Source organism: Gluconobacter sp. GP1, from assembly GCF_032913585.1.
GTDB lineage: Bacteria > Pseudomonadota > Alphaproteobacteria > Acetobacterales > Acetobacteraceae > Gluconobacter > Gluconobacter cerinus.
The window spans coordinates 1-57671 of sequence record NZ_JASGXC010000009.1 but is presented as its reverse complement, the minus strand read 5'-3'; the positions used below and the strand labels follow the sequence as shown (position 1 = coordinate 57671).

At 53.7% G+C, this 57671-nt stretch carries 51 protein-coding genes and 6 pseudogenes (1 of these 57 running past the window's edge); 32 read left to right on the top strand and 25 right to left on the bottom strand.

Annotated features, from left to right (window positions below; genetic code table 11):
- A protein-coding gene (locus tag R5H23_RS15090; protein ID WP_317215938.1) for a hypothetical protein crosses the window boundary here: on the bottom strand, window positions 1-328 show its 5' end (the start). Its footprint begins 995 nt before the window's first position; 328 of the gene's 1323 nt are visible here — the first part of the coding sequence; its start codon is at window positions 326-328; its stop codon lies off the left edge, out of view.
- Window positions 329-879: 551 nt separating this feature from the next.
- On the opposite strand from R5H23_RS15090, the gene R5H23_RS15085 reads away from it, so the two are divergent.
- Window positions 880-1200 carry a hypothetical protein gene (locus R5H23_RS15085; protein ID WP_317215937.1) on the top strand — a complete coding sequence of 107 codons (321 nt, stop codon included), beginning with the start codon at window positions 880-882 and terminating at the stop codon, window positions 1198-1200.
- Between the two features lie 368 nt (window positions 1201-1568).
- Here the strand turns inward: R5H23_RS15085 and R5H23_RS15080 are convergent, their stop codons facing one another.
- Window positions 1569-5897, bottom strand: coding sequence for an ATP-binding protein (locus R5H23_RS15080; protein ID WP_317215936.1), 4329 nt, complete (start codon window positions 5895-5897; stop codon window positions 1569-1571).
- A gap of 304 nt (window positions 5898-6201) precedes the next feature.
- Between R5H23_RS15080 and R5H23_RS17140 the strand changes: the two genes are divergently transcribed.
- Window positions 6202-6411, top strand: coding sequence for a transposase (locus tag R5H23_RS17140; RefSeq protein ID WP_408874363.1), 210 nt, complete (start codon window positions 6202-6204; stop codon window positions 6409-6411).
- Between the two features lie 377 nt (window positions 6412-6788).
- On the opposite strand, the gene R5H23_RS15075 is transcribed toward R5H23_RS17140, so the two are convergent.
- Window positions 6789-7709 (bottom strand): hypothetical protein, encoded by a 921-nt coding sequence (locus tag R5H23_RS15075; protein ID WP_317215935.1) that lies wholly within the window; start codon window positions 7707-7709, stop codon window positions 6789-6791.
- Window positions 7710-8284: 575 nt separating this feature from the next.
- Complete coding sequence (locus tag R5H23_RS15070; RefSeq protein ID WP_408874362.1) at window positions 8285-8533, bottom strand: transposase; 249 nt, start codon at window positions 8531-8533, stop codon at window positions 8285-8287.
- Window positions 8534-9222: 689 nt separating this feature from the next.
- Here R5H23_RS15070 and R5H23_RS17135 point away from each other — a divergent pair.
- The 10 genes and pseudogenes from R5H23_RS17135 to R5H23_RS17130 all read left to right on the top strand — a co-directional run.
- Window positions 9223-10179 carry a DUF6895 family protein gene (locus R5H23_RS17135; protein ID WP_408874361.1) on the top strand — a complete coding sequence of 319 codons (957 nt, stop codon included), beginning with the start codon at window positions 9223-9225 and terminating at the stop codon, window positions 10177-10179.
- Window positions 10176-11018 (top strand): hypothetical protein, encoded by an 843-nt coding sequence (locus tag R5H23_RS15065; RefSeq protein ID WP_317215934.1) that lies wholly within the window; start codon window positions 10176-10178, stop codon window positions 11016-11018. Before R5H23_RS17135 ends, R5H23_RS15065 begins: the two co-directional genes overlap by 4 nt.
- A 2-nt stretch (window positions 11019-11020) precedes the next feature.
- Entirely contained in the window at window positions 11021-11824 is an 804-nt protein-coding gene (locus R5H23_RS15060; protein WP_317215933.1) for a hypothetical protein, read from the top strand.
- A gap of 10 nt (window positions 11825-11834) precedes the next feature.
- On the top strand, window positions 11835-13526 hold the full coding sequence (locus R5H23_RS15055) for an ABC transporter ATP-binding protein (protein WP_317215932.1): 1692 nt from the start codon (window positions 11835-11837) through the stop codon (window positions 13524-13526).
- A gap of 5 nt (window positions 13527-13531) precedes the next feature.
- Window positions 13532-14179, top strand: coding sequence for an ABC transporter ATP-binding protein (locus tag R5H23_RS15050; protein ID WP_317215931.1), 648 nt, complete (start codon window positions 13532-13534; stop codon window positions 14177-14179).
- A complete protein-coding gene (locus R5H23_RS15045) occupies window positions 14176-15696 on the top strand; it encodes a hypothetical protein (RefSeq protein ID WP_317215930.1) in 1521 nt (506 codons plus the stop codon). Before R5H23_RS15050 ends, R5H23_RS15045 begins: the two co-directional genes overlap by 4 nt.
- Window positions 15693-17792, top strand: a complete 2100-nt coding sequence (locus R5H23_RS15040) for a hypothetical protein (protein ID WP_317215929.1) — start codon at window positions 15693-15695, stop codon at window positions 17790-17792. Before R5H23_RS15045 ends, R5H23_RS15040 begins: the two co-directional genes overlap by 4 nt.
- Window positions 17793-17891: 99 nt before the next feature.
- Window positions 17892-18966, top strand: a pseudogene (locus R5H23_RS15035) (IS3 family transposase).
- A gap of 34 nt (window positions 18967-19000) precedes the next feature.
- Window positions 19001-19251: pseudogene (locus tag R5H23_RS15030) on the top strand (transposase); the annotation flags it as partial.
- Window positions 19252-19404: 153 nt separating this feature from the next.
- Window positions 19405-19884, top strand: a pseudogene (locus tag R5H23_RS17130) (S41 family peptidase); the annotation flags it as partial.
- On the opposite strand, the gene R5H23_RS15025 reads toward R5H23_RS17130, so the two are convergent.
- From R5H23_RS15025 to R5H23_RS15010, 4 genes are all read right to left on the bottom strand, one after another.
- Window positions 19864-20160, bottom strand: a complete 297-nt coding sequence (locus R5H23_RS15025) for a helix-turn-helix domain-containing protein (protein WP_317215928.1) — start codon at window positions 20158-20160, stop codon at window positions 19864-19866. The pseudogene R5H23_RS17130 and the gene R5H23_RS15025 sit on opposite strands and share 21 nt — an antisense overlap.
- Window positions 20157-20393, bottom strand: a complete 237-nt coding sequence (locus tag R5H23_RS15020) for a type II toxin-antitoxin system RelE/ParE family toxin (RefSeq protein ID WP_317215944.1) — start codon at window positions 20391-20393, stop codon at window positions 20157-20159. Before R5H23_RS15020 ends, R5H23_RS15025 begins: the two co-directional genes overlap by 4 nt.
- Before the next feature lie 131 nt (window positions 20394-20524).
- On the bottom strand, window positions 20525-21709 hold the full coding sequence (locus R5H23_RS15015; RefSeq protein ID WP_317215927.1) for a glutathionylspermidine synthase family protein: 1185 nt from the start codon (window positions 21707-21709) through the stop codon (window positions 20525-20527).
- Between the two features lie 2 nt (window positions 21710-21711).
- Window positions 21712-21879, bottom strand: coding sequence for a hypothetical protein (locus tag R5H23_RS15010; RefSeq protein WP_317215926.1), 168 nt, complete (start codon window positions 21877-21879; stop codon window positions 21712-21714).
- Window positions 21880-22138: 259 nt separating this feature from the next.
- Between R5H23_RS15010 and R5H23_RS15005 the strand changes: the two are divergent.
- Window positions 22139-22845 (top strand): annotated as a pseudogene (locus tag R5H23_RS15005) (IS5 family transposase).
- 29 nt (window positions 22846-22874) lie between these two features.
- Here R5H23_RS15005 and R5H23_RS15000 read toward each other — a convergent pair.
- The 3 genes from R5H23_RS15000 to R5H23_RS14990 are packed head-to-tail and all read right to left on the bottom strand — an operon-like array spanning window position 22875 to window position 28597.
- Window positions 22875-24311, bottom strand: a complete 1437-nt coding sequence (locus R5H23_RS15000) for an efflux transporter outer membrane subunit (RefSeq protein ID WP_317215925.1) — start codon at window positions 24309-24311, stop codon at window positions 22875-22877.
- Window positions 24308-27484: an efflux RND transporter permease subunit gene (locus tag R5H23_RS14995; protein WP_317215924.1), complete on the bottom strand. Its 3177-nt coding sequence runs from the start codon at window positions 27482-27484 to the stop codon at window positions 24308-24310. Before R5H23_RS14995 ends, R5H23_RS15000 begins: the two co-directional genes overlap by 4 nt.
- Window positions 27485-27490: 6 nt before the next feature.
- Window positions 27491-28597 carry an efflux RND transporter periplasmic adaptor subunit gene (locus R5H23_RS14990; protein ID WP_317215923.1) on the bottom strand — a complete coding sequence of 369 codons (1107 nt, stop codon included), beginning with the start codon at window positions 28595-28597 and terminating at the stop codon, window positions 27491-27493.
- Between the two features lie 507 nt (window positions 28598-29104).
- On the opposite strand from R5H23_RS14990, the pseudogene R5H23_RS14985 reads away from it, so the two are divergent.
- The 8 genes and pseudogenes from R5H23_RS14985 to R5H23_RS14950 form a co-directional block, all read left to right on the top strand.
- Window positions 29105-29554: pseudogene (locus R5H23_RS14985) on the top strand (molybdopterin cofactor-binding domain-containing protein); the annotation flags it as partial.
- A 69-nt stretch (window positions 29555-29623) separates the two neighbouring features.
- Window positions 29624-29809 (top strand): hypothetical protein, encoded by a 186-nt coding sequence (locus tag R5H23_RS14980; protein WP_317215922.1) that lies wholly within the window; start codon window positions 29624-29626, stop codon window positions 29807-29809.
- 298 nt (window positions 29810-30107) lie between these two features.
- The gene (locus tag R5H23_RS14975) at window positions 30108-30722 is read left to right on the top strand and encodes a YceI family protein (protein ID WP_317215921.1); all 615 of its coding nucleotides are present in this window, start codon (window positions 30108-30110) and stop codon (window positions 30720-30722) included.
- Window positions 30723-30726: 4 nt separating this feature from the next.
- The gene (locus tag R5H23_RS14970) at window positions 30727-31341 is read left to right on the top strand and encodes a cytochrome b (protein ID WP_317215920.1); all 615 of its coding nucleotides are present in this window, start codon (window positions 30727-30729) and stop codon (window positions 31339-31341) included.
- Window positions 31342-31345: 4 nt separating this feature from the next.
- A complete protein-coding gene (locus R5H23_RS14965) occupies window positions 31346-31915 on the top strand; it encodes a YceI family protein (RefSeq protein WP_317215919.1) in 570 nt (189 codons plus the stop codon).
- 3 nt (window positions 31916-31918) lie between these two features.
- Window positions 31919-32053, top strand: a complete 135-nt coding sequence (locus tag R5H23_RS14960; RefSeq protein ID WP_317215918.1) for a VOC family protein — start codon at window positions 31919-31921, stop codon at window positions 32051-32053.
- The gene (locus R5H23_RS14955) at window positions 32050-32493 is read left to right on the top strand and encodes a hypothetical protein (RefSeq protein ID WP_317215917.1); all 444 of its coding nucleotides are present in this window, start codon (window positions 32050-32052) and stop codon (window positions 32491-32493) included. The genes R5H23_RS14960 and R5H23_RS14955 overlap by 4 nt, the downstream gene beginning before the upstream one ends.
- A gap of 302 nt (window positions 32494-32795) precedes the next feature.
- Window positions 32796-33476 carry a flavin reductase family protein gene (locus R5H23_RS14950; RefSeq protein WP_408874360.1) on the top strand — a complete coding sequence of 227 codons (681 nt, stop codon included), beginning with the start codon at window positions 32796-32798 and terminating at the stop codon, window positions 33474-33476.
- A gap of 7 nt (window positions 33477-33483) precedes the next feature.
- On the opposite strand, the gene R5H23_RS14945 is transcribed toward R5H23_RS14950, so the two are convergent.
- Genes R5H23_RS14945 through R5H23_RS14935 form a run of 3 tightly spaced genes read right to left on the bottom strand, consistent with a single transcriptional unit; the run spans window position 33484 to window position 36024 of the window.
- Entirely contained in the window at window positions 33484-34398 is a 915-nt protein-coding gene (locus R5H23_RS14945; protein ID WP_317215915.1) for a LysR family transcriptional regulator, read from the bottom strand.
- 10 nt (window positions 34399-34408) lie between these two features.
- Window positions 34409-35080: a dienelactone hydrolase family protein gene (locus R5H23_RS14940; protein ID WP_317215914.1), complete on the bottom strand. Its 672-nt coding sequence runs from the start codon at window positions 35078-35080 to the stop codon at window positions 34409-34411.
- Entirely contained in the window at window positions 35029-36024 is a 996-nt protein-coding gene (locus R5H23_RS14935; RefSeq protein WP_317215913.1) for a glutathione S-transferase family protein, read from the bottom strand. Before R5H23_RS14935 ends, R5H23_RS14940 begins: the two co-directional genes overlap by 52 nt.
- Before the next feature lie 516 nt (window positions 36025-36540).
- On the opposite strand from R5H23_RS14935, the gene R5H23_RS14930 reads away from it, so the two are divergent.
- From R5H23_RS14930 to R5H23_RS14915, 4 genes are read left to right on the top strand one after another with little or no spacing between them, the layout of a single operon-like run.
- The gene (locus R5H23_RS14930) at window positions 36541-37302 is read left to right on the top strand and encodes a glucose 1-dehydrogenase (protein ID WP_317215912.1); all 762 of its coding nucleotides are present in this window, start codon (window positions 36541-36543) and stop codon (window positions 37300-37302) included.
- Between the two features lie 29 nt (window positions 37303-37331).
- Window positions 37332-37658, top strand: a complete 327-nt coding sequence (locus R5H23_RS14925; protein ID WP_317215911.1) for a carboxymuconolactone decarboxylase family protein — start codon at window positions 37332-37334, stop codon at window positions 37656-37658.
- A gap of 49 nt (window positions 37659-37707) precedes the next feature.
- The gene (locus R5H23_RS14920; protein ID WP_317215910.1) at window positions 37708-38706 is read left to right on the top strand and encodes an aldo/keto reductase; all 999 of its coding nucleotides are present in this window, start codon (window positions 37708-37710) and stop codon (window positions 38704-38706) included.
- 34 nt (window positions 38707-38740) lie between these two features.
- Window positions 38741-39802 (top strand): NAD(P)-dependent alcohol dehydrogenase, encoded by a 1062-nt coding sequence (locus tag R5H23_RS14915; RefSeq protein ID WP_317215909.1) that lies wholly within the window; start codon window positions 38741-38743, stop codon window positions 39800-39802.
- 52 nt (window positions 39803-39854) lie between these two features.
- On the opposite strand, the gene R5H23_RS14910 is transcribed toward R5H23_RS14915, so the two are convergent.
- Window positions 39855-40748, bottom strand: coding sequence for a LysR family transcriptional regulator (locus R5H23_RS14910; protein WP_317215908.1), 894 nt, complete (start codon window positions 40746-40748; stop codon window positions 39855-39857).
- 127 nt (window positions 40749-40875) lie between these two features.
- On the opposite strand from R5H23_RS14910, the gene R5H23_RS14905 reads away from it, so the two are divergent.
- Window positions 40876-41202, top strand: coding sequence for a carboxymuconolactone decarboxylase family protein (locus tag R5H23_RS14905; protein WP_215751318.1), 327 nt, complete (start codon window positions 40876-40878; stop codon window positions 41200-41202).
- Between the two features lie 50 nt (window positions 41203-41252).
- Here the strand turns inward: R5H23_RS14905 and R5H23_RS14900 are convergent, their stop codons facing one another.
- Window positions 41253-41984 carry a dihydrofolate reductase family protein gene (locus tag R5H23_RS14900; protein WP_317215907.1) on the bottom strand — a complete coding sequence of 244 codons (732 nt, stop codon included), beginning with the start codon at window positions 41982-41984 and terminating at the stop codon, window positions 41253-41255.
- A 17-nt stretch (window positions 41985-42001) separates the two neighbouring features.
- The gene (locus R5H23_RS14895) at window positions 42002-43267 is read right to left on the bottom strand and encodes a multidrug effflux MFS transporter (protein WP_317215906.1); all 1266 of its coding nucleotides are present in this window, start codon (window positions 43265-43267) and stop codon (window positions 42002-42004) included.
- A gap of 461 nt (window positions 43268-43728) precedes the next feature.
- Between R5H23_RS14895 and R5H23_RS14890 the strand changes: the two genes are divergently transcribed.
- Window positions 43729-44556, top strand: coding sequence for an SDR family oxidoreductase (locus R5H23_RS14890; RefSeq protein ID WP_317215905.1), 828 nt, complete (start codon window positions 43729-43731; stop codon window positions 44554-44556).
- A gap of 142 nt (window positions 44557-44698) precedes the next feature.
- Here R5H23_RS14890 and R5H23_RS14885 read toward each other — a convergent pair whose 3' ends face one another.
- On the bottom strand, window positions 44699-45592 hold the full coding sequence (locus tag R5H23_RS14885) for a LysR family transcriptional regulator (protein WP_317215904.1): 894 nt from the start codon (window positions 45590-45592) through the stop codon (window positions 44699-44701).
- Between the two features lie 144 nt (window positions 45593-45736).
- On the opposite strand from R5H23_RS14885, the gene R5H23_RS14880 reads away from it, so the two are divergent.
- The 3 genes and pseudogenes from R5H23_RS14880 (at window position 45737) to R5H23_RS14870 (ending at window position 48446) form a co-directional block, all read left to right on the top strand.
- On the top strand, window positions 45737-46330 hold the full coding sequence (locus R5H23_RS14880) for an NAD(P)H-binding protein (protein ID WP_317215903.1): 594 nt from the start codon (window positions 45737-45739) through the stop codon (window positions 46328-46330).
- A gap of 121 nt (window positions 46331-46451) precedes the next feature.
- Window positions 46452-47444 (top strand): aldo/keto reductase, encoded by a 993-nt coding sequence (locus R5H23_RS14875; RefSeq protein ID WP_317215902.1) that lies wholly within the window; start codon window positions 46452-46454, stop codon window positions 47442-47444.
- A 277-nt stretch (window positions 47445-47721) separates the two neighbouring features.
- A pseudogene (locus R5H23_RS14870) lies at window positions 47722-48446 on the top strand (IS5 family transposase).
- On the opposite strand, the gene R5H23_RS17125 reads toward R5H23_RS14870, so the two are convergent.
- Window positions 48430-48522 (bottom strand): hypothetical protein, encoded by a 93-nt coding sequence (locus R5H23_RS17125; RefSeq protein WP_408874364.1) that lies wholly within the window; start codon window positions 48520-48522, stop codon window positions 48430-48432. The pseudogene R5H23_RS14870 and the gene R5H23_RS17125 sit on opposite strands and share 17 nt — an antisense overlap.
- Before the next feature lie 204 nt (window positions 48523-48726).
- Window positions 48727-49308: a TetR/AcrR family transcriptional regulator gene (locus tag R5H23_RS14860; RefSeq protein WP_317215901.1), complete on the bottom strand. Its 582-nt coding sequence runs from the start codon at window positions 49306-49308 to the stop codon at window positions 48727-48729.
- Between the two features lie 121 nt (window positions 49309-49429).
- Between R5H23_RS14860 and R5H23_RS14855 the strand changes: the two genes are divergently transcribed.
- Both R5H23_RS14855 and R5H23_RS14850 read left to right on the top strand, forming a co-directional pair.
- Window positions 49430-50410 (top strand): SDR family NAD(P)-dependent oxidoreductase, encoded by a 981-nt coding sequence (locus R5H23_RS14855; protein WP_317215900.1) that lies wholly within the window; start codon window positions 49430-49432, stop codon window positions 50408-50410.
- Between the two features lie 111 nt (window positions 50411-50521).
- On the top strand, window positions 50522-51637 hold the full coding sequence (locus tag R5H23_RS14850; protein WP_317215899.1) for a metallophosphoesterase: 1116 nt from the start codon (window positions 50522-50524) through the stop codon (window positions 51635-51637).
- A gap of 610 nt (window positions 51638-52247) precedes the next feature.
- Here R5H23_RS14850 and R5H23_RS14845 read toward each other — a convergent pair.
- The 5 genes from R5H23_RS14845 to R5H23_RS14825 form a co-directional block, all read right to left on the bottom strand.
- Window positions 52248-53093 carry a hypothetical protein gene (locus R5H23_RS14845; RefSeq protein ID WP_317215898.1) on the bottom strand — a complete coding sequence of 282 codons (846 nt, stop codon included), beginning with the start codon at window positions 53091-53093 and terminating at the stop codon, window positions 52248-52250.
- Between the two features lie 236 nt (window positions 53094-53329).
- Window positions 53330-54691, bottom strand: a complete 1362-nt coding sequence (locus R5H23_RS14840; RefSeq protein ID WP_317215897.1) for an O-antigen ligase family protein — start codon at window positions 54689-54691, stop codon at window positions 53330-53332.
- A gap of 1 nt (window position 54692) precedes the next feature.
- Window positions 54693-56057, bottom strand: coding sequence for a replication initiation protein RepC (gene repC / locus R5H23_RS14835; protein ID WP_317215896.1), 1365 nt, complete (start codon window positions 56055-56057; stop codon window positions 54693-54695).
- 378 nt (window positions 56058-56435) lie between these two features.
- The gene (locus tag R5H23_RS14830; protein WP_061510680.1) at window positions 56436-57152 is read right to left on the bottom strand and encodes a transglycosylase SLT domain-containing protein; all 717 of its coding nucleotides are present in this window, start codon (window positions 57150-57152) and stop codon (window positions 56436-56438) included.
- The coding region (locus tag R5H23_RS14825; protein ID WP_317215895.1) for a hypothetical protein at window positions 57149-57671 on the bottom strand (523 nt) is incomplete at its 5' end. The genes R5H23_RS14825 and R5H23_RS14830, both read right to left, overlap by 4 nt.

The window sequence follows — 57671 nt, the reverse complement described above, 5'->3', positions numbered from 1 at the left end:
CCTGCATAACAGCTAAAAGCCGACTTGAGACTGTTAATGAAGGCTCATCTGATAGAGTTTGATTTTCAGAGATGTGATCCAGATCTAGTGAAGGAAGTGACCTTACCGTAACAGATGGATTTTCGAGAGACGTACCGAAATGGATTTCTGGAGAAAACAGGGGAGAGGTCTCCCAATCAGACACAGAGCTACCAGAGCCTGAAACAGGCTGTATAGTGTCTTTATATCTTGCTCGTGAGATATTAACCTTTTTTCCACGGAAAAATATCCATAAAGTGAAAAATAAAGCAATTGGTAGAGTGATAAATTCAAAACAAGTCAAATACATGGTTGATTCCTTAATATTATTGTTATCCCCATCTAAAGAACATTTTTATCTTTCTTTTTTAAGTCCGAATAAAAAGGTAATTTAAGTGGACCTATGATTATCGAATATAAAATTATAGTATCGTATAAGACGTTCGGTCGCTAGGGCGTGGAGTTCGGTGCGGTTTAGGTCCGTAGCTTGAATTATCGGTAGCGGTAAGCTTCGCTGCTTATGACGAACCATCAGTCAATCAGGGGGATGTGATTGATAAAATTCTGTACATATCGGGCAATGTCAAAGCTGCAGAGCGCCTTTTGACCAATTCGCGACGCAAGCACAGTGCGTGTCCATAGCAAATGATCACGGAAATTCTGAATGTCCGCTTTGAAGAAGCTGAAGGTTTCGCTCAGACTTCCGAGATGAGGCGTCTGCCGCCTGTCTGCTTCATATTCCTTGAGCGGACAGGCGGTTCAGGGGGGGAGAGCGGAATGTCTGTTGTTGAGGGGTTGAACAAGAAGTCTGACGTATTATGATACACACCAACGAAGCAGATAGAGCGCGAGATAAAAATCATGTCAGATTTGTTTACCCAAAATAAGGAAATGATTTCTTTCTATGGTTTGTTGGAACATAGTGTTTGCACAATAAAGCCAAAAGATGGGGCATTTGGCGAATATCAGGAGTGGGTTAATTCTTTATGTCAAGGCATAAAACCCGATACGTTTTATGATATATTTTCTAAATTTTCTGTTGATGACATAAAGGAAAAATTTTCAGTAATAAACCTAGAGAATTCCTCCGAGATTGATTGGGATACGTTGCAAGATAGATTTAATGATTATAATGAGGAAAAAACACTGAAGACTATGAAAAGGAACGCTGGCATATCGTGAGCGATATCGAAACGTCTTTTTAATTCTATTCAATCCTCAAAAAAAATTTCGCTGGCAGCATAATCTGATTCAAGGAAATGTTTTATGTCTGCTTTGCAGAAGATAATTTAGGACCCTCAGTGACAGGAAAGAGGTGTAAGCAGCCGGTCCGCTTACGCCTCATCCCAAACAAAGGGCGTTCCTACCTGAAGCACGATTAGCAGATATAACTGTTTCAAGGCCTGTCAGCCGCTTTGCACATGGAGCGGACATGGTTCTTGAGGTATCAAACCATGCATCTCGCGGCGCTCTCGGCCAAATACGGACACTTACCTTCAATCGAAGCGATTGACTGCTCTGCCCTCTAAGTAAAGCCAAATTGCCCTTCGTTAAGTGAAGCTATCCGTTGTCCTGCTGAGACTTTTTTTTCGTTCGGTCTTCAGTCTCGGCCGCAAATCAAGAAAGTGAACAGCTATCGACAAAGAGTCCGCCGAAGCGTGTTCAATCCGTTCCGCCTCTTTGCGCAGTAGGGAAAAAAGTTCATTCACATCGATCCTGTGGCACTCGTCTGGATGATCCCACTTTCGATCCGCCGTAAGGGTCACCATCAGAGCACCAGCACGACTGTGCTCCGCTGCCATGTATTTGTTCACCAGTTGATTCTCAATTGTATCGCGCAAGTCTTTAGCTGTGCGTTTATCCCCGAGCTTGAGTTCGATCACCGCCTCATGGCGAGAGACTACGGAACGCAATCTGATATCGGTTTCTTTTTCATCTGCGGTCACGGCCTCTTGGTCCACAGTGTAGATTGAGTTGGCTGAATGGCTCAGCTCTCGTGCGATTTCTCGGCGCATGACCTTCTCATCTGATATCCCTGCCCAAGCCTCTCGCGGTGAAGCATCACGAAGAAGAAGGTCATCGAGGTCAGACAGTCTATCCTTCATAATCGCAAACATGGCTTCATTCGTTGACGCAGGCGCTTCCCCGCTTCGATCAAGTGCTACCGCTTGAGCCGTATCAAATGCGTGAGCATCAATCTCTTGTGCCCAATTCTCTTCTGCCACAGCCAAAATGCGATCCTTGAAATAAGCACACAAAGGATCTGCGGCCATCTCGAGCTTGGCAGCCAAGCCCTCCTCGCCCTTCGCGTTGAACAGCGCTGTTACAATGTTATTGCGTGCCTGTTCCGCGTCGTCGCGAGTGTCCGGTGAATAGGATCCTTCGTGGTGCGCATCATCTTTTATTCGAACGTGGCAATAGGCCAGACGAAGCAGCCGCAGTAGTAATTGCGGGGTGAAACGTTCGTCACCCAACGCAATTCCGTCTTGGCGATCACCAAATAGGCTGGCCAACCATGTTACAGCGTCTGATCGCTCAGATGGTTCAACTATCTCGATCTGATCAGCCAGCTTCTCGACACCCGCCTGCGGATCAATCCGCATCAAGTTCGACAACCAAGCAACACGCAGAGAAAACGGCAATTGTCGCTCCAATTTTTGGAGTGCCCGCTCTCGAAGTCTCTCAATTTCCGACGCATCGCCATACTTCAAAATAACCCGGCCGATTTGCCGAACCCTTTCGGTCATCCCTGTCGCGTTATCGGTAGAATTGATCCGATCCCCGCCAGCATCTAACCAATTTTCCAGCCGTGGAAGAAATAGTCTCGCAACTCTCTCATGCGCGTAACCCATTCCTTGAAGCAGGCCTGAATGTCCATGCTCACCTGGCGGCCGGCTCAGTTCCCACGACAGTTCATTTCCCAGCGCCCGGTCCACAGCGTTTGGGTGCCTGTCTGCGAGACGCTCGATCCATTGGGGAAGACCATTTAGTTCAGTCAAAGCGTACCGCGCGGCTAACTCAGCTTCGGCATCGCTGAGTTTAGCTGCCCAGTCCGGATCCTCTGCTTCAGCGTAGATCGCGGCCAGACCAAGTTTCCAACGTACAAGAAAAGTATTGCGCTCACCTTCGGGCCGTTCGCTAGGAAAGGTCGGGGGATCATCGCGCCAAATCTTCATCAGCACGCGACGAAGCTTGTCGGCAGTTTCTTGATTGAATTGTTCTTCAATGAAGCGCCGGTTCCAACCTGACGATCGACTGTCATCACCATTGTGACTCATGGCCCGCCATAAGTTCCAAGCCGTGTTCCAACTTTTTTTTGTCGAGAATGCGTTCTCAGGTTGATTGGCTACTTCTCGCCAGAACTGAATCCAACGAGCGTGGTTCTTGGCCTTTCGCCGCTCTTCTTGCTTCTTTCGTTCGGCCTGCTTCTTTTCCCAACGACGATGCTCTTTGTCGTGTTTCGATGGCTTCAGACAGTCATCAAGCTTTTCCGTGAATGAAGGCTCATCCGCTATGAGAGGCCGAAGTCCTTCAACGTGTTCTTTCCATGTATCACGATCCGGCGATAGGCGGATAGCTGCCTCCAAGAGCATTGCGCGTTCACCCATATCCCGGATCTTGTCGCCAAGCGCTTCGGTCACCCAAGTCAGATCTCGGTCAGGCCTAAGCTGGACCGGCCCATCGTGAAATGTGATCTCTGCGAGCCGTCTCCACGGGTCGTTGACTTCATAGAGCGACTGAAGCAGAGCGTCCTCAACCCAGAAGAGACGAGCATTGCCCTCTGCACTTAAATTGCTCAGTCGTTCGCGAAGCGTTTTGATCGGTTCATCGTCGCCATGGTCACGATGATGTAATCGCAATGCAAGTGCGCCAGCACGCAGCCATTCCTCATCTTGGCTCATATCAAGCCCGCGTTCACACGTTGCTGCGAGCGCTCCGCTGAGATGCGACCGATCACTCGAAATATGTGGCCACTCTTTTCGCCATTTAAGCCCCCCTGAGACAAGCGCTAGGAGGCGATCACGAAGTTCCTCAAGAACAGGGAGATCAAGTGGCGATCCTGCTATCAGGCGCGGAAGTTGCCAGCTAAGGTCGCCTACACTCTGCTTCTCCCGCTTTATCCATCGAAGAGTCCGACAAAGCTGCTCAACCGACATGTACTTGGGGAAAAGGCGTAATACGGCACCTCGGGCCACTTTTTCAGGCCAGAGATCACCAGCATCTGCTATACTGGAAGCGATATTTCCGAGCCTCTCATCATCAAGAGCTAATAACGCATCAATAGCTATTATGCGCTCAGCCGCAGGTGCTGCAATGTCCTGAGTGATATCGAATACGATGTCGGCACAATCTTTTATGCGGCCTGCCTCGATAAGGCTGATGAGAACTTCTCGCACATCTGGATTCTCTACTCCGCTACGCCAAATACTGTCGATTTCATCTGCCAGATCGTTCGATGCAAATCGATGGATCTGAATGTGGGGTACCCGAAGGCCTCTCCAGCCACCAGGTCCGTAACACTCAGCATATGCGCGAAGAGCTTGATTTCGTTGCGTTTGCGTTAGCGACTCTGGGTCGCCTTCATCCAAGAGCACGACAGGCTCATTGTCCCGCAAGAGTTCAAATATTCCGTCTTCTTGCAAGGCTAGCCAACCCACCACTGATCGCTTGGACGGGCGAACGATCATCCTGCCTTTCGTTTCCGCGAAGAGAAGCCGCTTGAGAGCTCGAAACGGCATTCCTTGTCCTCGAAGATTTATTAGCCGCTCCGCAGCAAGATACTCCGCCACAGAGCGATGATGGAAGCGCACCCGGCCATATGAAGCGAAGCCAAATAGCGGACGCTCCAGCAGTGCTTTTCGTTGGCTTGCTTGCCAATCGGACAGGATGATCGCGGGATCGAGGGCCTCCTCCTCGTCAACAACGTCGGATGCTGCACTGTGGCGAATTGTTAGACGACGCGTCATTTGAACTGCAAGCGCGAGCCGACTGGCTCCTTCGATCGCCTTGTCGACGGACAATTCCGCCGGTTCAGGTCTGTCGTCTCGAGGCAGCAGCTTCACGCGAACATTCGTGGCAACCTGATCGCGATGCGTTCGAATGCGCGTGTGCTCACGCCAGTCCGCGCATAACTCAATGAGGTCCTGAGGCCTACGTGCAAACTCCAGGGCATTGCGACGTCGTAGATCTTCAAAAAGAAGATCGGGATCGCTTACGCCCTGGTGCCGACAGAAATCGACGATTTTCTTGTCCGACAACGGCATTAAAGCTACGGAACGCCAATCGGGCGATTGGTTCTCGCTTTTGTGGGCGTGTTGCTCTTGTAGCTCACGCATTACGATCTTCGCAAATATCTTTTCATTGGACGTTTCGGACTGTGCCTCAGGAACAGGCAACAGGCTCCTGACCAATTGTCCGTCGAAGGGTATCGGCCGTGTCGTAATAATAATTCTCGCCCGATGGAGCTGATTTCCAATACTCTTTCTTAGTCGTTTGAGGGCGCGTTCAAAGGACCTCAAGGTCAATTTCAGCTCATCAATTGAATCGAGGAAGAACGTTGCGATGTCAGATTGTGATGCGACCCAAGCGTCGAACCTAGCTTCCTCTTCGCTGTCTAGAAGACTGAGAACTTCGTCAGTCGCCAAGGCTGCTAACTCAATGAAGAATGCAGGCTCACCCGCGTCCCACAGACGCTTTGTTTGGCTACGGCACTCATACGTTTTTCCTACGCCAGCCTCAGAAATTAGAAGCACTCTTTTTGAGCGCAGTAGTTCATCCCAAGCTAATACTCGTGCCTGGCCAAAACCTGCTAAGGGCGACCGCTGTTCTGTCTCGCCAAGTTTCCATTCGGAGATGTCTTGGAAAGTGCGGTTGATCATTTATACAGTGTCCTAAGCCAAGTGGGCATATGCAATAAGAAAATTCGTTTGCTCTGCTTCAGCCAGCTATAACGCTAATCAGCAACAAGTGGCGATCCCTAGAGCACACGTTCGTGAAATACGCAGATACTGGTCGGCTTTCCGTCCGTCCTACTGCGCCAGAGCATCATGCTACGCTGGCATAAAAAGCGACTTGGCGCTGCTAGGTCCAATTGACATCCAGAATTCCCAAACCGGCTGATTGCTGTTTCATAGGTCTCCGTATTGATGTGTGGAGCGGACGATGGGGATCAAGCGATAAGAATTGAGCACAGCTCAATGGGAATGGATCAGAGTTCTGTTGCCTAGGAAAGTGAGTAATCCGAGGCGGACAGAATCGGATAACCGTTTGTCCGCAAACGGATCTTTATTGGCATTGCGATCGGGCGCCCACTGGTGCGATCCGCCTGAACGCTATCGAAACTGGAAGACGCTCCATCGGCGTTTCAGCCGCGGGTGCCATGCCGACGTGTAGGAGCGGGTATTTACCACACTGATCGCCGATCGCGACAACGCGTATCTGATGATCGAAAGCATTATCGTCCACGTCCACCAGCACTCGGCGACCGGGAAACGGGAGGCGGCGCAAAGTCAGGCATTGGGGCGTTCTCCCGGCGGATTGACCACAAAGATCCACATGCTGGCCGACGCCCAGGGTCGACCGTTACGGTTCATTATCACCGGAGGTCAGGTTCATGACGCCACTCAGGGGTCTGGATTGCTCGAAGGCCAGTCTGGATGCTCCCCCCGAGATTGAGCGGCGCGTCGTATATCTGGGAAATGAGGCTGAATAAATTTGCAGAACAGTATCGAAATCTCCGCTGCAATCTGGAAACCTCTGTTTTAACGCGCCTAAAGCAGGTCAGGATGATTGGCGGGCGTCCACGGGAAAGACTGTTGGGGGGCTACATAGCAATCTTCTATTAGCCACGGTTCGCCTCCGACCGTAAGTGATCGCTTGAGATCATCGGACAGCCCAGCTTCGCCAAACTGCGCTACAAGTAGTATCGCACAGGCAGAAACCGCCTCAAAGGCGTTGCAGAGGGAGGCGCGTTTGAACTGGCGTTCCCGATCGTGTTTCACCGCGTTGTACGCGTCATACCATTTGAGTGACACTGTGGTTTTATCGTTCCGCCACTCTGCGAAAGGCTTAATCTCAGGCATTTCGGGGTAGCGTTTAAAGCAGGCCGAGTAGCCGCGAAGCCTTAGTGGTTCGGCAAGTTTCGCATAAGAGGTAGTATTCCTGCGTCCCTCTTTATTACCATTTGAGACCATGATTCCGGCCATGTGCATTTCGACTTCGGTTGCAGCCAAAATAAGAAGATTACGAATTTCATGCCCATAAGCTTCAAGAGTAGTATCAGACGGCTCTACGACACGGCAAATTGCGGCAAGATCAGCGACTAATGCTTCCAACTGTGTTTGAGCATTGCGAAGATAACGTTGTTCGTTATTGCAATCTGGCAGTCGCGCTTGGACCAGACTGGATTTATCGAGGGAGTCCCCAATAATTGGGCGCGCCATGCGGGAGAAGAATTGGCCTGGAGAGTGCCGTAGAGGTACGAAGGGTCCCGGCACCTCCTGTTCATCCAGCCAAGGCGTTTCTTCCATTATTGCCTCCCACACGGTTCCGCCAGATTTGGCATGGAAGCAGCTCCCCGGCCCATGCTCGGCGTTCGCTCTGCCCATGAGAAGCGCGTAACTACTGGTAAATCTCCATATCTGGAGTTCGTCCTCAAGAGGGCGAACAAACCACTCTGGGGTGTTTGTCATCACTAAATCAATTCTGTTCCGGCTATCCCTGACGAACAGGATAGGTGACTTTGTAAAAGTGTGTTCTAGCGGCTATCTTACGCCCAGATTACGAGACAGCGGTATCAAAAACTGACCGCAAGTAAAAAATTCTGCGCACGCAGTTGAATGTCCAGTGAGCTAAAGTATGATTCTCTTCCAGCTCGATTTTAAAGGCAGCAAGCGCGTTCAAAATTTCAGTTGGACTTCGGCTGAACTGCACTTGACAACAAAAATGATCGCTTCGCGCCTATTTCATTCGTTAGCAAACATTCCGGTTTCCCCCAAAGTCAGCCGCGAGCCTCAGAATGGTTACAGGCCTGGGTGCGCTGAAATGTCTCTCGCAGATAGCACCAGAGACGATCAGGCTGTCTTTCCGGGAGAAGACTTTGTCCTTGCATGATCGTCATTGGAACACGCCTCGAAAAGACCTTCGCGGGCCTTTTCTAGGCTTATACTACGGGCGCTCGGCGTTAGTGTTGAGCTCATTCTAGCTTCAACCAATGTCGCATCCACAATATGGTTTGACATTGGCAATCAACTAGCACTCCTCAGGATCACGTCAAACCGATCAAACAGCTTTGCAATCTTACTAGCTCGGGTGAGACGATCCCAAAACAGCCAGTCCGTTTTGGGGTCGACACATGATTTGATAGCCCTAGACCAAGAAAACGCACGAAGGAAAGTGGATCGTTGAGCAGATATTCCGCCCGCTTGGCGCACCGCTTGTTTATCGTCATGATGACCAGAACTCTGAACAGCACTATTGGATCAAACGGTGGACGACAAACTGCTTCAAACTCCACAGTCAGAGAAAACGCTGCGGGTTGATCACAAAGCCCACTCAGCCGAGCAGACAGATATCCACCATTAAATAAACCTTACATCTCACAAGTTGGGTCATAACTTAAGCATCTGATTAAGAGCCCCCCCCCTCTAATCGGCGCCATAGGTAGCTATGGAGTTAACGTCAGCGTCTGGATTATTTCAGAGTATGAAGATTTTGGTGGCGGAAAGAAACGGTTTGTGAGATCGTAACTTTGGGCAAGAATCAGCCCTTTATTTACGTAATGAGGAGGAGAATATGTTTAATTTCTTTACTGCGTCTGATAGTATTTCTTTCAGTGCCGCATCAAATGCGAGCAATGCTGCGACTCCGAATTTCGTTGCCTTGTTCGGAAATTGGTATGCACTGGCAGCGCCTCGCTAACAATAAATCAAAAGTCATAACAAAACTTTTTACTAGTAAGGGAGAACACTGTGTTCAATATGATAGCTGATTCAACGAAGATTGCGTATGGCAGCCCGGCTTCTCATTCGCTTGACGTAAGTGTTGCGAATTGGACAGTTATGGGATCGTCAGCCGGTTACATTCTCTGGGTCGCAAGATAATCCGGCTCCGGAACAAGGATTCCTTGTTCCGGAATTTTCTTGTGACGGGTTACGATTTCCTCTCTCTTTGGCTTGCACATCATAAATACGTTGCGCGTCAGGAATGTATATTTTGGAATTATCTATTGCGTTTCGGCCTCTTGCTGAGCGATTTAGGTTGGGACGGGCCGCCCACGGGGCGATTAAATGGCTGTCCCGCAATCGAGAACAATTTGTAGTAGGCGCCGATAAAGATTCACACGCAGATCATGAAGCGGCATTACCGTGGCGTATTAAGCCACTTGGTGAGCTTGTTTTTATGCTTATCATGTTGCATCGCAAAGGGATCTCAAGCCGAGAGCTTCGGGCATTAACTACTTTTGCTCTCGACGAATGCGAGAAGTTCGATTGGCAAATGTTAGCAAGCTTCGATCCTTCTGCGGCATCTCCCGTAGCGACTGTCATTGACTTCTTTAGACTAAATGGCCGCACACCTCCAATTGATATCGATTACATTGGACGATTAAATTCATTAAACTATTTTTCCGGGATGGATCGGATACCATATCGATACATGGACGTCCTTTACTCCTATTCACGAATCGGATGGGAAGATCATCATAATGAACTCGCCACGTCGTTTGCGTTAACCCCGTTCGGGAAGCGGCAAATAATCAGCAGGTACTCAATAGATGATATATACTCCTTAACGCATTCCTTATTTTATTTATCTGATATTGGAAATAGGCCACTCTCTACTCTTCTAGACCTCAAAGAGGTAGAACGTATTCGGAAAACTTTATATCGGCTTATTGCGATCATGATACGAAGTGATAATTGCGACGTACTTGGTGAGTTACTTTTGTGCGCGAGACTGTGCGGCTTCAAGCCACAGGGGATCGAACGTGCTATCTATCGCGTCGGCACTCGAAGAATGCTCCATGCACAAGCGAGGCATGGTTCGATTGCATCGACCGAAGGTGTGAGACTACGCGACGTGGACGGAAAAGCCGACTTTCGTGAACTATATCATACAACGTTGGTTGGAGCGCTAATGCTGTCGCTACGGTGGGACGTATGATCGGCGTAGAGCGACTGGAGCGAATAGTGCATGCTGAAATCATCTCGATTGCCGAGATGCTGCCAAATGCGTTTTCGCCGCGCCCCTTTCACCAATTATCAGTCTTAGCCGAGCTCCTTTTTGCGCTTCCTGCAGAGACATGTTTTGATCAGGCCCGCTATACCCTCGCGTCATACAGTCTGCAGTGGCTGAGAGGCGGTATCCTCGATAACGCAATTACCGCATCAAACGATTGGCTATCTGGCGTTAGTTTATTGTTGCGATGCGCTTCTACAGATCCTGGCTTCCGGCCAATTGATTTTCACTCAACTCTCCAACTACTCAAGGGGGGCTTGGTTGGTCGTTCCGAACTGTCCGCTCTCGCCGCCGCTACCTTTAAGAAAAATATAGCTGTGGCAGCTGCTGCCGGTGACGATATTACTTTTGAATGTCGAGACATCTCTCTTAATATTGAAGGCAGAACGCTAAAAAAATCGACGAACTGTCTCGACTTACTTGCAGTAATGTCGTGGCATCAGTTGTTAGGTCCGCGAATTCCCGCGGGTACAGTCTCTCGACCCGGCTTCACGGACTTGCTCTATGTAGATTTAGTTCGTCACGGGCAGCCAGGAAGTGCCGCAATTGCGGGAATTTTATGTACTGCGACCTCTGGGAACGCAGCAATTATACGGCACGCGCGGTCCTTTACGCAAAAATGGATAGAAAACAATCCGGATACCCTGTTTCCGCCACCTGTCACTGCTCCTGGTATAAAACAATTTCTGCATAATACGGCACTAGGGTGGCAGTTGGCCGGAAGCTTGGCGGCCGTTGCATTAGTAAAAAGGGACGATTTGTAACAATGACCTTCGGCCACCTCACCAAACTCCAAATGGAAGTCACATTAGGGTATCTGCGAACGTTTGATACGCCTCAAACACCAACCCTAGCCGCGGCTCTTGCTTGCTTCGGAAAAGCGCATCTTTATCTTGCAATGGGGCAGAAAGATCTTGCACTAGCTGACGCCCGCCAACTTGCACAAACCCCAATGGGTCTCGACCCGCTTGTATTCACGGCGCATTATGCTCTGCTCTACGAGAACGGGTTAGCCCCCCCTGAATTTAACGATATCGGGACCAACCTTATTACCGAGCTGCGTCAGACTGAGCAGTCAGTCCGTGAAAGTGGACGAATTCGCCTTGCCTGTAAGTTACTGAGTCGTACTGGTCATCATATTACTGTCGAACCAATCCCAGCCAATATGATCCGATTGCTTTCGCAGCCTGAGACTATTTTAACCGCATCTGAGAACGAACTCAGTGATCTCGCCAATCATATTATTTTAGAACCCCTTTCGATCGGTGTCGAGCAAGGTGATATTTTGGCTCTTGTCGCTCTGTCGTTGTTGCGTGATTATAAGATAGATACGGCATCAAAAATATGTCGTGCTCTTCTATCTATTGGATTTAGAAATTCATTGCTCAGTGAAGCAATTAGCTTCGTGGAACTACAGCGTGGGCGCGATGGCGGCTATGGCTTCTTTGATCCGTTTTCAGAAGCGGCAGTTAATCCGTTAGCGCTTGAAGGCGGATTCAGGCTTCCCATTACAGTGAATGCACTGTGGCTATTCACAGCTGATATGTTATGTACTCGTTCGGCTTGCTGAGGGGGAGAGCGTGAATTCGCTTGGAGCGCTTCTAGCGCTGACCCGAGGTTACCGTACATCTTATGGGATAGCAATTGCGGGACTCATGTGTGGTACTGCGCTATTTTTGTTGTTACCACAAGAGCTGGGAATATTCCTTGAAGATCTCAGTAAAACAGGTGGTGTAAATGAATTAAAAATTTGTCTTCGTGTGTCTTTTATACTGATGATCCAAGCTGTCATCATGGCCGGATACTCTTATATCGTGGCATCAACTGCGGAGCGCATTGGAAACCAATTGCGTGAACGCTATTTCTCAACTCTGCTCGCAAGCGATATCGTCCAAACTAAGATGCGCCAAGGTGGAGAGATCGCATCAGAATTTTCGTCGGACATTTCGATAATACAGAGTGGTCTTTCGGACGTGCTCATCGCATCTCTAAGACATATTACATTTGTCATTGGAGCCGTCACAGCGATATTCCTGATTGATGGGGAACTGGCGCTGATTACTCTTACGAGCGTTCTTATCACCGGTCTGATTATGCTGCTGCTTATCCGTCGTGCAACGGCGTCATCGTTGGCAGTCCAAGTGGCACGTGGCCAAGTTCTCTCACGTCTTATTGAATGCACAAACAACTTGTTCATCATCCAGACATTCAGCCGCGAGAGATGGTTTTTCGATAAGTTCATAGAGACAAACGAGGTAGCCTACAAATATATCCGCCAACAATCCCTTATGATTGCGGTGGTTAATCCGGTTTCTATGCTTTTCTTCATGTCGGCCCTGTTAACGATCGTTGTGGCTGGAGTACACAGGATCCGTGTTGGCGCCATCACATCCGCGGAATTACTAAGCACTCTCACCTATGCTTTAATCCTTGTCTCGGCTGTTAGTCAGGTTGGATTGTCCTTTGGGCGGCTTCACCAGTCAGCGGAGCTATTGAACAAACATAAAAATAAATTGGCCAGCATTTCCACCATTCCCGATATGGAACCTGCGCAGTCAATTGAAAAAGGTCCAATCAATGTCGTCCTTAATTCTGTTAGCTATACTTATCCCGGCAGTAAGCGCCCCGCTATCCGCGATATCGGATTCGAAGTCACCGCAGGCACTATTACAGCTTTGGTAGGAAATAGCGGTTCAGGTAAAAGTACGATCGTTTCGATAATCGCTGGAGCAATTCGACCGGATTGCGGAAATTTCAACTTCGGCGATAATGAACCCCAATTTAAGCGGATTGCAGTGGTGCCACAAGAGCCGCACCTATTCTCAGGCACGATCTTCGATAATATAGCCATGGGCCGGCCAGGAATCAATTTTGACGATGTTTTTCGCGCCGCTCAGATGGCTTCGATTGACGAACTGATAACAAGCTTGGCGGATGGTTTTGATCATATTCTTGCCGAGGGTGGTCGCAACCTTTCGAGAGGTCAACAGCAGCGACTAGCTTTAGCTCGCGCGCTGGCAGATAGTCCAGGGTTACTGATCCTTGATGAAGCGACTGCATCGATCGACGTTCATAGCGAAAAATTAATCGGGAACGCCATTTCCGCTTTGCGTGGAAAGGTGACGGTCGTCATCGTGGCCCATCAAAGCGCTTTATTGGGTCTAGCTGACCAGAAGATAGTAGTGAATGCAGGTTCTTTAGTCGCCCCTATCGTAAGGTCCTCTCATGGCGACTTAAATATTCCAAGTACAGTAAAGTTTAATATTGGATGAATGCCGTGAGCGAATTACATATATCAAATCTTTCAATCACGACCACAACAGGAGACCTACTTGTACATGTGGAAAATGCTGTCTTTCATGAGGGAGTAACTGCGCTCATTGGCCACAATGGCGCTGGAAAATCCACCTTTCTTCAATATCTAAGCGGACTGCGCTCCGTGCCGAAAGGGTGTGTTCGCCTAGATGGTCGGGATCTTGCATCCGATCGAAGCTCCTATCTTGAAAGAATTGTTTATCAGCCACAAAACTTCAGTGCGTACCCAGAACTAAGTGGTGTGGAATTTCTTATCTTTTTTGCTGTTTTACGCGGTTACCGTCGACGTGATGCAAAGATGTTAGCTCGCTATTGGTTAGAGCGTGTCGGCCTTCCTGTGACCCGGCAACCTACGGCGCAATATAGCCAAGGAATGTTGCAGAAATTGGGTTTTGCTTATGCGCTGCAGAGTGGGGCGCCGTTATGTATCCTGGACGAGCCATTCGCTGGCGTCGATCCTGATGCCCGAAAAGCACTTTTAGAAATAGCTGCTACAACGCGTGACAGAATATTTCTTATCTGCACGCATCACGTAGACGAGATGCGGGAGTGCAATGCAGGTTTCGTAACAATTGCTAACGGACAACTCAATGTCGAGTTTCCAGCATGAATTCGAATATCTTGCGTTTCATGCTGGTCATGCAGACTGAATATTGCCTTTGGTGGCGTAATCGTCTCGCAATCTTAAGAGTTCTGACTTTACTCGCCCTCGCAGCACTTCTCGTGCCCGCACCTGATGCACCTTACGCTATCTTGGGCCTTCACGACATGGGAGTCATCCTTAGTGCTGACACAGGAATGGTGGCAGGTGGTCTAGTACTCGGAGTTGTCGCTTTAATTTTACTCTCTCTTTGGACTGGGATAGGCCTAACGCGTGATGCTCAGATTGGTGTGGCACCTTACTTAAGAGCCTATCAATCTCACGCAAGGTCCCTGTTGCTAGGGCGCTACTTTTCCGCCAACGCTATAGCCCTATCCGTTGGCGGCGGCGCACTAGCAATGCTCGGCGCAACGCTTTGGTGGAGAAATGGCCACCCTCCCGCAGCGACGGCTGTGTTGCTAAGCATGGCGATAGCGATACCACCACTAGTAACGTCGGCCTTTATAGGAGCTATTGCCGATTTGACAGGCGTTCAAAACCTCGTTGCAAAGGTATCAATGGTTTTTGCAATGTGGACCTGTGTTATTGCAATCAGCCTCCTTACTCCGTTCGACGTGATCGGTGTAAGGCTTGTTAATGCAGCAATGTTCGGGACTCAGAACTGGTCAGAGCTATCGTTCGGTATTTTGTCAACTTCTGGCCGTCCCACCACCTCGTGGACTACAATCCGAACTATAGACCCAGCGTCACTTTATCTACGTATAGGCGTTGCGGCGGCAATCGTAGTGGCTGGAAGCGGTATGCTTCTTCCGGCCGAGAAGAAAATGGGTAGGCTCCCTGCAACGCCTCAGCCACGTTTAGGTCGCTTTGACGAGCATGTGTCTGCAGCTCGCGACATCAGCGAAATAGGTAGGAAACGGCGTCGTGCTGGCGTGACTATCGCTGGAACATACATGCTCTTTCGTTTTATTCGCCGATCGCGACTGTCTTGTATGCTGTTCCTTATTGCACTGATCTGCAACTGCTCTGTTATAACCGGAGAGGTGGGAAGATCACTCGCGTTAACTGGCGTTTTACTGTTATTCGGGGATATTGACCGGCGCGAATTGCGCGTGGCTAGCACGCTTGAACTCACGGAAGCAGGGCTGAGCATGCCATCGCCCACTTTTATGATAGCTTCGTCGATATCTATTTTACTATTTCTTATCGATCTTCCGTGCTGGTCTTACTTAGGCGGAATACAAACTGCTGCAATGGTATTTGGTACTGTTACCGTCACATTCTGGCTGGTTATCACCACACGTTACTATCAGATGCCACTTTTGGGAGTAGGTACCACCGGTATTCTTATATATATCTTAGCCCTGAACAACATACCGGCTGGTGCTGATATTTTGGGATTTCGACACCAAAGTCTATCAGCCGCTGTAACGATAGGCATTGTAGCAATAATTTTAGTGGCCTGGACATTAATAGTAAGTTGTCCTCGCAATTCGAATTGTTTGTCTTCGAGATACGTACAATGACGCTCAATCAAAACAAGTGGCGTGATATGCTGCCAGTCGGACTGCTCGTATTCGCTCTGATTATCATTGTGTTTTCAAAACGGTCCGGAAGCGTTTATGGGCTACCAAGTAATATCCCAGCGGCGGATATCGTACAACTTGTGAGCGCGGTTGCGCCAGTGTTGTTCTTCATTTGCTCTATCATACGGGAAGTAATAATTGCCGATAACAGCCCTATTTATTCGAAAAGAATAAAAGACGCTTTATACATTACGTCCCTGTCAAATTTCGTAACAATAATTACTATTTTTGTAAATGGGTGCTTCTTTGACGCCAATTTTTTTTATGCGGCAGTTGGGTGGGAGTCTGATTTTCTCCTTATTTATTGGTTTGTATTCCTGATTGGAATCATTTCGCCACGCCCACGATATATTGCCTTGATAGCTGTATCTTATTCGATTTTAGCAGTCGTAATAGGAATTTACTTCAATATTGTTCCATTTGTCGGTTTTGATACAACACCGATGATTACAATATCTCGCTTTTCTACCCTTCCCTTACAAGGTTGGGTACCGTGGCTTTGGCGCCTGTATTGGGCACTTATTCTAATCACTTTATCTCTTGCGTTTTGGCATCGTAGTCGCCGTGCAGAGCAACTAGACTGCACCCTCCATGATCACGGGTCGAGACTGAGGGTGATCGCAATTATAAGCACATTTTCTACTGTAGCCGCACTAGCGATGATGTTTTTAAGAGACGAGCAGCAATTATCAGAAAAATATCCTAAGGTTCTCGGTGAGATACCAGCGCCATTCAATCAATTGACCGTTCGTCCTCGCGTCACCCAGTTTGTAATCGCTGTTGATGGCCGCGATCCTAGTAATTTAATATTGCAAGGGAATATCCGCCTTACCAATACGTCGCCGGAACCAATAACTAATGTCTTGTTCGAACATGCGCAGATGATGGTGATTACTAGTGTCGAAACTAGTCTCCGCGCTCAAATCTTGCAATCAACAGATCGTCGATTGATTGGTGTACATCTAACAGCCGCGTTGCGCCCGGGAGAGCAACTCATTGTCGACTATCGCGGGCGAATTTCGCCCCGCAACATACTCGATACAGTAGTCCGATCAAGGCTGCTCTCTAGAGGTATCTTTCTGCAAACACCAACTCTTCTCCCGTTGCCGCGCGTATCGGCATGTGCGCGCCCGAAGAAATCCGAACAGCCATGCGCAACAGACGAAAACTATCTACTTGGTGATGCTGCACGAGGGACCGTTTCGATACTAACATTACCAAAGTGGACAGTGGCTGAAGCTGCGAAAGTGGCTGAAAGTCCGACGGGCTGGTTATTTCGTTTGGACGCAACGGGGCGGGAATGGAGCAACCTGCTAATTGCAGCGGCGCGATATGAGAAGCACGATAAAATATTAACGCCTTGCGGCAGCATCGAGGTCGACTTCGTGTCTTCAAACGTGAAAGCTGCAGATGATGTCGCTAAAGAAGTTTGCGATGCACAAACGCATTATCGACAAACATTTGGCGATGTAGGCGCCTTCAATAATTTCTCAATTATTGAGGTGCCGAATTCTATAACTGAAGCTACAGCCTTCCCTCGCGCCATAGCTTTAAGCGAAAGAGTTTTGAATTCCGTCCACAGCGACCAAATTAGTCCATTGCTCCGGTTTATTCTATGGCACGAAACCGCACACCTATGGTGGGGATATGGCATCATTCCACGACAAGATAAGGGACTGGGGTTTGCATTAGAATCGGTACCTCAGTTTCTTGCCCTCAAAAATGCTACCACTTTTGATAATGGCACTAAAATCCGAAAAACTCTTTTAGCACAGCAAGAGCACGCATCGCGCCGTCAAGGGAGCGTCTTAAGACCCGTCTGGGAGGCGCCGTTAGATTGGCAGGCCTATATTCGTGGCCCACTGACACTCGACGAATTGGATCGCTCGGGTAAAGTAGAGTCATGCTTGGCCCGTGCTTACCATACCTTAGCCGAGCGTAAGCAATACTATAGCGGATATGACCTAGCAAAAGCACTTACTATCTCTGACGATGCCATATGTACGGTCGGATCTAATAAGGTTACTACCCGTTAGTGGTCTGCCTTGAGAAAACTGGTTCAATTCTGAAGAGCGCCCTATGGGGCGTAAGGATTGGGGGATTACATGGGACGTCGACGTTTTACGCCTTAGCAGATCAGCGTGAAGCTACGTGAGGTGGATGTACTCGTTGGCCGAGGTGCGACGTCGGTGGACGCGTGTCGACAGATCGGCATCGCTGAACACACGTTGTATCGGTGGCGCAAGGAATATGGGGTGGCCTGAAGGTGGGTCAGGCGCGTCGTATGAAGGATCTAGAGCGGGAAAATGCTCGATTGAAGAAGCTGATGGCGGATCTCGCACTGGACAAGGCGATCCTGCAAGAGGCGTCGAAACTGACTTTTTGAACCCCTTCCGTTGCCGTGAGGCAATCGACAGGCCCGTTGTGCACTGGCAGTATCGGAACGGCGGACCTGCCGGGTGCTTTGCCAGCACCGCTCTACACGGCGTCATCTGTCAAAGGACGATACCGACGAGCATCGGCTGATGGCCGATATCATCGCGCTGGCCAAGGATTACGGCCGCTATGGCTATTGCCGCATCCATGCTCTTTTGGCGCGTGCTGGCTGGCAGGTCAGCTTGTCGGTGGTCGAGCGGATCTAGCGGCAGGAGGGTCTCAAAGTTTCGAAGAGGCAACCGAAATGGCGTCGGCTATGGCTCGGCAATAGATCGTGCATCCGGCTGTACCCACAGCATCGTGGGCACGTGTGGTCCTATGACTTAATCGAAGATCGGACGCACAACGGGCGCAGATATCGGATGCTCAACATCATCGACGAGTTCAGCCGGGAATGTCTGGCAATGGTACCGGTGCGGCGGTTCCGATCGCACGACGTGATCGATGTACTGGCCGATCTGTTCATCGAGTATGGGCGGCCTGGGTGTCATCACCCTCTACATCGAATCCGGCAGCCCGTGGGAAAACGGCTACATCGAGAGCTTCAATACCCGTCTGCGGGACGAGCTGCTTAATGGCGAGATCTTCTACAGCCTTGAAGAGGTAAGACTCGTCACCGGCTGGTGGCGTGAGCATTACAATCGGATGCGCCCACACAGCAGTCTATAATACCGCCCGCCAGCGCCACAAACAATCAAAATGCCAGCCTGGCCGCTCGGTTCCGTTACGCTTCACCTCCCGACCAAGCTGGTATCAGAAGCGCATTCCAACTGACTATGAAACCGGACCAGTCATCGCAAGCAGCCCAGATTTTGAAGTGCTCCGCCCTCATCTTGAGACGGCTCTGGCCCATTCAGACGACAGCAAAGACGGGTGTCTCCAGTTTGATCTCGTGTTGATGTTCAAAATTCTGGTGGTCCAGACGCTGAACAATTTGTCTGATGAGACGACAGAGTATCTGATCAACGACCGTCTGTCGTTCATGCGCTTTTGGGATCGGAGCTGTCGGACCGGGTGCCTGACGCCAAAACGGTCTGGCTGTTCCGTGAACGCCTGACCTAGGCGGGTCCGATTGAAAGACTGTTTGACCGCTTTGACGTGACCCCGCGCAACGCCGGATAGAGGCATGGTCTCAATCTGGTGATAGTATGCTGCCTAACGCAACGGTTCGGGACGGTGGCGAGCTAACCCAATCATCCTGCATTCCATGGACGTCTTTTCGTGCTGACCGATCGCCATCGTGTATCGGCCTGCGAAGATTTCGTGGCCGCCATGCGCATATCGCATCGTGCCACGATCTTGGGAGAAACCACTGAGGGCAGCACGGGACAACCCTACAGTGTAGAATTTCCAGAGTTAAAAATGGCTTTTCGCGTCAGTACCCGGCGGGAATACTATCCTGACGGCTCACCCTTTGAAGGTATTGGTGTCCGGCCAGACGTCGATATTCCGCTGACTCGGGCAATGTTGATGGACAAAGAAGACGCCGTGCTTGAGCGGGCCCTGACGATCATAAGGCGTTCAAACCATCGATCACTTGAAAAGCGCTTTACTGTGCCAAATGGAAGTAGGGTGGTAATGTCTGCTTCCCGGCTTCGTCGCCAGATAACAGACCACCTGCTTCCCCCCCCTATAGGTCGTTTGGTTGAGCGTATCGGGACCTGTGTTTTCTCAGCGAGTTGCACAAAGTAGCTCACTCACCAACGACGGTCGCTTATCCAACATCGCCAGCAAAACCTGGGCTGGTCCGGTTGGCTGACGACGGCCATGTTCCCAGTTCAGAAGGGTCCCCTTGGCGACCCCGATGCTTCTGGCAAACTGTGCCTGAGAGAGTCCGGTCCGGGTTCTGATGGCCGCTACGTCAACCGACGGAACGCGGACCTGGTGGGTCACGCTGTCCTCGGCCGGAGCATTCGAATAGGCGAGAGCCTCGTTCAGCCCCTGCAGAATGCTGTCATAAGCGCTCATGATGGTTCTCCGTATTTCGCAATCAGCGTCTTGCTTAAGTCTACCAGGGCGGCCTGTTCAGATCGTGTCAGATTGTCTTTCTCGTTTTTGGCAAAAACAGTCAGGAGGAACAGAGGCATCTGTCTTCCACCAAAAACGTAGAGAGTTCTGTACCCTCCCCTCTTCCCACCACCCTCGCGTGAAAAGCGGACCTTTCGCAGACCGCCATCTAAAGAAATGCCAGAATCTGGCATCGCAACAGGAGCTACAAGGCTGAGCGCCGAAAGATCTGTCGTTGCTCCCCCGAACAAAAGACCAATTTTTGAGGAGAAACGACAGGTTCGTTTCGGATATAAGTACCAGAACGTTCCGCCTTATAATCAGCTTACCAGCCGAATATTTTTGCGAGCCGACTTTTCTTACGAATGAGATGTGGGACGATCGGGGATGTATGTCGGACGATGGGATCATGACTTTCTCGCATGGTCAGTCCTGAGAACCGCTCTCCTATAATCCAGGCCCCTACAGAGGCGGTTACGCCGTCTATCCTGTGGTCAGCGAATTCCTGATAAATCTTAGGATAAGAACCGTATGTCCCCACTTCTGCACAAATTATCTTTCCATTCTTAAGGACTCGTACATTTTCACCTCCTCGAGCATGGATCGGTTTTTCTACATAGGGACCCGTACGCGCACGCGTGACATCTTCAAGAGAATAGCCCGCTGCAAGAAGGTTTGGATGACCCGGATACCGTTTCCACAATGCAGGCAGGAGTGCCTTATTGGAAAGTAATGCAGTCCAAGGCGGATTCAGGAATGTGCATTCGCAATCCTGAAGGTGTCGGGCTCCAGAATCCCTGAACATCAACTCCCACGGATACATGCGGATCATACTTCTTACGATCTGTCCTTTATGGAGAAGCTTGCCTTGATGCGTGATTTCAAGATCCTTCAGCTCACAATGAATAGCATGCAAACCCGCCTGCTTGGCCCATTGCTGATAGTAGAGGGCATGGGTGATATCTTCGATATTATCTGGATATGGCACGATATGGATCGTATCACTGATACGGTCGGCCTGTCGTAAGCTCACGAGGTAATCGACCAGGGACTGGGCTTGCAGAGGGGCATGAGCATGAGACTTTCCCAATTGCTCGTGCCATACCGTCTGCATCCGTGTACTTTCAGGTAACGTCGCTGGCGTATCGGCATTGTATTCGATCAGTTTGGGCTGGCCTTTGCACCAGGCCAGATCAAAACGTCCAATCAGAAAAGGGTCGTGGCGAAGCCAAGAGTCACGAACGACATTTTGAACTTTGCGCGGAATGTAAAATTCATCCAGGCCATTCGGCCGAAGAACTGCCTCGTCCACAACCTCAAGGCACAATTGATGAAGAGTTTCCGCAACCTTTTGGAGAAGTCCAAGCGCGGAATCATCAAACTCGTAACGAACGTCTTCGCGCCACGCAAAGCTTCCATCCGCATTCTGGTAATAATGATATCCAAGTCTGTCCGCCTCAGACTTCCAGTTCAGCCTGGCCGGAGACAATTGGCGACGCAATCGAACCATCGTCAGGCGCTATTCGCCCCCACCTGCATGGCCGCTAGCACTTTCACCAAACCCGGCATGTCCAGCTGACTCTGCTTCGCTGTCTCCGTGACCGGAACGTCCGTCATCACCTCCCCCAGGCGAGCGGGGTATGACGAAAACGTGCCCTCCAGCATACCCATGGTTGTCACAGTTCTCCGGTCTTTGCGGGGAGTTCGAAGTCTTTTCGCAGGGATCATTTTGTGAAGCGGAGGACGAGACAGCTTGCGTATGTCTGGCCGTCCAGCCGAGGATACCAAGCCCAATAAGAAGGGATCCAGCACCAATGCCCCAGAAGATACCTTTTTTCATTGTTCCTCTAAAATAACGTTCATAGAAACGTACTGTAACACATCCAGAATAAGGAACCAGACATTGAACAACCATTTCGAGAGATAGAAAACGTGTCGATTGAAATTTTCACGTCCTTATTCTAGACGCAATGAATGGGAATTTCTGCGCCCCTTTTTTGCAAAGAGCCATGGTTGACCCCGCGTTGATAACTGCCGTGTGCTGAGCGGCATCATTTTGTCAATCGAAATGGCCTGCGCTGGGGCGCCATGAGGGTTTTCACCCGGATGATAACGGTCTGGCTGCCGCAAAGGCAGAGCCCTAGACTATCATGATTGATGCAACGTACCTCAAGGCGCACCGCACGGCTTCGAGCCTGCGGTTAAAAAAGGGATCCAGGGCGACTGCTCGGACGGACAAAAGGTGGCATGAACACGAAGCTGCATGCGATCACCGATCAGAACGGACGATCGCTGAGCTTTTTCATAACTGCGGGACAGATCAGTGATTATACCGGTCCCGCTGCTCTGCTGGACAGTCTTTCTACGGCACAATGGATGCTGGGAGATCGCGGGTATGACGCCGACTGGTTCCGGAATACCCTGGAAAAGAAAGAGATAAAGCCCTGCATTCCAGGACAGAAATCCCGCGAAAAACCGGTCAGATATGACAAGAGAAAATATAAACGACTCAACCGCATCGAGAGCATGTTCGGAAGGCTCAAGCACTGGCAGCGGGTCGCAACCCGCTGCGACAGATGCCTAAATGTATCCTGTTCTCCGTTATCGGTCTCATTGCAACCGTCATTCTCCAGGGATCAGCTCTAAGTCTGTTACGCTTAGAGAGCGCCAGACAATCATTTTGGCGAAACCGTCTGCTGGCTCCAGCCACCGCCAAGCGCACGGTAAAGCGTGACGAGGTTCTGGAACCGGGCCGCCTGAACCAGAATGGCATTCTGCTGAGCCTGATAAAGCGTTCTCTGCTGCTCAAGGGTCGTCAGATAACTATCGATCCCGGCATCATACCGCATCTTCGCCAGGTCATAGGCCTTCTGTGACTGATCAACGAGGGACTGCATATGGCGGTCCTGAGACAGATACGTCTCACGGGCCGTCAACGCATCCGACACTTCCCGGAAAGCCGTCTGCACAGTCTTTTCATACTGTGCCGCATATTGAAGCTTCTGCGCCTTCGCCATCAACAGATTGCCTTCACTCTGGCCCCAGGTGAAAATCGGCAAACTGATTGACGGTGAAACAGTCCATGTCTCCGCCCCAGGCGTGAACAACTTGCGAAACTGGAGCGAGCTTGTGCCTTCGGAAGCTGTCAGTGTCACTTTCGGGAAGAACGCGGCGCGTGCGGCACCAATATTCGCGTTGGCACCGATCAGAGTGTGTTCGGCAGCCACGATGTCAGGCCGCTGTGCAAGCAGATCCGACGGCAGACCTTCCGGAAGGTTTGCGATCATGGTCTGCGTACCGAACGGCGCCGGTGGCGGCAGATCGGCGGGCAGAGGCGTTCCGACCAGCAACTGAAGTGCATGCTCGTCATCCGCTACGGCGCGGGCATACTGCGCCTCATTGGCGGAAGCCTGCTCAACCTGGGTTTTGACCTGCGCAAGCGTGAGCGCATCCGTTTCGCCATTGTCATACGACAACTGCGTCAAACGCAGGGTCTCTCCCTGCGACTTCAGCGTCCCGCGTGTGACACGAAGCTGTTCCCTGTCAGCCAGCCATTGAATGTAGGTTGTCCCCACCTGTGACACGGTGGTGAGCAGAACATTCCGGGCATTCTCCACACTGTTGAGAACAGTTTCAGCCTGCTGCCTCGTCAGATTGCGAATACGTCCCCAGAGATCCACCTCATAAGACGAAAATCCGATGGACGTCTGATACAGGCGCAAGGTGGAAACAGAAGTACCCAGTCCTGGTGCAAACGAGAAGCCCGCCGTATCAGACGGCGCCATGAACATCCCCTGCCCCCCAGCAGAAATAATGGGGAACAGGGATGCGTTCTGAATTTCATACTGCCCACGCGCAACCGTGACAGCCGCTGCCTGCGCTGCCAGATCACGATTGTTCTTCAGAGCCAGCTGAACGAGCGCCTTCAACCGCGGGTCGGTATAGAAATCCTCCCAACCAAGATTGGCAACACTGCTGACCGCAGGTGCATTTTTTGCACCTGTGTCGGCCGGATAACCATTCTGCACAGCCTGCGTTGGCTGGTGGTATCTGGGAGCCATGTTACAGCCGGAAAGCATCAGCAGCGCGGCAAATCCAAGACGGGCCTTCATGCGCCGTGCTCCCCTTCAATGGCAGGTGTCGCCTTATTATCCAGATGGGCATAGGCGTCCTTCCGGTCCCGGATCCGGACCACACGGAACAGACGCAGCACCACCACGAAGAATACCGGCACGAAGTAAATCGCAAGCAAGGTTGCAGACAGCATGCCGCCCACCACGCAGGTTCCAATAGCCACACGTGCAGCAGAGCCCGCGCCCGTTGCGATCGCAAGCGGGAACACGCCACAGACGAACGCAATGGACGTCATGAGAATTGGTCTTAGACGTTCGCGCCCGGCTTCAATCACGGACTCTTCCAGAGACTGCCCTTCTTCAAAGAAAGCCTTGGCAAATTCCACAATCAGGATCGCGTTCTTCACAGACAGGCCCACTGTCGTCAGCAGACCAACCTGGAAGTAAACGTCGTTGGAAAGGCCACGTCCCAGCGTTGCAGCAATCGCTCCGAGAACACCCAGTGGCAGCACCAGAAGCACGGCAAACGGAATGGCCCAGCTTTCATAAAGCGCGGCAAGACAGAACATGATTACGATAGCCGCCAGAGCATAAAGCGGCCCCGTTGAACCACTGGATGCAAGCTGCTCGTAAGACAGACCCGTCCACTCATACCCGATGCCACGCGGCAGTTTGGCGAGAATCTTTTCCATCTCGCTCATAGCCTGACCGGAACTGGACCCAACCGCAGGCTGCCCCTGAATCTCGTAGGAGTTCATGCCGTTGTAGTCTTCGACCTTCTGCGGGCCGCTTTCCCACGTCCCGGATGCAAAGGCATTAAACGGAACCATCGTGCCCGTCGTATTGCGGACGTACCAGCGGTTTAGATCTTCCGGCGTCATACGCGCCCAGGGTTCACCCTGAATATAGACCTGCTTCACACGGTCATCGCGCATGAACTGATTGACGTAGATGGAGCCAAGAGCACCTTCCAGCGTCGTGTTGATGTCAGCGTTGGTCAGACCAAGTGCATTCGCACGTTCACGGTTGATGTCCAGCTTGAACTGCGGCGCATCTTCCATACCAAGCGGACGAACAGCTGCCAGGCGGGGATTCTGTCCAGCTTCGCGCAGGATCTGGTTGCGCGCAGCCAATAAGGCATCATGTCCTAAATGCCCTGTGTCTTCGAGTTCAAGATCAAACCCTGTTGCGTTCCCAAGTTCGAGGACAGCCGGTGGATTGACGGCAAAGATCATGGCTTCCGGATCTGATTGGAAATGCTTCATGATTTCGCCGGCTATTGCTGCCGTTGAGTTCTTCCAGCCTGGCCTTTCATCCCAGGGCTTCATACGAATAAAGAAAGCCCCTGCATTTTGCCCTTGTCCTGCAAAATTAAACCCGTTCATCGACAGAACGGAATCTACAGTATTCCCGTAAGTTTTCAGTATATAGTCTGCAATCCTGCGGTTTACGGCTGCGGTCTGGGCGTCTGTGGCACCCGCACGCATTGTCACCTGACCGAAAATCAGACCCTGATCCTCGTCGGGCAGAAACCCACCAGGAATTTTCATGAAAAGGAAGATGACAGCGGCGGTTGTGGCAATGAACACCCCCATGCTGATAAAAGCATGCCGTGTCAGCCACTTCACACCACCCAGATAACCATTGGTCAGGCGATCAAAATTGCGATTGAACCAGGCTGCCGGACCACGCTCATGTCCCTTATGGGTCGGCTTGAGCATCGACCCGCAAAGTGCCGGTGTCATGACCATGGCCACCAGAACAGACAGCCACATGGCGGCAACAATGGTGATAGAGAACTGGCGATAGATAATACCAGTAGAACCACTAAAGGCGGCCATCGGCAGGAATACCGCCGTCAGAACCAGCACGATACCGATCAGGGCGCCGGAAATTTCGTCCATGGAAACGCGGGCGGCCTCCTTGGGAGAAAGCCCCCTGTCTGTCATGACACGTTCGACGTTTTCAACAACGACAATGGCATCATCCACCAGCAGACCAACAGCCAGAACCATGGCCAGCATGGTCAGCGTGTTGATGCTGTAACCCATTACAGATAGCAAACCGAATGTGCCCAGAAGAACGACCGGCACAGCAATCGTCGGGATCAGCGTGGCACGGAAATTCTGAAGGAAAATCAGCATCACGACAAAAACGAGCGCGATGGCTTCAATCAGTGTCTCAATGACCTCTCGGATCGACAAAGTAATGAATGGTTCCGTATCCAGCGGATAGACTGTTTTCAGACCGGGAGGGAAATAATGTGAAAGTTCCTTCAGCTTCGCCCGAACAGCATTTTCAACAACAATCTGGTTGGCGCCGGCTGCCAGTTTGAGAGCCAGTGCGGCGCCAGGATGGTTGTTGATAAGAGATGTCATGCTGTAGCTCTGTGCACCGAGCTCCACACGACCCACGTCCTTCAGGCGGACCTGACTGCCATCCTGCTGGACCTTGAGCAGGATCTTCTCGAACTGTTCAGGCGAACTCAGACGCGTCGGACCAATGACCGTCGCGTCAAATCCAATGCCCTTTTTGGCAGGCAAACCACCCAACTCACCGGATGACACCTGAATATTCTGGGCCTGAATGGCAGACTGCACGTCGCCGACCGTCAAGCCGTAATTGTAGAGTTTCGATGGGTCCATCCAGATGCGCATCGCGTATTCGGACGCAAAGAGCGTATGATCGCCGACACCCGAAACCCGGGACAGTGGATCGGATATTGTAGAAGCCACATAGTCCGCAACATCCTGACCGGACATACTTCCGTCTTCGGAAATAAATCCAATCGCCATCATGAAATTCTTGGTGGCCTTCGTGACGCTCAGACCCTGGGCCGTCACTTCTGCCGGCAGGCGCGGCTGCGCCAGCTGGAGCTTGTTCTGGACCTGAACCTGAGCAATGTCAGGATTGGTGCCCTGCTCGAAGGTCAGATCGATTTCCATCTGTCCGCTCGCGTAGGACGAGGCAGACAGATATTCGAGATGATCCAGACCATACATCTGCTGCAAAATCGGACGGACAACCGTGTTATTCACGGTTTCCGCCGAAGCGCCCGGATACATGACAGAAATGGCGATCTGCGGCGGTGCGATGCTTGGATACTGGGCAATCGGCATGCGGGTGATGGCAACGCCACCAACCAGCATGATGATCAGCCCGATCACCCAGGCAAAGATCGGCCGATCAATGAAAAAGCGTGAGAGCGTCATGTGCTGTTACTCAGCCTTTCCCGCGGGAACGTCCTGAGGTGCGACCTTCGCACCTGGCTGAACCTTCTGCAGACCGTTCACGATGATCTTGTCGCCAGCCTTGACGCCGCCCGTCACCAGCCAGTCCTTTCCAACTGTCCGGGACGTCTGGATAGAGCGCTGCTGCACCTTGTTTTCTGCATCAACAATCATCACAAAGGGGTTGCCCTTAGAATCACGCTGGACAGCCACCTGCGGCACCAGAATGCCGTTCGGGTCGATACCTTCGCGGATATGGGCATGTACAAACATTCCCGGCAGAAGCAGATGATCCGGGTTCGGGAAAGCAGCTCGCATGACAAGCGTTCCCGTTGCAGGATCGACCGTGACTTCCGAAAGCTGGAGCTTGCCGCGCTGCGGGTAGTCTGAATCATCTTCAAGCTTCAGACCCACAGCAGCGGCATCATCGCCTTTACGCTCAACTTGCCCCGTTGCCAGTTCATGCTTGAGGCGCAGCATGTCAGAGGCCGCCAGATTGACGTCCACATAGATTGGATCAAGCCGTGTCACGACTGCGATCGGCTGTGTCTGCCCTGCCGTGAGCAACGCACCCGGCGTATAAAGCGTACGGCCGATACGGCCATCAATCGGCGCGCGGACATGGGTGTAATTGAGATTGACTTCGGCGGCCTCAAGATTGGCTTTAGCCTGAGCAACCTGCGCTTCAGCTTCGCGGGCCGTTGCAAGCGTGTTGTCATAGTCTTGTGAGCTGACAGCATGCGCCTTGACCAGCGGCGCATAACGACGAAGCTGACCAGCCGCGCGCGTGGCAACGGCCTGCGCATTCATGAGCTGAGCCTTGGCCTGGTCATAAGCAGCCTGATATGGCGCAATATAGACCTGGAACAGCTGCTGCCCTTTTTTAACGTCAGCACCCTGCTCAAAGTCACGCGAGACAATCACACCATTCACCTGCGGCCGGATCTGCGCCTGTTCATAGGCATCCGTTCGGCCGGGAAGAGACGTCTCCAGCGTAACCGGCTGGGTTTGCAGCGTCATGACGCCAACAGGCTGTGGCGGCAATTGCGGAGCAGCAGCCTTTTTCTGACAGCCAGCTACAGCGAGCGGCACCATGCAAAAAGTAATAAACCCGCTTACGGAACGAAAATAGTCTCTTTTGCAGGTGCAAGGGTTATGAGGCGCTGAAGGCGCGTATCTTCGATGAGGCATTATGTCCGAAATCGCTCTGAAGGCTTGAGAATTCTCAGTTTGACTGCGCAACATAGCCAAGGACAAAAATGTCTATTAGATCATAAAAACAGCATAATCTTATGAAAAAACAATATGAATGATAGACAACTTATTCCAAGCACATATTAAGCCATTACGGCAGATGTCAATGAAATGATATGTGCAGATGGGTTAGGTTGATCGTTAGAAAGTACCCCTCTGCATCAACAGTAATCGCCTGCCTTTGATCCAGACAATCCGGCAACCCGGCAATTAGAATACCAGAAAATTATCGAGTTATTTATAAACTAAATTTATTTTAGTATACATCACGATAAATAGATCACTATAATTGGAAAATTAAGAATTAAATCAAGAATTATTAATAAGTAAAATCTATAAGCTTATGCGATTTTTCCCGTATCGGCAGGGTCCGGAGGCCAGTGGGGGGCCAACAATTCGGCTGCGGGCGTATATGCCGCATGCGTCAAACTGCGGGAAAATGTTGCGCAGAAACTGGGACTACCACCAGCCGAAGCGCAGTTCTCAGGCGGAAATGTCCATGTCGGTAACAGTGTTTTCCCCCTTGGACAGGCTGCACATGAGAGTGAACTGGTTGCCGAGGACACCATTGAATATGCTGACGTAGACAAACGATACCAGCAGTCCACCTTTGCAAGCCATTTTGTCGAAGTCGGTGTCAATGGATTTACCGGCGAAGTCCGTATCCGCCGGATGCTGGCCGTCTGCTCCGCAGGCCGCATTCTGAACCCCAAAACCGCCCGAAACCAGGTCATCGGTGCCATGACCATGGGCGCTGGTGCAGCCCTCATGGAAGAATTGGCAGTCGATACCCGACGTGGCTTCTTCGTCAATCACGATCTGGCGGGTTACGAAGTCCCCGTACATGCTGATATCCCTCATCAGGACGTGATTTTCCTTGATGAGGTAGATCCCCTGTCCTCTCCGATGAAAGCAAAAGGGGTCGGGGAACTGGGGCTTTGTGGCGTGGCAGCAGCGATTGCCAATGCCGTGTATAATGCAACAGGGGTCCGTGTCCGTGATTACCCTGTCACGTTGGACAAGCATCTGGCTCACCTACCGCGTATGACTTGAACACTTCCGTAAAAGTTTCACAACCGGGCCAACCACGAGTGGTTCACACAGCTTATGTCTCTTTCCGAAGTGCCCTTTATTCTCTAAACGCAAAAACAAATCAGCCTGTCGTTTGAAGCGTTGGTATGTCTTCTTATCCGTCATATGCGTGTGAACCTGTTATGATTACTTCCATTTTGGATGGAATGATCTTCCGCCTTACCCGTAGATGAGAAGACACTCTGGAGACAGAATACTTCCAGTTCACGACCCTGCACCTTGCAACGTGGTCGTTTCGACTTTCTGGAAGGATCATACCATGCGTTTTTCACTGCCACATGCTGCTCTTCTGGCCGCCTCAATCGCAGCTCTCCCGGTCGTCGCGTCTGCCCAGACGGTTACGAGCCCAGCTCAGGTTCAGTCCGGCACCTATGCCATAGAACCGGGTCATACGCAGGTGGGGTTCTCCCTGCTACACTTCGGATTTACTTATTATAACGGGCTTTTCTCCAATGTTTCCGGCACGCTGGAGCTGAATTCCAAAACGCCAGCTGCTTCCAAGCTTTCCGTAACGATTCCGGTTGCATCCGTGCAGACGACCAGCAACAAGCTGACGGAAGAACTCAAGAATGACCAGTGGTTCGATGCGGCAAAGTTTCCGAACGCCACGTTCGTTTCCACCGAGGTCAAGCGCACTGGCAAGGATGATGCCATCGTGACGGGTAATCTGACCTTGCATGGCGTTACGAAGCCGGAAACACTGAAGGTGCATTTTGTTGGTGCGGGCATCAACCCGATGGACAAGAATTACACAACAGGTTTTGAAGCCACGGCTACGATCAAGCGCAGCGATTTCGGCGTGAAGATGTATGTCCCGTATGTTGGTGATGACGTGACGCTGCGTATCGCCGGCGCCTTCGAGAAACAGAACTGATCATATGAAAACGGTCCCGATGCGTCCTGAAAAGGCATCGCGATATGGGTTGGTGGCAATTGCCCTTCACTGGCTGATCGCCATCGGGATTGTGATCCTGATCGGCATGGGGCTGATCATGGATCACGTTTCCCTCGACCCGATGCGCATGTTCCAGTTCTATCAATTGCACAAGTCCATCGGGATCACCGTTCTGTTGCTGGTCTGCCTAAGGGTGGGATGGCGTCTGACCCATGCTGCGCCAACCCTTCCGGACAGCGTCCCGGTCAGGGAATGCCGGATGGCTCATATGGCTCATCTGGCCCTGTACGGTTTGCAACTTCTCCTGCCACTCAGTGGCTGGGCCATGGTCTCGGCATCTGTGCTAGGGATTCCAACCGTGCTGTTCGGCACGGTGCCCTGGCCGGACCTTCCGGTGCTGGCAACGCTTCAAAACAAAGATCCTGTCGAAGCCGCTTTGAAGGGATTTCATCATTGGGCGGCGTGGGCACTGGCTGTTCTAATTGTCCTGCATGTCACAGCAGTTCTGCGGCATGCGCTTATTCTGCGAGATTCCATACCCGGCCGTATGCGGCCCTGGCCGGTTAGACCGTCACGTCACAAACGGTTGGAGAATTGATACAATGGTATTCACGAAAACGATCGCGGCCCTGACACTTGCGGCAGGCTTTTCTCTCCCGCTGTCTGCCATGGCCGCAGACTGGGTACTCGATCCGACGCATAGTATGCTGTCGTTCTCAGGTAAACAGACAGGTCAACCGTTCACGGGTCATTTCGGATCATTCGATGGCACCATTTCCTTCGATCCAGAACATCCCGAAGCAGGCCGTGCGCATGTGACAATTGCCCTGTCGAGCGCCACCACGGGAGATCGTCAGCGTGATGGCGCCCTGCCAGGGCAGGACTGGTTCAATGTTGCCCAGTTTCCATCAGCAGTGTTTGATGCGCAGAGCTTTCGCGCCCAGGGTGGTAATGCTTATGATGCCGTTGGAACACTGACCATTCGTGGGATCAGCAAATCAGTCATCCTGCCTTTCACGCTTGATATCAATGGCGCGACGGCGCATGCCAAAGGGCAGCTGGATATTGTTCGCTCCTCGTTCGGAGTTGGGCAGGGAGCATGGGCAACCGGGCAATGGGTCGCTCTGGACGTGAGCGTTGATCTGGACATCACGGCGCAGCGAAAGCCCTGAAACATGCAAGAGCCTCCAGTTTCTTCCGCGGGTTTTACCGTGGACCATATTGCACTGACGGTGAACGACGCTGAGAAGGTCGTGGCCTTCTATCAGAAGGTTGTCGGCCTTGACGTTCTGGCACATGACGGGAGATGATGCACCTCGGCGTGGGGGATAACACCCTCCTCGAACTGCGACACGCACGAAATCGCTCTTTCCGGGAAGGAGGTCTGTTTCATACGGCGTTCCTGCTTCCATCCCGCCCGGAATTGGCACGCTGGATCAATTACGCGATTGAACAGACACTCTCCGTTGCTGGCGCATCGGATCATGATGTCAGCGAAGCCCTTTATCTTTCTGATCCGGAGGGGAAGGGTGTCGAAATCTATGCCGATCGTCCTGCGTCCACATGGGTCTGGAAGGATGGTAGGGTTCGTATGGGTAGCCCCCCTCGATATTCCCGGCCGCCTAACAGGCGCAGGGTGCACGTTGGGAAGGTGCACCGGATGGGACGCGTGTCGGGCATGTCCATCTTCAGGTTGGCGCTATTGAACCTGCAGAGGATTTCTATGCCCAGGAACTCGGGCTCGACATAACCTGCCGGTATCCGGGAGGCACGTTCTATGCGGCGGATGGCTATCATCACCATATCGCCACCAATATCTGGAATAGCCGCGGCGCCGGACAGCGCGGTTTCCCCTCGACAGGGCTGGCAGAAGTGGCACTTTCGGAAACCCGGTCTGTGCCGAAAGGACTGATAGAGCGTTCTGTTCAAAATCCGCCTACGGCGGATGTGACGATTGAAGATCCTCGGGGAACATCAATCAGACTACGAACCCGAACGGCACTCTGAAGTCTGCCGCAGACCAGGGCAACTGATCCAGATAAGGGGATGCACGTGTCAGACGATCACTTCTACACCTATCGACCTGAAGACGGACACGGTCTTCTGCATGATCCCTTCAATGCCATCATTGCGCCCAGGCCGATCGGCTGGATTGCAACGGTTGATGAGCAAGGGGCTTCCAATCTGGCACCTTACAGCTTTTTCAATGCGTTCAACTATACCCCGCCGATTATCGGGTTTTCCTCGATCGGCTGGAAAGATACGGTTCGGAATGCGAAAAAGACTGGAGAATTTGTCTGGAATCTGGTGACACAATCTCTGGTTGATCGGATGAACCTGTCTTCAGCGGCTTTTGAACAAGAGATTGATGAATTCGAGGTAGCGCGACTGGAGAAAACTCCGTCCTGCCATGTTCGACCACCACGGGTTGCTGTCAGTCCGGTGCAGTTCGAGTGCCGTGTCACACAAATCGTGCAGCTTGAAGCCTCGTCCGGGGACCGTCTGGAAACCTGGCTGACGCTGGGTGAAGTGGTGGCGATCCATATAGATCGGTCTCTTGTGCGCGACGGGATTTATGACACTGCGGCGGCGCGTCCCGTTCTGAGGGCAGGCGGGCCCGGGTGGTATTCAGAAGTGACCGAAGGATCCATGTTCGATCTGCGGCGGCCATCCTCCTCTGAGACGGCTCTGGCCGAAGGGATCGGTCTGCCCGTTCTGCCGCCCAAACCCTGAAAGGTTCTTACCAGCCTTCGTCCCATTCTGGCTGCCCCTTGAAATAGTCCGACAGGAAGTCGGACAGGGCGCGCACTTTTGCAGCAAGGTGTCGCGCGGGTGGGTAGAGAGCATGGATGCCCAGGGCCGGTGGTTCAAAGTTTCTTAGCAGGGGAAGGAGTTTTCCTTCCCGCATTTTGGAGCCTGCGATGAAACTGGGTAGGCATGCAATGCCAAGACCGCGTTCAGCAGCGGTCAGGCAGGCTTCTCCGTTGGAGAAGGCAAGGCGTCCGTTGACGGGAACCTGAATTGCCTGCCCTGATACGACATCGCGGAATGTCCAGGTATTGGGCGTGCGGAAATTGGTATCAATGATGCAGGTCTGTTGCGACAGATCTTCAGGGCGCTGCGGCGTGCCGTGGGTCGCGATATAGTCAGGTGAGGTGACGGTGACAATCCGGGCGTCGCACAGTCTTCGAACAATCAGGCTACTGTCTGACAGACGGCCAATACGCACGGCGATATCGAAGCCGTCTTCCACCAGATCAGCCAGTCGGTCCGAAAAGCTGACATCAAGACTGATACCGGGGTAATGTTCCGCAAATGCCAGCAGAGCAGGCACTAGCTGGACAGCCCCGAACGACATTGGCGCGGTGATCCGCAGGCGGCCTGATGGGGCGCCGGAAGTCTGGCGGATGGACGCATCCAGCGCATCCCGCTCTTCGAGCAGGATCTTGATGCGTTCATAGTAGACCTGCCCGATCTCCGTCGGAGAGAGGGCGCGGGTCGTGCGCTTGATCAGTTGTACGCCCAGATCGGCTTCAAGACGGGACAGCATCTTGGAAGCCTGCCCGCTGCTGACCCCCATTCGCCCGGATGCCGCAACGAAACTTCCTGTCTCCAGAACGGCAACAAACAGGCGGTCAAGGGTCAGGCGATCCACAGTACAGTCCTTAGGGCCGTGGCGTCCCTGGAAGCAGGGATATCCGCACAAAGTCCAGAGCCCGAGCCGCTCCGGCAGATGTAAGAGCATGGCCGACGCCCGGCAGAATGTCACATATGACGGTCATGCCAAGGGTGCTCAGGATCTCTGCGGCTTTTGGCGCTTCCTGCACCGGCATGATGGGATCGGCATCCCCATGGACCAGCAGGATGGGTGTCTGCTGCGCGGGAGTATAAGGCGCAGGTGAAGCCAGACGGCCTGAGAAGGCAACGACACCCGCGACAGGCCACCGGCCGGAGACGACGGCATCCAGCGCCATGATGGACCCTTGAGAAAAACCGACAAGAACCACCCGGTCCAGCCGGTTCTCAAAACCTGCCTCAGAGATGCAGGCATGGAGTGTTTCGTCAAAAGCTTGGCGAGTTGCGACGATGCGCTCGGCCCGGTTGCTTTCCGTCACGCCCTTGATGCTGAACCATTGTCGACCACTCGAGGCGCAATCAAACGGAAATGGGGCATCAGGGGATGCAAATGCGACGAGGGGGAGATCTGTGCGCCATTGTGCCAGCAATGGCGCGAAAACAGCGCCCTGGCTCCCCACCCCATGCAGGAAAATGACCAGACCCGCTTTCATGTCTGCGCCCCCGATGAACGGCTTGCCACGGGTAGATGTGCGGCCCATGCCAGATCCGGACCAAGCGGCACAATACCATTAGGGTTGAGGGTCTTGATGGAGTAATAGCCGTGCTTGATATGGTCGAGATTCACGGTTTCCGCCACGCCTTTGACAGTCAGCATCCGTTCCAGATGGCGGGTCAGGTTCGGATAATCCGCGATGCGACGAAGGTTGCATTTGAACAGCCCATGATAAGCGGCATCAAAGCGGACGAGTGTCACAAACAACCGAATGTCACTTTCCGTCAACTGCTCTCCGATCAGCCATGAGGCGCCACTGGACAGACACTCTTCCAAGGTGTCCAGCATGCCGAAAACATCCGCGAATGCTTCATCATAGGCTTGCTGGGTTGTCGCAAACCCTGCGCGATAGACACCATTGTTGAGGCGCGCGTACAGCACGTCATTCAGGGCGTCGATATCGCCGCGGAGCGTTTCGGGATAGAGATCGTAATGTGAGGACGCCAAAGTTCCAAAACCGGAATTGAACATTCTCACGATATCGGCAGACTCGTTGTTCACGATTGTCTGTTTTTCTTTGTCCCAAAGGATGGGAACCGTTGCACGGCCCGTATAATGCGGATTGGCACGCGTATAGAGTTCATACACCCATGTCGCACCATTGAGTGTATCGAAATCTGCTCCAGGATAAAGCCCGAAACGCCAGCCCTGATCCGTAAGAGAGGGTTCGACAACCGATACCGATACGACATCCTCCAGCCCTTTCAGGCTACGGGCGATGAGCGTGCGCGAGGCCCAGGGGCAGATCAAGGCGACATAAAGGTGATACCGTCCTTTTGCTGCTGCAAAGCCGCCTTCTCCCGTGGGTCCGGGCCTTCCGTCGGGGGTAATCCAATTGCGAAAAGATGAGGTCTGCCTGACAAAGCCGCCTTTCGCGTCCTTGGCCTGAACAGGCTGCCAATTCTCACTCCATTTCCCATTGACCAGCATTAAAAGTTTCCATTCCTGCAATGTGCGATGAGCTTCTGGAAAAGGATCAACAATACGACCTTGTTCCAGATGTGTACGCCCATTCTTGTTTTCTAATCTTTCCAGTCAGAGACAATTAGAGGACCAAATCGCAGAGCACTTCTTCCTTCTTGGAACGAATCTCCAGAGCGAACTTGGTCATGTTTGATGACGCAGTACGCTGGTATGAGAAAAGTTTAGGAAGTCGCTAGGCGATTTCCATCTTTCGGCTAAAAAACACAAACCAGGACGGAACACGCCTCTTACAGAAAGTAATTTACTAAATAATCGTAGACGTGAAGTATAATATTTTATTCAGATACAAGATAAAAATATTTATTATAAATTCGATTATATTTTCTAAAAATCTCTCTATAAATTTCCCATTCCATTTATGAACAGCCGATATAGCCTCATGCGCTCTACACGTCCTAATCAATAGACCTCCCCTGCCCTATCGTCTGTCACAAACATACAGATCACCAAAAAGGCAGTTTCATGAGCGGAAAATTCCACGGTAAAGTTGCGTTGGTAACAGGTGCCGGTGCCGGGATGGGACTAGCCACCGCTCAGGCGTTTGCCCGAGCCGGTGCCAGCGTTGTTCTTGCTGACATCAATGAAGAAAGCGTTGCGACGGCAGCCAAGGCATTAACCGACGAAGGAGCCAAAGCTCTTGCCGTCAAATGTGATATTGCCTCGGAAGCAGATGTTGAAACCATGATGGCTCGGACGGTCGAAGCTTTTGGGCGTCTGGACTGCGCCTTCAACAATGCCGGGGTTATCAGCCAGCACCACGATACCGCAGATCTGCCTGACGCAGAATGGGACCGCGTTATGTCGATCAACCTGCGTGGCACCTGGTACTGCATGAAGCATGAACTAAAGCAGATGCTTTCTCAGGGGAGCGGCGCAATCGTCAACGCTTCCTCCATTGGTGGCCTGAACGGTGTTGCGGGACTGCCTGCTTATATCGCGTCCAAGCACGGCATTATTGGCCTGACGAAATCTGCGGCTCTCGAATGCGCGACCAAGGGAGTACGCATCAATGCAGTATGTCCCGGTGTGATTGAGACACCCATGCTGGAGTGGCTCACAGGGGGGGACGCAACCGTCAAGGGCGAACTCGTCAAGGCTCAACCCATTGGTCGTCTGGGCAAACCTGAAGAAATCGCTGCGGCTGTCCTTTGGCTCTGTAGTTCAGAAGCCAGTCTGGTACTCGGCCATGCTCTCTCCGTCGATGGCGGATATTCTGCCCAGTAACCTACTCTGTTTTGAACAGGAAATTTTCCATGTCTGAGACCCCTTCAGCCGCACGCAAGGCATTTGGCGATATTGCTCCGGCCCTGGCCGAATATTCCGACAAGGTTCTCTTCGGGGATGTGTGGGAGCGGCCCGAACTCTCACCACGCGACCGCAGCCTGGTAACGGTTTCCAGCCTGATTTCGCTCTACAGAACCAACGAGCTCGGCTTTCATATCCGCAAGGCCTTGGAAAACGGCGTAACCCGTGAAGAAATCATCGAGGTCATCACGCATCTGGCCTTTTATTCAGGCTGGCCAACGGCCTCCACCGCTTTGACGATCGCGCGCGGCGTGTTCGACGAAACCAAATCCTGAGCACTCTTAAAAAACTTCCTTCAAAACGATGCAGAGCAAGGAGATCCCCATGGACTACCGTTATCTCGGACAGAGCGCGCTTAAAGTTTCTCCTCTTTGCCTTGGGGCTATGATGTTCGGTGGTGACACCGATGCCCAGACGGCAAAGCGGATCATCGACAAAGCTGCGGCACAGGGCATCAACTTTCTGGATACCGCCGATGTCTATAATGGTGGAAAATCCGAAGAGGTGGTTGGAAGCAGCGTAAAAGGCAACCGGGATGCATGGGTGATTGCTACCAAATTTGGCTACGGCAGCGGTGCCAACCAGCAGGGACAATCCCGTAAATGGATCATGCAGACACTTGAAAGCAGCCTCAGGCGCCTTGGCACGGATTATGTTGATATCCTGTATTTCCATCGCGCCCTTCCCGGCGTAACACTGGAGGAAGGGCTGCGAGCCATTGGGGACCTGATCCGTCAGGGCAAGATCCGTTATTATGGTGTCTCCAACTTCCATGGCTGGCGGATCGCCGAAGTTGTCAGACTGGCAGACCATCTCGGCATTCAGCGCCCTACAGTCAGCCAGCCACTTTACAATCTGGTTGACCGCTCTGCAGAAGTCGAGCAATTGCCCGCAGCCGGTCAGTACGGACTTGGGGTCGTCCCCTACAGCCCTCTGGCCCGCGGCGTCCTGACAGGCAAATACGCCTCTCTCGACAACCTGCCAAAAGACTCCCGGGCGGGCCGTGGCGATGCCCGTATTCAGCAGACTGAACTACGTGCTGAATCTCTAATTGTCGCGCAGAAGGTGGCCGAACGCGCCAAGGAAAAGGGCATTTCCTCAATCGCCTTTGCCCTCGGCTGGGTCTTGAGAAACCGGCTCATCAGCGCAGCCATTGCAGGCCCGCGTACCGAAGCACACTGGGACAGCTACATGGATGCCCTGAACGCTACGCTGACAGCGGAAGATGAGGCATTCATCAATAATCTGGTCCATCCGGGGCATGCATCCACTCCCGGTTACACCGATCCGGGCTATCCCGTCGAAGGACGCGTTGTCGCCTGAATCCGAAGAATCCCGAAGAGAACGGAGAACACTGATGAAAACCTATGGGTTTGCAGCAACCTCATGTGAGGCCCCTCTCGCACCGTTCAGTTTCGAACGACGTGACTTGCGAGACAACGACATTGCCATGGACATCCTGTATTGCGGCGTCTGTCATTCAGATCTGCATCAGGCGCGGAATGATTGGGGATGGTCGCAGTATCCCATGGTCCCCGGTCACGAAATTGTCGGCCGTGTGACAGCCACAGGAAAGGCCGTCACACGCTATAAAATAGGTGATGCTGTAGCTGTAGGCTGCATGGTCGACAGTTGCCAGACCTGCGATCAGTGCCGCAAAGGCGAGGAGCAACTCTGCCGTGAGGGCAATACGCAGACCTACAACGATAAGGATCGTATTACGGGCGAGCGCACCTACGGCGGCTATTCCAAACACCTCGTTGTGCGGGAAGAATTCGCCCTGAAAGTTCCGGAAACACTGGATCTCTCCCGCGCAGCTCCCCTCCTCTGCGCTGGCATCACCACCTACTCCCCTTTACGCACCTGGAACGCAGGACCGGGCAGTCGCGTAGCAGTTATCGGGCTTGGTGGCCTCGGACATATGGCTGTCAAACTCGCCTCTGGCATGGGAGCAGATGTCACGGTCCTCAGCCGCTCAAATGCCAAAGAGAAAGATGCCTTGGCTCTGGGTGCGGACCGGCTTCTGGTGTCGACCGACGAAACAGCCATGGCCAAAGCGGCTTCCAGCTTCGACCTCATCATCGATACCGTCCCCGTCAAGCATGACCTCAACCCTTATATGCCTCTGCTGGATGTTGATGGCACACTGGTGCTCGTCGGTCAGGTTGGGCCACTGAATGAACCCAGCACCGTTCCCATGATCATGGGTCGTCGTCGTATTGCGGGTTCACCCATCGGAGGCATTGCCCAGACGCAGGAAATGCTTGATTTCTGTGGCCGCAAAAACATCCTGCCTGACTGTGAAATGATCCGCATGGACCAGATCAACGAGGCTTTCGACCGACTGGAGCGCTCAGACGTTCATTACCGGTTCGTGATCGACATGGCGACCCTCACGCCAGACACGACAGCCGCGTAAGACAGATGCCCCATGCCTCTCTCAGGGCGTTGGGGCATCTCTCAACAATCCATTACTGGCGATAGCGCAACGTATCGACCAGCAACCTGAAAGCAGCGGAGGATTGTCGGCGGCTGGGATAATAGAGATGATAGCCGGAGAATGGCGGACACCAGTCTGCCAGCACCCGAACCAGCCGCCCGTCAGCAAGATGACCCGTCACCTGATCTTCCAGGACACAGGCCAGGCCAAACCCCGCCACAGCCGCCCGCAGGATCATGGGGACATTGTTGAAGACCAGTTGGCCTTCAACCCTGACATGCAATTCCCGCTTTCCCTTCTCCAGCTCCCACGCGTAAATGCCGCCTGATGTCTCCAGACGCAGGTTGATGCATTGGTGGTGCGCCAGATCCTGTGGTGTTTTAGGCTTTTCTTTCTCCGCAAAATAGGATGGTGCCCCGACAACCGCCATCCGCATGTCGGGACCGATCCTTACAGCGACCATGTCCTTCGCAATCGACTCTCCGAGCCGCACACCAGCATCGAAACGCTCGGCGACAATATCTGTCAGGCCGGACTGAAGAGCCAGTTCGACATGCACATCAGGATAATCGGGAAGCAGTTTTTCGAGAACTGGCCACAACAGCCGGTTGGCGGCATGTTCAGAGGTGGTAATACGAATTGTGCCTGCAGGCCGGTCTCGGAACTGACCAAGCTGTTCGATTTCACCCGCGATACTGTCAAGGGCAGGGGCAAGGGTCCGCAGGAGGCGTTCTCCCGCTTCCGTTGGGGATACACGCCGCGTCGTCCGGGTCAGAAGCCTGACGCCAAGCCGCGTTTCCAGCCGACGGATCGTATAACTCAGAGTGGATTGAGAGGTCCCCAGCCGCGCGGCAGCCCTGGTAAAGCTCTGCTCTTCCGCCACAATAAGAAAGGCGTTGAGATCGACCAGTTCTTCGCGCCGCATTCATGAACTCCCAATATAGCTTCAATCGAGCAGTAGCCAATTATTCGGCACAAAGATACATGCTTGTATTTCGAAGGGAGCAGCACCTCCCCTCTCAGCAGTCAAGCCTCAGAAAAGGTACCCTTCCATGACTGGAAAATCCACGATCGGACAGCGCTACTACGGTGACATTGCCCCCGGCCTTGCGGATTATACGGACAGGGTCCTGTTCGATGATGTCTGGGAACGGCCAGGCCTCTCGCTGCGTGATAAAAGCCTCATCACCGTCTCAGCGCTTGTGTCGATGTACCGGCTGGACGCTTTGGAAGCCCATCTGAAGATCGCGCTGGACCATGGTGTGACCCGCGAGGAACTCAGCAGCACGATCACGCATCTGGCCTTCTATGCAGGCTGGCCATCTGCTTCGAGTTCCATAGCCCGGCTGCGCAAGGTACTTGAAAACCTGCCCTCGTAGAAACTCTTGCGCTCGCCAGACAAGTATTGCGTCGCATATGCCCGTCCGGATTACGGCTGGTGGTTCCGTTCCACCTCGTAGCGTGCCCAAATGATCCCGTCTTCAAACGTTTCTGATGCTGTCAGGCGCAAAGACTGGCCGATAGCGGGCTCTTCGTCTTTTTCGCCTTCATATTCGAAGACACATGTCCCACCCGACAATCCATCGAGACCGGGATAGATCATCAGGCTGATATCATCGATAAGGCCAGCCTTGAGAAAAGCTCCATTGATCCGTCCCCCTCCTTCTACCAGCAAGGTTTCTACGCCGAAGTCGCCCCTGAGGCTGTTCATTGCATGCCCCAGATCTTTTCCCTCTTCCCCAGCAAAGAGATAGGAAATGCCTGTCGCCTGAAGCTCGTAGAGATAGGTATCCGCCACCTGTTCGGAAAGGATCGTAATAATCGGGTCACCGTCAGCGTTGTCACTTTCGTAGCGCAGCTTTCCTTTTGGATCGACCACAACGGCCAGGCGTCCGGTTCTGCGTTTTGCCGCTTCAGAGACATGGGCGCGACGGGGCAGTTCCCTGCGCCCGGAGGCATCTGGCTGCCCTGCTTGGACAAAATATTGTTGCATGGTCTGGCGACCAACAAGCCAGGCATCCGCTTTGAATGTCTTCTCGATGTCATAGTAGCGATTGACCAAATCATCGCGCGCTTTGCCGTCAACAGGCTGTGTCCAACGATCGGTCAGGATCCGTCCGTCAATGGAACTGATCATATGACAAATAATATGCGGGCGCATGACTGTTATCCTTGGTTTCAGGTTGCAGAATGTTTGAGCGTTAACGCGGAGGCAAAGCTGGCCATACCGCACAGCGCCATAATGAGGCCCATGGGCCAGGGCGTTCCATCGGCGAACAGTCCCACAAGGGCTGAGCTGAAAACGCCGCTCCCGTATTGAGTAGCGCCTACAAGAGCCGAGACAGCGCCTGCCTGCCGTGGGAAATCGGACATTGCGCCTACAATTGCGTTGGCCACAATAAATCCAGCCATCGCGGCAAAGACCAGCAGGGAAAGGACCAGCCCCCAAAGACCGCCGCAGCCAGTCCAAGCCAGACAGCCGGCGAGCAGGCCAGACAGTGCCGTAACGGCTGTCCCCCACAGCAAAGTCCGGTCACTGCCAAAACGCGCAACAACCCGACCATTCAGGAGATTGGTCGCCATGATACCCAGAATACCCGCGCCAAAGAGAAGCCCGTAAAGTCCGGAAGGAACGTGATAGTAAGTGATATAGGCGAAGGGAGTTCCGGCAATGTAAGCGAACATGCCGGCATAGAAAAACCCGCCGGCCCCCATATATCCAAGAAGCCGCCTATGACGGAGCAGATCACCATAACGGAATATGGCTCTCCCAAGCGGTTCAGAATTCCGTTGCGTTTCAGGAAGAGTTTCCGGCAGCGTGAACAGCGCAGCGAGCGTTAGCAGACCTATCATACCCAGGAACCCGAAGATGGCGCGCCAGCCTGCCAAAGCAAGGATCTGGGCTCCAACAATGGGGCCAAGCAATGGCGCAATCGCCATCACAGTCATCAGAACCGAAAGCATCCGGGCTGCCTGCGGCCCTTCATACAGATCACGGACCATGGCACGCGCGAGCACCACACTCGCACAGGCCCCTGCTGCCTGGAGCATGCGCCAGATGATCAGGCTTTCTCCGCTTCCCGCCAAGGCACATCCACCTGAACCGATGACGAACAGAACAAGGCCAATCGCAACAGGCAACCTGCGCCCATATCGATCACTGAGGGGGCCCCAGAATAACTGTCCAATACTGAAACCCATCAGATAACCCGAAACAGTCAGATCAATCGTTCCAACTGTCGTTCCCAGAGCACGGACCATTGTCGGCATGGCGGGCAGATAGAGATCTGTCGAAATCGACGCAAACCCCATCAACACACTCAGGATTGCAAGAACATGCCAACCCTGATCTGCCTCCTTTGCCCGTAGCAAAGGATCATGATTGACGCTTTCTGCACTCTCGAGAGCATCACCGGGAAAAGAATCACCGTTGTTTTCCATCATGATGACGTTATTCTCTTGTGAAATGACAATAGCAGATCCCTGTAGTTGAATTCCAGTATTGTATACACAGCGCGATCCAATACTGGCAGACGTCTTTCCTGCCTGAATATCAAAGGTACCCTTGGAAACACGCTGCACAGGCTTCTTATTTTAAATGAGATTACGAACCACGATTAGGAGGGGAAATTGGCATACAATTATATCTTTAGATCATTAATCGAACGGATTAATTGACCCAAAATACGAGAAACCATCCTTACATGGCGCTTGGAAGGAGCCTGAAAAATGCGTGACGATGATGCTCCTGTTCCCCGATAGAAGAACTCATGAATTCGGAGCATAACGTTATGCGACAAATAGCCGATAACAAGTGACCGCAGAACTGTATAAAATAATAAATCTAATGTGCCGAAAACAATTCTAACGCATCTAAATCCGAAAATTGCCGAGAGGGATTATTTATGAACAAAGTGATTGTTGTCATCGGCTCCGGTTCTATCGGCCAGGCGATTGCCAGACGTGTCGGGGTCGGAAAACATATCCTTCTGGCCGATTTGCGTATGGAAAATGCTCAAGCCGCTGCAGAGGTGATGTTCAATGCAGGCTTCACGGTCAGTACGACACAGGTCGATGTGTCCTCCCGGATTTCTGTCGAAGCGCTCGCTCAAAAAGCAAGCGAACTGGGTGACATTATAGGTGTTGTCCACGCGGCTGGGGTCTCACCCTCACAAGCCTCCCCGGCCACAATTCTGGCCGTTGATCTTTATGGGACCGCACTCGTACTCGAAACGTTTGGCAACGTCATCGCAGCGGGAGGTTCAGCCGTTGTCATTGCGTCCCAGTCCGGGCATCGGCTGGGAGCATTGACGGAGGAACAAAACGCGGCGCTTGCGACCACCCCCGTCGAGGATCTCCTGGCTCTTCCGATGCTCCAACCCAAAGAGATCAAGGATTCTTTGCACGCTTACCAGATTTCCAAACGGGGGAATGCACTCAGGGTCGCTGCAGAAGCGGTACGCTGGGGAAAGCGAGGCGCGCGGCTTAATACGATCAGTCCTGGAATTATCATCACCCCGCTCGCACGAGACGAACTGTCAGGACCGCGCGGCGACGGTTACCGTCGCATGATCGACCTCTGCCCGACCGGCCGCGCCGGCACACCGGACGAGGTTGGGGCAGTTGCTGCACTTCTCATGGGTGAAGACGGTACCTTCATAACCGGTAGTGACTTCCTTATGGATGGCGGCGTTACCGCAGCCTATTGGTACGGCGACCTCAAGCCCCGTTGAAAATCGTGCCGCTCAGGAAGACATCGCCGGAAGCCTTGAGGGATTATTGCAAATTTACCATGTTAGGGATCCGGCATATTCCAAAGATGAGGTTGCTGCGGACAACCAGTTCTGGCCAAATCTTCCATACCCTCACCTCTCATCAACGACGATATCGTAATTCCTTTACAAGCATTCTGAACGCCGAAGGCAGCTGATGCCGATCCGGATAGTAAAGGTGATATCCGGAAAAGAGCGGGCACCAGTCCTCCAGAACGCGAACCAGTTTTCCGTCCCTGATTAATGCCGCCACCTGATCCTCCATGACATAGGCAAGACCAATGCCATCTACTGCCGCAGCCAGCACCATGGAGATATCGTCAAGGATCAAAGGGCCCTCAACCCGAACATTGAGGTCCCGGCCCTCTTGGCTGAACTCCCACATGTAAAGCCCTCCCTTGGTAGGAAGGCGAATGTTGATACAGCGATGTTTCGTCAGGTCGTGAGGTGTCTGGGGAGCCCCCTGTTGAGCAAGATACGCGGGTGCCGCAACGGCTGCCATTCGCAGGTCCGGACCGATACGCACAGCAATCATATCCCGAGCCACCTGCTCGCCGAGACGCACTCCCGCGTCAAACTGATCCGCAACGATATCTGTAAGGTGTGAATCCACAGACAGTTCGACCCTGACATCCGGGTAATTCTGGAGTAACCGCCTGATCGACGGCCACAGAATTGTCTCCGCAGCATGGCGGCTTGTCGTAATACGAACAGTTCCAGATGGTCGTTCCGTGAGGGCATTCAGCGCCATAAGGCGCGCATCAATATCATTAAAGGCCAGGCGCAGCGTCGCCCTCAATTGCTCACCTGCCTCCGTGGGCGCGACCTTGCGCGTGTTCCGGGTAAGAAGTTTCAGGCCAATCCGTGCCTCCAGACGACGCACGATCTGACTGATGGCCGACTGTGATGTGCCCAGGCGTGCCGCCGCCCGCGTAAAGCTGCACTCCTCTGCAACTGCGAGAAAAACGGCCAGATCACCCAGTTCTTCCCGCCGCATTCATAATCTCCTGATATAACCTTATGTCCAATTCAGCATATAATCACTAGGTCTCAAACACGCTAGAAATATAGAAATAGGAAATTCTGGGATGCAGGTTGACTGTTCCCAAGGATAAAGACCCAGCTTTCAAGCAGAGGTAAAATGACCAACATCCTCATCCTCGGAGCTTATGGGCAAATTGCTCGTGTCGCCACGCGCCTTCTACTTGAAACGACGGATGCGGAACTGACACTTTATCTCCGCAACGCCCCACGACTGGCATCACTGCACGGAAATGACAGGGTTGAAATAATCGAAGGTGACGTCCTTGATGAGCCCGTGCTTGAGGCGGCCATGCAGGGCCAGGATGTGGTCTATGCCAACTTGTCCGGCGACATGGAGAAGCAGGCCAGGACAATTGTCCGCGTGATGGACAAAGCAGGAATTCGTCGACTGATTTTCATCAGTTCAATGGGAATTTACGACGAAGTGCCAGGGGAACATTACGGTAGCATTCTGGAGCCTTATCGGCGTTCCGCCGCCGTGATCGAAGCATCAGACCTTGATTACACCATCATCCGGCCAGCATGGCTGAGCGATACGGATGAGATTTCTTATGGAACGACCATTAAGGGAGAAGAATTCGCCAATCCCCATGCTTATGTCTCGCGCAAAAGCGTGGCGGATCTGATCGTCAAACTGATCACGACAAAAGAACAGCATGTGCGTGAAAGTCTCGGTGTTAATGCGAGATGATGGACGATCAAGCGTAATGGGTTGTGTACACCCAAGACATTTTCCAAAGTTCCCGTGTTTAACCGTCTGATAATACATCTTTTATATGGGTGAATATCAGGGCAATGGAGAATAAATCATCATGAAATATGTAAAGCTGGGAAATACTGGCGTTGACGTCTCGAAGATATGTCTCGGGATGATGAGTTTTGGCAAACCGGGAAAAGAACATGGTCTCTTCCCATGGGCAAAAGATTTCAACGAGGCGAAGCCCATTTTTCAGGCAGCGATCGAGGCAGGGATCAACTACTTTGATACGGCAAACATCTACCAGATGGGTACCAGCGAAGAAGTAACGGGTAAACTCATCCGCGAATTTGCCTTGGACCGGGACGATATCGTCGTGGCAACCAAGGTACGGATGGAGATGCGCCCCGGAAAGCCAAATGGAAGCGGTCTTTCTCGTAAGGAAATCCTTAGCGAAATCGACAAGAGCCTGAAGCGTCTTGGTCTGGACTATGTCGACCTATATACGATCCACCGGACCGACCCTTTGACGCCCATGGAAGAAACCATGGAAGCGCTGCATGATGTCGTGAAGAGTGGTAAGGTCCGTTATATTGGTGCGTCGAGCATGTTCGCATGGCAATTCGAACGCATGCAGAATATTGCCGAAAAACATGGCTGGACCAAGTTCGTCGCCATGCAAAATCAGTATAACCTGCTTTATCGGGAAGAAGAGCGGGAAATGCTTCCTCTCTGTGAGGACAGAAAGATTGCCATCACCCCCTGGAGCCCACTCGCGGGCGGCCGTCTGTCGCATCCATGGGGCACCGTGACAGGCCGGGTGAAGATCGACGAAGTGTCAAAATGGGTCTGGGACAGTACGAATGATCTCGACAAGGTTGTCGTCGACAATCTGGAGAAAATGGCACAGGCCCGTGGCATTTCAATGGGACAAATGGCTCTGGCCTGGTTGCTGAGCAAGCCCTCTGTCACCGCCCCGATTGTCGGAACCACGACCGTCAATCATGTGAAGGAAGCAGTTTCCGCGCTTGATATTGTGCTGTCCGCGGAGGAAGTCGAGGCTCTTGAAGCTCCTTATGTCACCCATCCCGTACTAGGCATGATGTAAAGAGACCACCGGATATGGTTCAAGAACGACACGACTGAAAGTCTGGACAGGGGATGGCCTCCTTCCACAGGATGCAGACATCACATCTTGGTGGAAAGGGGTCATCCCGACCGACCACTTCTGTTCGAATCTGAATATTGACGATGTTCTGTACGTCGCAAACCTTCACAGCACCTACCCGCAAGCCGGTACGGAAAGCGAGCTCTGTTCGGCTTAGGCTCAGGACCCATTGATTTGATTGCGGAAATCTGTTTCAGGCTCTGCAAGGAGACTGAAGATGAGCGATCTGTTTTGGCTGACGGATGAACAGATGGAGCGTCTGCGGCCGTTCTTTCCCAAGAGCCACGGCAAACCTCGCGTCGATGACCGCCGTGTGCTGAGCGGCATCATTTTTGTGAACCGCAATGGTATGCGCTGGCGTGATGCGCCCCGGGAGTACGGTCCACACAAGAGGCTCTACAACCGCTGGAAGCGTTGGGGCGACATGGGCATTTTCATGCGGATGATGGATGGCTTATCTGCCGCAAAGGCAGAGCCCTAGACTATCATGATTGATGCAACGTACCTCAAGGCGCACCGCACGGCTTCGAGCCTGCGGTTAAAAAAAGGGATCCAGGGCGACTGCTCGGACGGACAAAAGGTGGCATGAACACGAAGCTGCATGCGATCACCGATCAGAACGGACGATCGCTGAGCTTTTTCATAACTGCGGGACAGATCAGTGATTATACCGGTCCCGCTGCTCTGCTGGACAGTCTTTCTACGGCACAATGGATGCTGGGAGATCGCGGGTATGACGCCGACTGGTTCCGGAATACCCTGGAAAAGAAAGAGATAAAGCCCTGCATTCCAGGACAGAAATCCCGCGAAAAACCGGTCAGATATGACAAGAGAAAATATAAACGACTCAACCGCATCGAGAGCATGTTCGGAAGGCTCAAGGACTGGCGGCGTGTCGCAACACGCTATGACAGATGCCCCACCGTCATCTTCTGGCTATGAGTCCTGAGCCTAGGTCACCATCCTGACCTTCGGGCTGCCTTTTGAAATGGGGCTGGCAGCTTACCATCCAGCTCATCAGCCAGGATGAATCCGCGATCGTGACTGGACCATCCGTGATGATTTTCCCCGAAAAGCGGATCACGTCCTGTAATTCGTAGCACGAGATCTGGAATCCGCGCATCGCGTGTCGTAGCCGGCAGACGGGATGCGACTTTCTATTCGATATCGCGAAACACACGTACGACGCCGCAAAGTGCAGAAAGTCGTGGAGCGTGAGTGTTTAAGATGCCGATGATCGCGAGCCGGTGATGAGAATATCGACGAGGCGTTTCGCACTGCTTTCCCAGCCTGGACCGGCCGAAAAATTCGAAACCCCCGCCAGAGCGCGGAGCAGATCCAGAGGCTCGATGTCGGCGCGGAACTCACCGGCGGCGATGGCAGAGGAGACAAGGCTGTTGACCGCGGCTTTGAGAACATCGCCGGAATGCGCATAGAGCGCCCCAGTTCCCCCGACCAATCCGTTGAGCGCGGGAGCGATGACCTGCTTGGCGGCAATGTAATCCACAAACAGTCGCATCCATGCGCGCAGCGCCTCTACCGGCGGATGCTGTGCGGCCAGCACGGGAGCCGCTTCAGCGAGGCGATCCAGTTCGGCGCGATACACTGCCTCGACAAGAGCGTCACGATTGGGAAAGTGACGGTAGAGCGTGCCGATGCCTACGCCTGCGCGCCGTGCAACTTCATCCAGAGGAATGTCTACTTCCCCCATCGTAAACGCGGTTTTGGCCACATCCAGGAGATGCTCCCGGTTGCGCTGTCCGTCGCTGCGCGGTCGGCGACGAGGCTTTTTCACGTCGGTCACCTGTCCTCCTCTTGTTAAACGGAGTGATGCTCCGTATATGCAAAACGGAGCGATGCTCCACATAAGACATTCCATGCCGTTTCAGCAAGGAATGGACGCACCATTTCAGGGAGTTCCACCCATGACTCAGATTTTTGGCGCAACCTCAACGACCGATGATGTTCTCTCCGGCGTGTCTCTCAAGGAGAAGCGCGTTCTCGTGACCGGCGTTTCTGCCGGACTGGGTGTCGAAACAGCCCGGGCGCTGGCGGCTCATGGCGCGCATGTCGTAGGCGCGGTGCGCGATCTTGCAAAAGCCGAGCGTGCAACCGATCAGGTCCGTGCGGCTGCGGCGCAGGGAGGCGGCGCGTTCGAACTTACCGCGCTGGACCTTGCGGATCTGACAAGCGTCCGCGCCTGCGCCGACCGTCTGAACGCGCAAGGCGCGCCCTTTGACCTGGTGATCGCCAATGCGGGCGTCATGGCAACGCCGTTCGGACATACGAAAGACGGTTTCGAGACCCAGTTCGGTACCAACCATCTGGGACATTTCGTTCTGATCAACCGGATCGCCGGACTGCTGCGCGACGGCGCGCGACTGGTCAATGTGTCCTCGGCAGGACATCGCTTCGCCGATGTCGATCTGGACGATCCGAATTTCGAACATACGCCTTACGTGCCGTTCGTGGCCTATGGGCGCTCCAAGACCGCCAACATTCTCTTTGCCGTCGCCTTTGATGCGCGGCATCGCTCACGGGGCGTGCGGGCAACAGCAGTTCATCCCGGTGGAATCATGACGGAACTGGTGCGGCACATGGCTCCTGGCGAGATCGAAGCCATGGTAAGCCAGATCAATGAGCAGGCCGTTGCCGAGGGCCATGAGCCATTCCAGTTCAAGACTGTTCCGCAGGGTGCGGCAACCTCGGTATGGGCCGGCATCGTGGCAGAAGCCGATGCCGTGGGTGCGCATTACTGTGAGGATTGTCACGTCAGCGATGTCGTGCCAAGCGACCAGCCGATCAGTCTGGTCAATGCGGGGGTACGCGCCTACGCTCTCGATCCGGCACACGCCGAGGCCCTGTGGACAAAGAGTGAGGAAATGGTCGGCGAACGCTTCGCCTGACGCGTTCGTACGAACAACGCTTCGGTACAGCGCAGGTCCACAGCTGTGCCCGGGATGCCGACGGCCACCGTAAGCCGTCGGGTCCGCCTATCCATGAGGATGTCCATACTCGTGCGCATTATCGTATTCGGCCTGCTTCTGTCGATCGTGATCCTGAACTGGTTATGGCCACTTCCTCTTCCGGTTGCCGTGAAACTCCTGGTGGCCGTCTCCGTCATCGTGGCATCGCAATTCCAGTTCTGGAGCAGGCTCTCTTCGGGCTCGATGTTCGCGCCAGAATTCCCGAAACCGCTTATCATCCTGTTCAACTGGGCGGTCGGAACGATCCTGTTTCTCACGCTGTTTCAGCTTGCCCTCGATCTCGGTGCGCTGGTGGTTGCGCTGATTGCCTGGCAGCCGGTTCATATCGGCACTGAAGCCCGCATCACGGTAGGTGGACTGGCCGGGCTGCTCGCCGCCATCGGCGTCACCAATGCTCTGCGAGTACCAAAGGTCAGGGACGTGACCGTCACCATACGCGGATTATCCCCGCTGTTTGATGGATACCGACTACTCCAGCTGAGTGATCTGCACATCACGCGGCTCTTCTCTGCGGGATGGGCTGGCCGTGTTGTAGCGCGCGCCAACGCGGCCGATGCTGATCTGATCGTCGTGACGGGGGATTTCATAGACGGGTCGGTGGAGATGCGCCGTGCCGACATCGCACCGCTCGCAGGCCTGCATGCCCCGGATGGCGTACTGGCGGCTCCAGGCAACCATGAATATTTCTTTGATTATGGGGCCTGGATGCGCCATCTGTCTGCACTGGGCTTCGATATGCTGGAAAACCGGCACAAGGTGATCAGGCGCGACACGGCCCACCTTGTTATCGCAGGCGTGACGGACCGCTCGGCACGTGGGCACGGTCAAGTGGGACCGGACCTTGACGCCGCATTGGCGGACTGTCCTGCCCATGCGCCGGTTGTGCTGCTCGATCATCAGCCTGGCGATGCCCGAATTGCGGCGGCTCGGGGCGTGGCACTTCAGCTCTCGGGCCATACACATGGCGGGATGATCCTCGGTCTCAAGCGCCTCGTCGCGCGCGGCAATAACGGCTTTGTCTCCGGCCGCTACCAGGTGGGTGGCATGACGCTTTATGTTAGCAACGGGACCGGTCTATGGCCCGGCTTCGCGCTCCGCCTAGGCGTGCCAGCCGAAATCACACGCTTTCATCTGCGGGCCGGATAGGCGTCAAGGTCGGCCGACAACTTTTTCCCATTGCCCGATCATTTCTGTCGCCGTGAGTGTCTCTATCTGCAGTTGAATCAATGGCAGGAAACATCCAGTGGGCACTTTTAAAGCGGACAACCTGCTTTCCCCCCAAAGCTGCCCACAGATGGCCTTATACCGTGACTGAAAACTAGCCATTTGCGGTAGAGATTCACGATGCCGCTACGGCATGGCCCAATCCCTATAGGAAAACAGATGTTTTCCGACGGGGCTCCTACCACTCTGAAGCGTGACGTATTTCTTGAGCGAACTTTATACCAGCATTGACGACAAACCCTGTCAGTTTGGTAGATACGGCGGAAACGTCAGAATATGAGTTTCCCGACACGCTCCTCAGCGATTTGGCTCAGCAAGGCTGTGCCCTGATTTACAAGCCCCCTATGCCTCGTATTGAAAGAATGGACCAAAGGTGCCTAAGAGGCGGGCCACCTAATGCGTCTTGGATATCCCCGATCTCATAGACTGAGCGGCTCCCACACTCTCCAAGACACGCATCAGGCTGAACTGACTTAAAAAAGGGTCCTTAGCCCGACCCCAATCGTCGCCTAGTGCTGGCTGATGCGGACGCTCACTCCCCCTTACCAGACAGCACCGCCTGATTGGCGGCCACAGCCTTTTGGGAGCTGATTGAGTTCAGATCATCTGCCGTTGCATCCGCCTGAACTTTGGCCTTGCCCGTCTGAACCTGCTGGAGCCCGGTCGTCGCCTCCTGAGCCATGTTATCCAGGCTGATCGCACCGGCTGCTTCCGCCGCCTTCGGCACAACGGCCTTTTCATAGATGATTGGTGCGCCATCGGCCGTCGTGGTCGGCGCACCCGGAGCGGGCGCCGCAGCCTCAACAGGCGCAGGCGCAACAGCAACCGGTGTGACGCTCACAGGCTGACCGGGCTGTGCTGTCACCTCCGCCTTGAGAGACGGTGCGGCCGGTGCAGCAACAACCGGCGTGCTGTAAGCCGTGCGATTAATGATCAGGTGATCGGGTCCGGTGGAATCCGTCGGATCCTTGTCATAGATGTCGACAAGCTTGTCGTTACTGCCAAAGCAGAACAGCACCGTATGCAACTGCGGACGGGTTCCAGCCTTCACCGGTGCCCAGATGACCTGCGCCAACCCCAGGGTCGCAACACTGGTGACAACTTCCCCCGCCTTCATGGCAGCACGGCCGCCAGCCGTCAGGCCGGTCGTATAAATTTTGTAGATATCGCAGGACCGACCGTTCTTCTGGATCGTGCCCTCAGCCTTACCGACCGTGCTGACAACGCCGAAACGGTCCGTGTTCTGGTTGAACTGACTGAGAAGCACCGGCTCAGGTGCAGGCATCCCGCTGCTGCAAGCGGCCAGGAGCAGAAGGGCAGAACTGGAGAAAAGTGTTTTTGAAATGGCTTTCAGTGTCATGACGGACCTGTCGATCACGGTCCCCGCCTGATAAACGGGGACACAGTATGTTGCGTTAGGAAAAGTAATAACCGATTGCGCTTATTCGTCAATAAGCGATTGCGGGTATTATCAAATTGACACTGTGCCCCCTGCCGTGTAGCGAGGGTTCATGGGAAGACCACCACTCGATATCAAACTCACATCCGTGCGCCTGAATTCCTCCGCGCGAGAGCGGATCGTCCGTCTTGTCGGACAGGGGGGCATGGCGGAGTTTATTCGCGAGGCCGTTGAGAAAGAGTTAAAGCGCCGCGAGCAGTCTCTTCGACGTCAGGGCGATCCGCCTTCAGATCTCTGACGGCTTCTGCCAGCCCTGCCCCCAGAAGCAGAAAGGCAATCCCGCCAAGCGGCATGTTCAGGAAAGCGCTTTGCGACGACAGAGGCCACTCATGCAGGACAGCAGCCCCGAAGAGACCGACACGCCAGGCAATCTCCGGTGCGGAAAGACCGACCTGCCGTCTGGCGGGTCGTCCCAGAACACGCCACCAGCTTCCGATCATCGCGATGAACAGAATGCCTCCCGGAAATCCACCATTCGTAGCGGCTTCGAGCACATGATTATGGGTGTGCTGAACACAGACAGCCACCCCGCCTCCATTCGGTTGGAAATGGCTCGGACCGGGCTTCAGAAACACCTCAGAACGACAGTAGTGCCGGAACGCATCGTCCCCTAACCCCATGACCGGATGCGCTTCGATCATCACGATCGCACGATTGTAGATCTGCCCATACGGAGAGCTGGCGAAGTGGGCGAGCTGGCTGTGCGTCTTTGTTACCAGATGCCCGAAAGCGTCCGGGGAAACGAACGCCAGAAGCCCAATCAGAGCCGGACTGGCGACCAGAAGCGCGAGCGCAGGACGCCGCAGGGTCGGGAGCACCACGGCACAGACCGCAGTGCCGAGAAGAAATGTCGCCAGGGACATCCGCTGGCCAGCCAGAACGAGCAAACCGAGAACCGGCAGAAGAACCGCACCCGTCAGAAGCGTTTTTTGCCAGGAGCGTGTCGCGCGGTGTCCCAACAGCGCCCCCACAAACAGAGCTACCGGAAGACCCAGAAGAGCAAAAGGCGCAGAGACGCGCGGCTTGTCGTAAGGTCCGGTGAGTGTCCCGTCGCCAAATCTCGGATTGCCAAACAGGTTATGGCCCGTGACCGCCTGAAGCAGCATTTGCGCTCCCAGATACAGCACGCAGGCGATCACCAGACGGCGACACCACGTCCGGGTCCGGGGATCCTGCAACGTCCAGAACGCCAGAGCAAACGCCGCGACCGGAAAGCGGATGGCCAGTAGCGCCTGGGTGAGGCTGGCGGTCGCCTCTGCCGGAACAGGCGCCTGACGTGGCAGGGAACACAGGACCAGCCAACTCCACCAGACAAGGGCCGGCCAGACGAAACCCTGACGACACCAGCGCCAATCGCGGGTCAGGGCACTCCGGAACAGAAATCCGACGGCCAGCCCATCCAGACAGCCCTCGGCGATACCGCGCCAATGCACCAGAAACAGCGGCAGAAGCAGAGTGGCCAGTGCCCCGAGACAATCCAGAACGCGCAGAAGAGTGGGCTTTTCAACACGCACCATGTCAGATCCACGCCGCCCGGGTTTTTGGGCTCTCCACGCCTACGGCGGCCAGGGACACACCGGCCTCGGCCAGCATCCCCACTTCCCGGGTGCGATGATCCCGCAGTGCATACAGGCTGCGATCAAGGAACAGGGTGTTTCGTGCCCCGCGTTCGATCAGCGACCGGAAATAGGCATCCCGGAACCGGATGACGGCACCACGCTCCAGCCTGGACGCCATGACGATCACGGCGACGGCCGCCTGTAACCGGCCGAGCACGACACAGGCCTGCGACCAGGCATGACAGGTTACACCCACCTGCCCTGACAGATACTCGGCAGCCTCGATCAGCTGCTCGGCACTCGGCCGACCGGTGGAACAGAAATCCCGCAGACTGCTGCAGATTTCCAGATAGAACGTCGCTGTCCCCTTGAACCCGCGCAATGCTGTCCGGTCATAGACGCTCGAACGGTTGGTTCCGGAACTCCGCCCTTCACACCGCATGTGTTCAATGCGAGTGCCGCCATCGGCGGCTACGTGATCTACTTTTTTAGAAGTTTGAATGTTTTTAGTATCTGTATAGTGGGCCCCGTTTTGAGGACCCATGGGCCTCATTTCTGCTGGATACGACGTTGAAAAAACACCGTTTTCCACAGGCGCGTTATCCAGGCCGGACTCAGGCTCGGCGCACTGCCCGGCCAGAGCCGCAGAAAGGGCCAGCATCTCCTGGTACAGCCCCTCCAGAGTGCCGAGCTGAGCCGTCCTCAGACGGCTGCGCATGATTCCCGTCGCTTGCTCCATGATGTTCTGAAGCCCGAGGTCTTCGGCCTGTGCGCGGACCGTGTCGTTCAGGCTGGCAATGCTGTCGCGCAGAAAGGACACGCGCTGGCGCAGTCGCCGCTGTTCCGCGCTCAGGGCCAGCAGATCCGGCCAGCGGTAGCGCAGGGACGCCAGATTGAAGCCAACCTGCGTCTGGCCCTCCTCCGTCTGCCACCGTCGGCCGCGCTGCCCGTTGCGTCCGTCCTGGGGCACCAGAAGCCGCGCTTCAGCCAGCTCCCGGATGTGCCGCTGCAGTGTGCTGCGCGACAGACCTGTCCAGGACATGAGCGTGGTGTTGTGCGCGTAGATGAATGGCGTCTCAAGCGCCGTCCAGGCGTCCGGAGAGGTCTTCTCCACCATGATGATCAGCGTCGAGGCTGCTCCCCGGCTGACGGGCAGGACACCGCGGAGAGATTTCAGCATGTTCAGCATATCCTGTTTGCCGGGTTCGGCCGGGACGGGGGTGGTCAGTTCGTCGCGTGCGGCCAGCATGGCCTCACTGATCCGGCGTCGGCCGCGCCGCGTGCACGGGGCCTGCGCCCTCTGCGTCTGTGCAGAATGCTCCATTGATCGGTCCGGTCTGGGGGTGAAGGGACCACCTCACGGCCGGACACCAGACAAAACGCTCCCGTTCGCAATTTAGTGCTTGCGTTTCGAAAAGAGCTGACGCTAGATGAAGTTAACGATTTTGACATCTAACGTATGTGTTGCCTGGAGCCCTGGCTCTTCCGATTTGGCGATCGGAGGAGGCGGGGTTTTTGGTTTGTGGGCGCTACGTCATCGGGGGTCCTCTGGATCGACTCGCTGGCGCCGCCCACAGGGACGTCTCCAGACATCCGGGCATCGTGCCTCCGTTCGGCCGCTGCAACAACCTCGAAAGCGCCCGATCAAACAAATAATTGAGTAAAAACGGGCATTTAGTGTGTCCATTTTGGCGCGCTATTTTCAACTTGTGACGGCCTCCGAAGCGCCGCTGCCCATACGGCTGGCCACCGTCTGCTGGTACTGCCCCACCGTCCAGCCACTCATGTTGTTGGCCGCGAGCGTCTTGGCGGAGACATACTGGCTGAGCGGCGTACTCGCATTTGATTCGGTTGCAATGGCCGCGCCGGCCTTGGTGCCGAACATGTAGGCGCCATAGACCTGCGTTCCGGTGGCCGGTGCGCCTGTCGAGCGACTCACGGCGGACGCGTAATCGCTGATGATGGCGCTCGCCACCTTGGCCTGGGCCACGGGATCGGACCGGTCGGCCGCGCTCAGACCGAGTTCCGAGGCATACTGGTTCCAGGTGCCGTCCGTGACCTGCCACACCCCCTGTGCACTCGAGGACGTATTCCCGACATTCTGGAAATGGCTCTCGATCTGCCCGAACGCTGCCAGCGTGTCCGGGTTGATCCCGGCCGCCTGCGCCGCAGCCACCGCGTCCGCGCCATAGGTCTGGGCCATCAGCGTCGCGTAAGCATCCGCCGTTCCCCAGGCCCCCTGATACGAGGATGTGGCGGTGGTCCCGCCAGTCGTCGTCGCGGTCGAGGGCCGCGTAAAGACGGGCGAACCGGGTTCCGGGTTGGTCGGTACGATCTGCTCAGGCACCGCCCCGAGAGCAGCAATAACAGGACTGCTTACGCCGAGGGTCAGCAGGGCCAGAACCGGGAAGGCTTTCACTTTGCCGGATGCGTAAACAGGACCATCCCGGCCGCGTTCTCACCCGAGACCACGCAGGCCCGGGACGCGCCGTCCACGAGCGGGCGATAGGCCACGACATCGGCCTCCGGGATCCAGGCAAATGTTGTTCCCGAGCGCAGAACCTGCCGCCAGCCCTGAAAGACCGTGTCCGTCACCGCGATCTGCGGAGCAGCGGTTCCGACATGGACAGCGCCACGACGCGGCTCGGCAAAAAGCGGCTCGAAGTCATGAGCGGGACTGCGGCAGGTCACGGGAACCGGCGTAGCGTGCAGCGTCTGCGGAGCCTGCGTGACTGTCGGGGGCGGGCCCCAGTTGCGAGAACCGAGTTCCGACTGACGCTCCTGCGACAGTCTGTCGAGCTGCTCAGGCGTCAGATGTTGCGCTGAGGCCTGGGACACCAGAGGGGCCGCCAGCGAGACACAGACGGAGAGCCAGAAGCGAAAGCGCATGGTGCAGAATCCTTGAGAAAGTACCTCCCCATAGTCTGACTGATCCGAA

Bases quoted from the DNA above. Each gene is read 5' to 3' on its own strand.
- R5H23_RS15085 (WP_317215937.1), top strand. From the start codon at position 880: ATGTCAGATTTGTTTACCCAAAATAAGGAAATGATTTCTTTCTATGGT.
- R5H23_RS15080 (WP_317215936.1), bottom strand. From the start codon at position 5,897: ATGATCAACCGCACTTTCCAAGACATCTCCGAATGGAAACTTGGCGAG.
- R5H23_RS15075 (WP_317215935.1), bottom strand. From the start codon at position 7,709: ATGACAAACACCCCAGAGTGGTTTGTTCGCCCTCTTGAGGACGAACTC.
- R5H23_RS17135 (WP_408874361.1), top strand. From the start codon at position 9,223: ATGTATATTTTGGAATTATCTATTGCGTTTCGGCCTCTTGCTGAGCGA.
- R5H23_RS15065 (WP_317215934.1), top strand. From the start codon at position 10,176: ATGATCGGCGTAGAGCGACTGGAGCGAATAGTGCATGCTGAAATCATC.
- R5H23_RS15060 (WP_317215933.1), top strand. From the start codon at position 11,021: ATGACCTTCGGCCACCTCACCAAACTCCAAATGGAAGTCACATTAGGG.
- R5H23_RS15045 (WP_317215930.1), top strand. From the start codon at position 14,176: ATGAATTCGAATATCTTGCGTTTCATGCTGGTCATGCAGACTGAATAT.
- R5H23_RS15040 (WP_317215929.1), top strand. From the start codon at position 15,693: ATGACGCTCAATCAAAACAAGTGGCGTGATATGCTGCCAGTCGGACTG.
- R5H23_RS15025 (WP_317215928.1), bottom strand. From the start codon at position 20,160: ATGAGCGCTTATGACAGCATTCTGCAGGGGCTGAACGAGGCTCTCGCC.
- R5H23_RS15020 (WP_317215944.1), bottom strand. From the start codon at position 20,393: ATGCCAGATTCTGGCATTTCTTTAGATGGCGGTCTGCGAAAGGTCCGC.
- R5H23_RS15015 (WP_317215927.1), bottom strand. From the start codon at position 21,709: ATGGTTCGATTGCGTCGCCAATTGTCTCCGGCCAGGCTGAACTGGAAG.
- R5H23_RS15000 (WP_317215925.1), bottom strand. From the start codon at position 24,311: ATGAAGGCCCGTCTTGGATTTGCCGCGCTGCTGATGCTTTCCGGCTGT.
- R5H23_RS14995 (WP_317215924.1), bottom strand. From the start codon at position 27,484: ATGACGCTCTCACGCTTTTTCATTGATCGGCCGATCTTTGCCTGGGTG.
- R5H23_RS14990 (WP_317215923.1), bottom strand. From the start codon at position 28,597: ATGGTGCCGCTCGCTGTAGCTGGCTGTCAGAAAAAGGCTGCTGCTCCG.
- R5H23_RS14975 (WP_317215921.1), top strand. From the start codon at position 30,108: ATGCGTTTTTCACTGCCACATGCTGCTCTTCTGGCCGCCTCAATCGCA.
- R5H23_RS14970 (WP_317215920.1), top strand. From the start codon at position 30,727: ATGAAAACGGTCCCGATGCGTCCTGAAAAGGCATCGCGATATGGGTTG.
- R5H23_RS14965 (WP_317215919.1), top strand. From the start codon at position 31,346: ATGGTATTCACGAAAACGATCGCGGCCCTGACACTTGCGGCAGGCTTT.
- R5H23_RS14960 (WP_317215918.1), top strand. From the start codon at position 31,919: ATGCAAGAGCCTCCAGTTTCTTCCGCGGGTTTTACCGTGGACCATATT.
- R5H23_RS14955 (WP_317215917.1), top strand. From the start codon at position 32,050: ATGATGCACCTCGGCGTGGGGGATAACACCCTCCTCGAACTGCGACAC.
- R5H23_RS14940 (WP_317215914.1), bottom strand. From the start codon at position 35,080: ATGGGCCGCACATCTACCCGTGGCAAGCCGTTCATCGGGGGCGCAGAC.
- R5H23_RS14935 (WP_317215913.1), bottom strand. From the start codon at position 36,024: ATGCTGGTCAATGGGAAATGGAGTGAGAATTGGCAGCCTGTTCAGGCC.
- R5H23_RS14930 (WP_317215912.1), top strand. From the start codon at position 36,541: ATGAGCGGAAAATTCCACGGTAAAGTTGCGTTGGTAACAGGTGCCGGT.
- R5H23_RS14925 (WP_317215911.1), top strand. From the start codon at position 37,332: ATGTCTGAGACCCCTTCAGCCGCACGCAAGGCATTTGGCGATATTGCT.
- R5H23_RS14920 (WP_317215910.1), top strand. From the start codon at position 37,708: ATGGACTACCGTTATCTCGGACAGAGCGCGCTTAAAGTTTCTCCTCTT.
- R5H23_RS14915 (WP_317215909.1), top strand. From the start codon at position 38,741: ATGAAAACCTATGGGTTTGCAGCAACCTCATGTGAGGCCCCTCTCGCA.
- R5H23_RS14910 (WP_317215908.1), bottom strand. From the start codon at position 40,748: ATGCGGCGCGAAGAACTGGTCGATCTCAACGCCTTTCTTATTGTGGCG.
- R5H23_RS14905 (WP_215751318.1), top strand. From the start codon at position 40,876: ATGACTGGAAAATCCACGATCGGACAGCGCTACTACGGTGACATTGCC.
- R5H23_RS14900 (WP_317215907.1), bottom strand. From the start codon at position 41,984: ATGCGCCCGCATATTATTTGTCATATGATCAGTTCCATTGACGGACGG.
- R5H23_RS14895 (WP_317215906.1), bottom strand. From the start codon at position 43,267: ATGATGGAAAACAACGGTGATTCTTTTCCCGGTGATGCTCTCGAGAGT.
- R5H23_RS14890 (WP_317215905.1), top strand. From the start codon at position 43,729: ATGAACAAAGTGATTGTTGTCATCGGCTCCGGTTCTATCGGCCAGGCG.
- R5H23_RS14885 (WP_317215904.1), bottom strand. From the start codon at position 45,592: ATGCGGCGGGAAGAACTGGGTGATCTGGCCGTTTTTCTCGCAGTTGCA.
- R5H23_RS14880 (WP_317215903.1), top strand. From the start codon at position 45,737: ATGACCAACATCCTCATCCTCGGAGCTTATGGGCAAATTGCTCGTGTC.
- R5H23_RS14875 (WP_317215902.1), top strand. From the start codon at position 46,452: ATGAAATATGTAAAGCTGGGAAATACTGGCGTTGACGTCTCGAAGATA.
- R5H23_RS17125 (WP_408874364.1), bottom strand. From the start codon at position 48,522: ATGAGCTGGATGGTAAGCTGCCAGCCCCATTTCAAAAGGCAGCCCGAA.
- R5H23_RS14855 (WP_317215900.1), top strand. From the start codon at position 49,430: ATGACTCAGATTTTTGGCGCAACCTCAACGACCGATGATGTTCTCTCC.
- R5H23_RS14840 (WP_317215897.1), bottom strand. From the start codon at position 54,691: ATGGTGCGTGTTGAAAAGCCCACTCTTCTGCGCGTTCTGGATTGTCTC.
- repC (WP_317215896.1), bottom strand. From the start codon at position 56,057: ATGGAGCATTCTGCACAGACGCAGAGGGCGCAGGCCCCGTGCACGCGG.